Annotated in this window: 55 protein-coding genes (1 of these 55 only partly in view); 32 read left to right on the top strand and 23 right to left on the bottom strand. The window is 61.4% G+C overall.

Features of this window, described 5'->3' with window-relative positions; all coding sequences use genetic code 11:
• Positions 1-310 precede the first annotated feature (310 nt).
• Both DDE77_RS13995 and DDE77_RS13990 read right to left on the bottom strand, forming a co-directional pair.
• Positions 311-949 (bottom strand): hypothetical protein, encoded by a 639-nt coding sequence (locus DDE77_RS13995; protein WP_108398091.1) that lies wholly within the window; start codon positions 947-949, stop codon positions 311-313.
• Between the two features lie 33 nt (positions 950-982).
• The gene (locus DDE77_RS13990; RefSeq protein ID WP_157959834.1) at positions 983-1,858 is read right to left on the bottom strand and encodes an alpha/beta hydrolase; all 876 of its coding nucleotides are present in this window, start codon (positions 1,856-1,858) and stop codon (positions 983-985) included.
• A 144-nt stretch (positions 1,859-2,002) separates the two neighbouring features.
• On the opposite strand from DDE77_RS13990, the gene DDE77_RS13985 reads away from it, so the two are divergent.
• The 8 genes from DDE77_RS13985 to DDE77_RS13950 all read left to right on the top strand — a co-directional run bounded on the left by DDE77_RS13985 (position 2,003) and on the right by DDE77_RS13950 (position 10,132).
• Positions 2,003-3,136, top strand: a complete 1,134-nt coding sequence (locus DDE77_RS13985) for a mandelate racemase/muconate lactonizing enzyme family protein (RefSeq protein ID WP_108398089.1) — start codon at positions 2,003-2,005, stop codon at positions 3,134-3,136.
• Positions 3,123-4,154, top strand: a complete 1,032-nt coding sequence (locus DDE77_RS13980) for an ABC transporter ATP-binding protein (RefSeq protein ID WP_108398088.1) — start codon at positions 3,123-3,125, stop codon at positions 4,152-4,154. Before DDE77_RS13985 ends, DDE77_RS13980 begins: the two co-directional genes overlap by 14 nt.
• Positions 4,154-5,155, top strand: a complete 1,002-nt coding sequence (locus tag DDE77_RS13975; RefSeq protein WP_108398087.1) for an ABC transporter ATP-binding protein — start codon at positions 4,154-4,156, stop codon at positions 5,153-5,155. The genes DDE77_RS13980 and DDE77_RS13975 overlap by 1 nt, the downstream gene beginning before the upstream one ends.
• Positions 5,136-6,095, top strand: a complete 960-nt coding sequence (locus tag DDE77_RS13970; RefSeq protein ID WP_108398086.1) for an NAD-dependent epimerase/dehydratase family protein — start codon at positions 5,136-5,138, stop codon at positions 6,093-6,095. The genes DDE77_RS13975 and DDE77_RS13970 overlap by 20 nt, the downstream gene beginning before the upstream one ends.
• Positions 6,092-6,553 (top strand): RidA family protein, encoded by a 462-nt coding sequence (locus DDE77_RS13965; RefSeq protein ID WP_108398085.1) that lies wholly within the window; start codon positions 6,092-6,094, stop codon positions 6,551-6,553. Before DDE77_RS13970 ends, DDE77_RS13965 begins: the two co-directional genes overlap by 4 nt.
• Positions 6,554-6,640: 87 nt before the next feature.
• Positions 6,641-8,239 carry an ABC transporter substrate-binding protein gene (locus DDE77_RS13960; protein WP_210204397.1) on the top strand — a complete coding sequence of 533 codons (1,599 nt, stop codon included), beginning with the start codon at positions 6,641-6,643 and terminating at the stop codon, positions 8,237-8,239.
• Positions 8,240-8,297: 58 nt separating this feature from the next.
• Entirely contained in the window at positions 8,298-9,242 is a 945-nt protein-coding gene (locus tag DDE77_RS13955) for an ABC transporter permease (RefSeq protein ID WP_108398084.1), read from the top strand.
• Positions 9,243-9,256: 14 nt separating this feature from the next.
• A complete protein-coding gene (locus DDE77_RS13950; RefSeq protein ID WP_108398083.1) occupies positions 9,257-10,132 on the top strand; it encodes an ABC transporter permease in 876 nt (291 codons plus the stop codon).
• A 47-nt stretch (positions 10,133-10,179) separates the two neighbouring features.
• Here the strand turns inward: DDE77_RS13950 and DDE77_RS13945 are convergent, their stop codons facing one another.
• Positions 10,180-10,878, bottom strand: a complete 699-nt coding sequence (locus DDE77_RS13945; RefSeq protein WP_170116524.1) for a FadR/GntR family transcriptional regulator — start codon at positions 10,876-10,878, stop codon at positions 10,180-10,182.
• A gap of 243 nt (positions 10,879-11,121) precedes the next feature.
• On the opposite strand from DDE77_RS13945, the gene DDE77_RS13940 reads away from it, so the two are divergent.
• A complete protein-coding gene (locus DDE77_RS13940) occupies positions 11,122-12,816 on the top strand; it encodes a thiamine pyrophosphate-binding protein (RefSeq protein ID WP_108398112.1) in 1,695 nt (564 codons plus the stop codon).
• The gene (locus DDE77_RS13935; RefSeq protein WP_108398082.1) at positions 12,813-13,592 is read left to right on the top strand and encodes an HpcH/HpaI aldolase family protein; all 780 of its coding nucleotides are present in this window, start codon (positions 12,813-12,815) and stop codon (positions 13,590-13,592) included. Before DDE77_RS13940 ends, DDE77_RS13935 begins: the two co-directional genes overlap by 4 nt.
• A 290-nt stretch (positions 13,593-13,882) precedes the next feature.
• Here the strand turns inward: DDE77_RS13935 and DDE77_RS13930 are convergent, their stop codons facing one another.
• From DDE77_RS13930 to DDE77_RS13920, 3 genes are read right to left on the bottom strand one after another with little or no spacing between them, the layout of a single operon-like run.
• A complete protein-coding gene (locus DDE77_RS13930; protein WP_108398081.1) occupies positions 13,883-14,740 on the bottom strand; it encodes an aldose epimerase family protein in 858 nt (285 codons plus the stop codon).
• On the bottom strand, positions 14,741-15,628 hold the full coding sequence (locus DDE77_RS13925; protein ID WP_157959833.1) for a 2-dehydro-3-deoxygalactonokinase: 888 nt from the start codon (positions 15,626-15,628) through the stop codon (positions 14,741-14,743).
• Between the two features lie 8 nt (positions 15,629-15,636).
• Positions 15,637-16,788: a mandelate racemase/muconate lactonizing enzyme family protein gene (locus tag DDE77_RS13920; RefSeq protein WP_108398079.1), complete on the bottom strand. Its 1,152-nt coding sequence runs from the start codon at positions 16,786-16,788 to the stop codon at positions 15,637-15,639.
• A 131-nt stretch (positions 16,789-16,919) separates the two neighbouring features.
• Between DDE77_RS13920 and DDE77_RS13915 the strand changes: the two genes are divergently transcribed.
• The 8 genes from DDE77_RS13915 to DDE77_RS13880 all read left to right on the top strand — a co-directional run bounded on the left by DDE77_RS13915 (position 16,920) and on the right by DDE77_RS13880 (position 25,841).
• Positions 16,920-18,650, top strand: coding sequence for an SMP-30/gluconolactonase/LRE family protein (locus tag DDE77_RS13915; protein ID WP_170116523.1), 1,731 nt, complete (start codon positions 16,920-16,922; stop codon positions 18,648-18,650).
• A gap of 14 nt (positions 18,651-18,664) precedes the next feature.
• A complete protein-coding gene (locus tag DDE77_RS13910) occupies positions 18,665-19,759 on the top strand; it encodes an ABC transporter ATP-binding protein (RefSeq protein WP_108398077.1) in 1,095 nt (364 codons plus the stop codon).
• Entirely contained in the window at positions 19,756-20,562 is an 807-nt protein-coding gene (locus DDE77_RS13905) for an SDR family NAD(P)-dependent oxidoreductase (protein WP_108398076.1), read from the top strand. Before DDE77_RS13910 ends, DDE77_RS13905 begins: the two co-directional genes overlap by 4 nt.
• Positions 20,563-20,642: 80 nt before the next feature.
• Entirely contained in the window at positions 20,643-21,911 is a 1,269-nt protein-coding gene (locus tag DDE77_RS13900; protein ID WP_108398075.1) for an ABC transporter substrate-binding protein, read from the top strand.
• 57 nt (positions 21,912-21,968) lie between these two features.
• Complete coding sequence (locus DDE77_RS13895) at positions 21,969-22,913, top strand: carbohydrate ABC transporter permease (RefSeq protein ID WP_108398074.1); 945 nt, start codon at positions 21,969-21,971, stop codon at positions 22,911-22,913.
• Positions 22,913-23,749, top strand: a complete 837-nt coding sequence (locus DDE77_RS13890; protein WP_108398073.1) for a carbohydrate ABC transporter permease — start codon at positions 22,913-22,915, stop codon at positions 23,747-23,749. Before DDE77_RS13895 ends, DDE77_RS13890 begins: the two co-directional genes overlap by 1 nt.
• A complete protein-coding gene (locus tag DDE77_RS13885) occupies positions 23,746-24,657 on the top strand; it encodes a dihydrodipicolinate synthase family protein (protein ID WP_108398072.1) in 912 nt (303 codons plus the stop codon). The genes DDE77_RS13890 and DDE77_RS13885 overlap by 4 nt, the downstream gene beginning before the upstream one ends.
• Positions 24,658-24,665: 8 nt before the next feature.
• Complete coding sequence (locus tag DDE77_RS13880; protein WP_170116526.1) at positions 24,666-25,841, top strand: mandelate racemase/muconate lactonizing enzyme family protein; 1,176 nt, start codon at positions 24,666-24,668, stop codon at positions 25,839-25,841.
• Positions 25,842-26,469: 628 nt separating this feature from the next.
• On the opposite strand, the gene DDE77_RS13875 is transcribed toward DDE77_RS13880, so the two are convergent.
• Positions 26,470-26,727 carry a hypothetical protein gene (locus DDE77_RS13875; protein ID WP_108398070.1) on the bottom strand — a complete coding sequence of 86 codons (258 nt, stop codon included), beginning with the start codon at positions 26,725-26,727 and terminating at the stop codon, positions 26,470-26,472.
• A gap of 162 nt (positions 26,728-26,889) precedes the next feature.
• Between DDE77_RS13875 and DDE77_RS13870 the strand changes: the two genes are divergently transcribed.
• Positions 26,890-29,559: a putative bifunctional diguanylate cyclase/phosphodiesterase gene (locus DDE77_RS13870; RefSeq protein ID WP_108398069.1), complete on the top strand. Its 2,670-nt coding sequence runs from the start codon at positions 26,890-26,892 to the stop codon at positions 29,557-29,559.
• Between the two features lie 12 nt (positions 29,560-29,571).
• On the opposite strand, the gene DDE77_RS13865 is transcribed toward DDE77_RS13870, so the two are convergent.
• The 3 genes from DDE77_RS13865 to DDE77_RS13855 all read right to left on the bottom strand — a co-directional run bounded on the left by DDE77_RS13865 (position 29,572) and on the right by DDE77_RS13855 (position 32,491).
• On the bottom strand, positions 29,572-29,940 hold the full coding sequence (locus tag DDE77_RS13865; protein ID WP_108398068.1) for a response regulator: 369 nt from the start codon (positions 29,938-29,940) through the stop codon (positions 29,572-29,574).
• A gap of 7 nt (positions 29,941-29,947) precedes the next feature.
• A complete protein-coding gene (locus DDE77_RS13860) occupies positions 29,948-31,483 on the bottom strand; it encodes a sensor histidine kinase (protein ID WP_108398067.1) in 1,536 nt (511 codons plus the stop codon).
• Positions 31,484-31,570: 87 nt separating this feature from the next.
• Positions 31,571-32,491 (bottom strand): NAD(P)/FAD-dependent oxidoreductase, encoded by a 921-nt coding sequence (locus tag DDE77_RS13855; protein ID WP_108398066.1) that lies wholly within the window; start codon positions 32,489-32,491, stop codon positions 31,571-31,573.
• 144 nt (positions 32,492-32,635) lie between these two features.
• On the opposite strand from DDE77_RS13855, the gene DDE77_RS13850 reads away from it, so the two are divergent.
• Positions 32,636-33,556, top strand: a complete 921-nt coding sequence (locus DDE77_RS13850; protein ID WP_108398065.1) for a GGDEF domain-containing protein — start codon at positions 32,636-32,638, stop codon at positions 33,554-33,556.
• A gap of 160 nt (positions 33,557-33,716) precedes the next feature.
• On the opposite strand, the gene DDE77_RS13845 is transcribed toward DDE77_RS13850, so the two are convergent.
• The gene (locus tag DDE77_RS13845) at positions 33,717-34,010 is read right to left on the bottom strand and encodes a hypothetical protein (protein ID WP_157959832.1); all 294 of its coding nucleotides are present in this window, start codon (positions 34,008-34,010) and stop codon (positions 33,717-33,719) included.
• Positions 34,011-34,123: 113 nt separating this feature from the next.
• On the bottom strand, positions 34,124-34,312 hold the full coding sequence (locus DDE77_RS13840) for a hypothetical protein (protein ID WP_108398063.1): 189 nt from the start codon (positions 34,310-34,312) through the stop codon (positions 34,124-34,126).
• Between the two features lie 101 nt (positions 34,313-34,413).
• Between DDE77_RS13840 and DDE77_RS13835 the strand changes: the two genes are divergently transcribed.
• Positions 34,414-35,280 (top strand): hypothetical protein, encoded by an 867-nt coding sequence (locus tag DDE77_RS13835; RefSeq protein ID WP_108398062.1) that lies wholly within the window; start codon positions 34,414-34,416, stop codon positions 35,278-35,280.
• Here DDE77_RS13835 and DDE77_RS13830 read toward each other — a convergent pair.
• The 3 genes from DDE77_RS13830 to DDE77_RS13820 form a co-directional block, all read right to left on the bottom strand.
• Positions 35,277-35,783, bottom strand: coding sequence for a GNAT family N-acetyltransferase (locus DDE77_RS13830; RefSeq protein ID WP_245895260.1), 507 nt, complete (start codon positions 35,781-35,783; stop codon positions 35,277-35,279). The genes DDE77_RS13835 and DDE77_RS13830 overlap by 4 nt on opposite strands.
• A 108-nt stretch (positions 35,784-35,891) precedes the next feature.
• Complete coding sequence (locus DDE77_RS13825) at positions 35,892-36,914, bottom strand: LLM class flavin-dependent oxidoreductase (protein WP_108398060.1); 1,023 nt, start codon at positions 36,912-36,914, stop codon at positions 35,892-35,894.
• A gap of 83 nt (positions 36,915-36,997) precedes the next feature.
• Positions 36,998-37,666, bottom strand: a complete 669-nt coding sequence (locus DDE77_RS13820) for an FMN-dependent NADH-azoreductase (protein ID WP_108398059.1) — start codon at positions 37,664-37,666, stop codon at positions 36,998-37,000.
• Positions 37,667-38,085: 419 nt separating this feature from the next.
• Here DDE77_RS13820 and DDE77_RS13810 point away from each other — a divergent pair, with 419 nt between their 5' ends.
• The 8 genes from DDE77_RS13810 (at position 38,086) to DDE77_RS13775 (ending at position 45,260) form a co-directional block, all read left to right on the top strand.
• A complete protein-coding gene (locus tag DDE77_RS13810) occupies positions 38,086-41,031 on the top strand; it encodes a monovalent cation/H+ antiporter subunit A (protein ID WP_108398057.1) in 2,946 nt (981 codons plus the stop codon).
• On the top strand, positions 41,031-41,372 hold the full coding sequence (locus DDE77_RS13805; protein WP_108398056.1) for a Na+/H+ antiporter subunit C: 342 nt from the start codon (positions 41,031-41,033) through the stop codon (positions 41,370-41,372). The genes DDE77_RS13810 and DDE77_RS13805 overlap by 1 nt, the downstream gene beginning before the upstream one ends.
• Positions 41,369-42,997, top strand: coding sequence for a monovalent cation/H+ antiporter subunit D (locus DDE77_RS13800; protein WP_108398055.1), 1,629 nt, complete (start codon positions 41,369-41,371; stop codon positions 42,995-42,997). The genes DDE77_RS13805 and DDE77_RS13800 overlap by 4 nt, the downstream gene beginning before the upstream one ends.
• The gene (locus tag DDE77_RS13795; protein WP_108398054.1) at positions 42,994-43,479 is read left to right on the top strand and encodes a Na+/H+ antiporter subunit E; all 486 of its coding nucleotides are present in this window, start codon (positions 42,994-42,996) and stop codon (positions 43,477-43,479) included. Before DDE77_RS13800 ends, DDE77_RS13795 begins: the two co-directional genes overlap by 4 nt.
• A complete protein-coding gene (locus tag DDE77_RS13790) occupies positions 43,476-43,757 on the top strand; it encodes a K+/H+ antiporter subunit F (RefSeq protein WP_108398053.1) in 282 nt (93 codons plus the stop codon). The genes DDE77_RS13795 and DDE77_RS13790 overlap by 4 nt, the downstream gene beginning before the upstream one ends.
• Positions 43,754-44,146, top strand: a complete 393-nt coding sequence (gene mnhG, locus DDE77_RS13785; protein ID WP_108398052.1) for a monovalent cation/H(+) antiporter subunit G — start codon at positions 43,754-43,756, stop codon at positions 44,144-44,146. The genes DDE77_RS13790 and mnhG overlap by 4 nt, the downstream gene beginning before the upstream one ends.
• Before the next feature lie 247 nt (positions 44,147-44,393).
• Positions 44,394-44,807: a nucleoside diphosphate kinase regulator gene (gene rnk, locus DDE77_RS13780; RefSeq protein ID WP_108398111.1), complete on the top strand. Its 414-nt coding sequence runs from the start codon at positions 44,394-44,396 to the stop codon at positions 44,805-44,807.
• A 60-nt stretch (positions 44,808-44,867) separates the two neighbouring features.
• Complete coding sequence (locus DDE77_RS13775) at positions 44,868-45,260, top strand: GreA/GreB family elongation factor (RefSeq protein WP_108398051.1); 393 nt, start codon at positions 44,868-44,870, stop codon at positions 45,258-45,260.
• 39 nt (positions 45,261-45,299) lie between these two features.
• Here the strand turns inward: DDE77_RS13775 and DDE77_RS13770 are convergent, their stop codons facing one another.
• Positions 45,300-45,989 (bottom strand): L,D-transpeptidase, encoded by a 690-nt coding sequence (locus tag DDE77_RS13770; RefSeq protein ID WP_108398050.1) that lies wholly within the window; start codon positions 45,987-45,989, stop codon positions 45,300-45,302.
• Between the two features lie 137 nt (positions 45,990-46,126).
• The gene (locus tag DDE77_RS13765) at positions 46,127-48,055 is read right to left on the bottom strand and encodes a putative bifunctional diguanylate cyclase/phosphodiesterase (RefSeq protein ID WP_170116522.1); all 1,929 of its coding nucleotides are present in this window, start codon (positions 48,053-48,055) and stop codon (positions 46,127-46,129) included.
• Positions 48,056-48,316: 261 nt separating this feature from the next.
• Between DDE77_RS13765 and DDE77_RS19505 the strand changes: the two genes are divergently transcribed.
• Positions 48,317-48,472 (top strand): hypothetical protein, encoded by a 156-nt coding sequence (locus tag DDE77_RS19505; RefSeq protein WP_157959831.1) that lies wholly within the window; start codon positions 48,317-48,319, stop codon positions 48,470-48,472.
• A 20-nt stretch (positions 48,473-48,492) separates the two neighbouring features.
• A complete protein-coding gene (locus DDE77_RS19740) occupies positions 48,493-50,442 on the top strand; it encodes a hypothetical protein (RefSeq protein ID WP_108398048.1) in 1,950 nt (649 codons plus the stop codon).
• A gap of 53 nt (positions 50,443-50,495) precedes the next feature.
• On the opposite strand, the gene uxuA is transcribed toward DDE77_RS19740, so the two are convergent.
• From uxuA to DDE77_RS13740, 4 genes are read right to left on the bottom strand one after another with little or no spacing between them, the layout of a single operon-like run.
• Positions 50,496-51,725 carry a mannonate dehydratase gene (uxuA, locus tag DDE77_RS13755; protein ID WP_108398047.1) on the bottom strand — a complete coding sequence of 410 codons (1,230 nt, stop codon included), beginning with the start codon at positions 51,723-51,725 and terminating at the stop codon, positions 50,496-50,498.
• A 60-nt stretch (positions 51,726-51,785) separates the two neighbouring features.
• Positions 51,786-53,069 (bottom strand): TRAP transporter large permease, encoded by a 1,284-nt coding sequence (locus tag DDE77_RS13750; protein ID WP_108398046.1) that lies wholly within the window; start codon positions 53,067-53,069, stop codon positions 51,786-51,788.
• Between the two features lie 2 nt (positions 53,070-53,071).
• On the bottom strand, positions 53,072-53,593 hold the full coding sequence (locus DDE77_RS13745; RefSeq protein WP_108398045.1) for a TRAP transporter small permease: 522 nt from the start codon (positions 53,591-53,593) through the stop codon (positions 53,072-53,074).
• Between the two features lie 56 nt (positions 53,594-53,649).
• Positions 53,650-54,627 (bottom strand): C4-dicarboxylate TRAP transporter substrate-binding protein, encoded by a 978-nt coding sequence (locus DDE77_RS13740; RefSeq protein ID WP_108398044.1) that lies wholly within the window; start codon positions 54,625-54,627, stop codon positions 53,650-53,652.
• Positions 54,628-54,719: 92 nt separating this feature from the next.
• Between DDE77_RS13740 and DDE77_RS13735 the strand changes: the two genes are divergently transcribed.
• Positions 54,720-55,421: a GntR family transcriptional regulator gene (locus tag DDE77_RS13735; RefSeq protein WP_108398043.1), complete on the top strand. Its 702-nt coding sequence runs from the start codon at positions 54,720-54,722 to the stop codon at positions 55,419-55,421.
• A 5-nt stretch (positions 55,422-55,426) separates the two neighbouring features.
• On the opposite strand, the gene DDE77_RS13730 is transcribed toward DDE77_RS13735, so the two are convergent.
• Positions 55,427-55,702 carry a helix-turn-helix domain-containing protein gene (locus DDE77_RS13730; RefSeq protein ID WP_108398042.1) on the bottom strand — a complete coding sequence of 92 codons (276 nt, stop codon included), beginning with the start codon at positions 55,700-55,702 and terminating at the stop codon, positions 55,427-55,429.
• Positions 55,703-55,777: 75 nt separating this feature from the next.
• On the bottom strand, positions 55,778-56,262 hold the 3' portion of the coding sequence (locus DDE77_RS13725; protein ID WP_108398041.1) for an MYG1 family protein. 454 nt of this gene lie beyond the right edge of the window; only the last 485 of its 939 coding nucleotides appear in the window; its start codon lies beyond the right edge, outside the window; its stop codon occupies positions 55,778-55,780.

Here is a 56,262-nt window from a genome sequence, read left to right as displayed (position 1 = left end):
GGCCGCACCTGACCGCTGCCACGCACGCCGCATCGCTCTTTCCGGGCCGCTGATGCCTCGTTACATCTAGCGAAGTCAGCATGGCGAACTGAGGCAGCTGGATTCGGATGATCACGGTGATCCCAAGCCTTTGTCCTTACGATGCAAAGACCGCCGGCAGGCAATTAGCTGTCGGCGGCATCGTGTTGATAGATTCTGCCAAATGCGTGGAGGATGTTCAGGTTGAGCCCGGACGGCGGGGTGCTAGTTGCAATTCGCGGAGCAGCGTTGCCGGGAAAGCCGCCGCCAAGCTCTGCTCGGTAGCCGACACTTAACAGGGGCGTTCGCCAAATAGACGGTAGGTTACCGAGCGTGGCTTGTTGGCTTCTTCAGGCGTCGCAGGAACGAAGGAGGAAGTGCCTCCCGAGAGTTCGGCTGGCAGGATCATCACGCGAATGAAGGCGCTGTTGCTGTCATGGATATTCTTGCCGACTACCCAGTCCTTACCGGATTCAAACCAGGCATGCCCCGCATCGATCCGTTCGCTGTCTTCCCCAATATACGCATGCAGGCGCCCCTTGAGCAGGCGGCGGATACCGGGACCACGATGACCATGAAGCGGAGTCTGTGAACCCGGATTGGATTCCACGCGGTCGGCGCGGAAGATTCGCTCACCCGAATAAGCCTGCGGCAGCCGACGCGAAATGACAAGGCTGATGCCGTCCCCCTCGAGCACCGACTGCGTGATGGGCGCAAACTCGTAGAGCCAGGCCGTTCCGGCTCCAGACAGACTAAACGGCCCAGTGGCGAAATGGCCGTTGTCGGCTTCGACCGCACTACCGTCGAGGGTGGCAGTGCCCCTGGCGACGTAGACAAAGGCTACGCCAGTTGGGGCGACGATGCGGGGTTTGGAAGCCAAAGAAATGTCATAGACGCTGAGGCGATGCTGATTCAGTTCGAGCGCGGTCATTACAAAAGTCTTATGTTGGACAAGAAATAGGTATCAACGGCGGCGCTGTGCCAAGCGCAACATGGCCCCGCCAATCGGGCTTTCCGGCTGCATAAAGGGCAGCAGTATATTGAAATGGTTGTAATTGGGCAGCACGTGTACTTCCGGCTGGTTGCCGTGGCGATGAAGGTGATGCGAATAGCGGAAGCTCTGGTCGATCCACTGCCAGGGTTCATCGCCACCGACCATCACCGCGACTGGGCAATGCACCAGGGGAGTCCGCGTTTCGACATTGCGGTTGGCGATGATCTCGGCGGTCAGGTTGAGTTGGGCATTAACCGTGGTGAGCGCTGCCGGCGCAGGATCATAGATCCCGCTGACCGCCACCGCGCCAACGAAGCACGTTGGATCGACGCCGCGGGCAGTCCAGTCGGTGGCGAGGACTTCTGCGACGAGATGGGCACCGGCCGAGTGGCCGGAAAGGCTTATCGCGCCGGCATCCCCGCCGTAGCTTGCAATGTTCTTTGCGACCCATTCCACACCGGCAAGCGCTGAATCCGTTACCTGGTCAAGAGTTGATTCGGGGCAAAGCTCGTAGTTCATAACGACGGCTGTGATGCCATGCTGCACCAACATTCCGGCGATAAACGCATAGTTGGACTTGTCTTGCGCGCGCCAATAGCCACCATGCAGGTAGATGTGAACAGGGCGCGGCCCATCGCCTGGTGCCGGGTAGATATCAAGCGTGTGCAGCTTGTGATCGCCATAGGCAATGTCGGCGTGACGCGGCAATTCATTGAGTGCCTGCTCATTGGCCGGTTCGCGCAGGGCGCGATACTCGTTGAAATTGGGACAGGCATTTTGCGGGTTGTAGTGGCGCTCATGCTCTTCGGGCGTGAGGCTTTCCCAGATTTTTGCAGCGTTGGTCATAACCGTCCTGTGAGGATCAATGCGGAGATTGGTTGGCACCATAACTCCCAAACAAATGCATTTTAAAGAGGCCTCTTGCGCTTCTGGTGAAAAATGGTTCACATATGATCCGGAATTGATCACTTTTGGCTGCGAGGGTTCGCCTTGAAGATAACCGCCATCCAGTTCGTTGCGCTAAGCGCTCCCCTCGGAGCTGCCAAGCCCTACGGAATGTCGAAGTCGCTGGCGACCGGACGCGCTTCCACAGTGGTCAAGCTGACGCTGGAAAATGGCATTGTCGGCTTCGGCGAGGCTTGGGGACTGCCGGCCTTCAATCGCGGTTACGAGGGCTTCCTCGCCAACTATCTGGTCGGCACCGACGTCTTCGACATCGAGCACGGCTACACCCGCATCATGGCCCGCCACTACCATTTTGGTATCCAGGGGCCGATGATGGCCTGCATCAGCGGCATCGACATGGCGGCCAAGGATGCCATGGGGAAGCTCTTGGGCCTGCCCGTCTGCAAGCTATTGGGCGGCCAGCGGGTTGACAGCGTGCCCATCTATGCTTCTGGCGGCTATATCACCGAGACCCCGCGAGAAGATTACCGGGCGCAAATGGACCTGCTGGCAGCGGGGAACTACCCGGCCGTCAAGATCAAGATCGGCCTTGGCCCGGACAGTGACGAGGAGCGCGTTGCGATTGCGCGCGAAATGCTCGGCGACGACGTCGAACTGCTGGTCGATATCAATTCCAACTATACCTACGACTTGGCCATGGAGAGCATGGAGCGGCTCGCCCGCTACCGCATCGGCTGGATGGAAGAGCCGCTGAACCCGGCCGATTTCAAGGGCTATGGGCGCCTGCACAAGCGTGCCCGCATGCCGATCGCCACGGGCGAGGCGCTCTACACCGTGTTCGACTTCAAAAACCTGGTCGATGCTGGCGGCGTCGATGTGCTGCAGCCCGACCTCAGCCTTTGCGGCGGTTTCTGGCAGGGTCGCAAGATTGCCGAACTGGCCTATGCCAACCATCTTCGCATGTCTCCCCATGTCTGGGGCGGCGCCATCGGGCTGGCTGCAGGTATCCACTTCATCGCTTCGCTGTCGGCCTTCCCCCATTCAGACAATATCCCCAAGCCGACGCTGCTCGAATACGACCTCGGCGCCAATCCGTTGCGTACCGAGCTGCTGAAGGAGCCGATCGTTGTGGAGAATGGCAGCATCGCCGTTCCGCAGGGGCCGGGCCTCGGCATCGAAGTCGATGAGGAGGCGCTGCTCCGATATGCTGCAGCCTGATACCATCCAGCACTCCGCCCATCCCGTACTGAGCGTCACCGATCTCAAGACCCACTTCTTCACTGATGCCGGCGTGATCAAGGCCGTTAATGGCGTGACCCTGAGCGTCAACGAGGGGGAAACGCTCGCCATCGTCGGTGAATCGGGCTCTGGCAAGTCGGTGACCGGCCTCACGGTCATGCGCCTCCTGGCGCGGACCACCGCCAAAGTCGTGGGTGGCTCGATCCATTTTCACGGCCGCGACAATGTCAGCACCGACCTTCTGGCGCTGAGCGAGAAGGCGATGAGCCGCATTCGCGGGCACGACATCGCCATGATCTTCCAAGATCCGATGTCGAGCCTCAATCCGGTCTTCACCGTGGGCGATCAGGTCGGCGAGCCCCTGCGGGTACACAAGGGGCTGAACAAGCGCGAGGCCCGGCTGCAGGCCATAGAGCTGCTGCGCCAGGTGGGCATCTCCAGCCCAGAGAAACGCGTCGACGCCTACCCCCATGAGCTGTCTGGCGGCATGCGTCAGCGCGTCATGATCGCGGTGGCCCTGGCCTGCGATCCGCGCCTCTTGATCGCGGACGAGCCGACAACCGCCCTCGACGTGACCATCCAGGCCCAGATCATCGACCTGCTGCGCAAGCTGCAGCAGGAGCGCCGCATGGCCATGGTTTTCGTCACCCACGACCTCAAGCTGGTCAAGCAGATCGCGGACCGCGTGGCCGTGATGTATGCGAGCCAGGTGGTTGAAGAGGGGCCGGTCGACGAGGTCCTCGCTAACCCGCGCCATCCTTATACGCGCGCGCTGCTCGACTGCATTCCCTCGCGCCGCGACGGCTCCGGCAATCGCCGCTCGCTGCAACCCATCCCCGGCACCATGCCCAATCCGCTGTCGCCGCCGGCCGGGTGCCGCTTTCATGCCCGCTGTTCCTACGCCCTCCCGGCTTGCATTGTCAGCGAGCCTGAACTGCAGGCCACGGATGGCAAGCATGTGACCCGCTGTATTCGCTGGCAGGAGATTGCACCGTGATGCTAGCTGAAAATTCAGAGGTACAGCCCGTTGACCAGCGCCCGCTGGTTTCCGTCACCGGGCTCAGCAAGCAGTTTCCGGTGCGCGGCAACAGCTGGGGCGCCCCGGCGCAGGCCGTGCGCGCCGTCGAAGACGTCGATCTGACCGTTGCGCCGGGCGAAGTGCTTGGTGTCGTGGGTGAATCGGGGTCCGGCAAGTCCACCGTCGGCCGCCTGTTGCTGCGCCTGGTTGAACCCAGTGCGGGCAAGGTGATCTTTGATGGCCAGGACCTGGGCGACCTTGGGCCGGACGAGCTGCGCAAGTTCCGACGCCATATGCAGATGATCTTCCAGGATCCGTTCGCCAGCCTCAATGCCCGCATGACGGTGGGCGATGCGCTGATGGAGCCGCTCAAGCTGCATCGGCAGCAGCGGGGCCGGGCGGCCGAGGACGAAGCCGTGGCACTGCTCGAAAAGGTTGGCCTTTCGGCTGACCATTTCAAGCGCTATCCTCGCGCCTTTTCCGGCGGCCAGCGTCAGCGTATCGCCATCGCGCGCGCCTTGGCTTCGTCGCCGCGCTTCATCGTGGCCGATGAGCCGGTTTCGGCGCTCGATGTTTCGGTGCAGGCCGAAGTGCTTAACCTGATGCAGAACCTGCAGCAGGAACTTGGGCTGGCCCTGCTGTTCATCAGCCATGACCTGTCGGTCGTCGAGGTCATTACCGACAGGGTGATGGTGCTCTATCTCGGCCGCGTGATGGAAGTCGCGCGCACTGAAGAGCTCTACGACAATCCCGCCCATCCCTATACGGCAGCGTTGCTGCAGGCAGCTCCGGGCTACGCCGGTGAAAGCCGGCAGATCCTGGGCGGTGAAATCCCGAGCCCGATCGCGCCGCCATCCGGCTGTGTTTTCCGTACCCGCTGCCCATTCGCCCTGGCGGAATGCGCCCAAACCGTTCCGGCCCTGCGCGAAGTTCGCCCGGGTCACTACAAGGCTTGTATCCGTGACGACATTGCACTCTGAAACCCTGCGCGTACTGGTTATCGGTGGGCGCGGCTTCGTGGGTTCCCACATTGTGCGGGCCCTGGTCGCGCGCGACATCCCCGTGCACGTTTTCGGCCTCACCATGGCCACCGACCTGCTGGCCGATCTTGACGGGCGCTTCGGCGAGACCGTCGGCTCGGTTGAAGACCGCGCGGCAATCCTGGCGGCCATCGAAACGAGCGGTGCAACCGCGATCGTTACCACCGCTGCCTTTGGCGAGGGCGCCAAGGGACTGATGCAGGGCGGCGAGGCCGATGCCGACCGCGCCATGGCGATCAATGTCAACGGCCTGCGCCATGTGCTCGAAGCTGCCCAGACCGCCGGTGTCAGCCGCGTCGTCACCACCGGCTCGAGCGTCGTGTTCGGCCCCGCTGACAGCTATGACAGCGAGCGAGTCGATGAGACCGGCGTAAAACGGCCGCGCACCATGTATGGATTGACGAAGGTTCTCTCCGAAGACCTGGTGCAGTATTATCGAGACCGGCATGGGCTGGATGCCAGCTCCATTCGCCTGCCCATCGTGCTCGGGCCGGGACTCTGGTACCAAGGGGCGGCCAGCGCCATTGCCGGCGTCATCGCCAACGCTGCGCCGGGCGCCCGCCATCAGGTCCGTTTCCACGATCTGCCGATCGACCTGATGCATGTCTCCGATGTCGCCCGCGCCATTGTCGAGACGCTGGTCACGGCAGAACCGCTCGAGGCGATCTATCACATCAACGGCTTTACCGCCCGGCTGAGCGAAATCGGCGCCGCCGCAGCGGCCTTGGTTCCCGGCTATGTCGTTGAGCAGGAAATCGTGGCCCCAGCCAATACTTTCCCCCTGATGGACGACAGCCGCTTCCGCAAGCGCTTCGCCTTCATGCCCGAATACGACCTCAACGGATTGCTGCAGACCCAGATTGCCGGAGACCTGCCATGAGCATCGACGCGCGCCTCAAAGAACTCGGGATCGAACTGCCAGACGCGGCATCCCCCTCGTTCAATTATGTTCCCGTGATCCTGCATCGTGGCGTCGCCTATGTCAGCGGCCAGATGCCCAAGGTTGAAGGTGAAGTGCGGGTGTTCGGAAAGGTCGGGGCCGAAGTCGATCTCGCCACCGCGCAGGGTGAAGCCCGCATCTGCATTCTTCAGGGTCTGGCCTGCCTCCGGCAATCACTGGGTTCGCTCGACCGGGTCGAGCAGGTGCTCAAGATCAACGGCTTCGTGGCCTCGGCGCCGGGCTTCAATGCCCAGCCCAAAGTGCTCGATGCAGCCTCGGATCTCCTGGCAGAAATTTTCGGCGAGGCCGGACGGCACGCGCGGGCAGCCATCGGCGCAGCCGAACTGCCTCGCAATGCAGCGGTCGAGATCGAGATGACAGTCGCCTATCGCGACTGAACGAGGCGCCGAATGGCGCATGACGACTGCAGTCGCGGCCCACGGGGCGCGGCATGCAAGAGAACGAGAGAACGCAAGGGGAGTATTATGACGTTTATGAATGTATCCAGCATGCGTCGCTTCGGGCAGAAACTGCTCGGCGCCACCATGCTCAGCCTGCTGGCGCTGTCGCCCAGCCTGGCCGACGAAATGAGCCTTTACGGCCCGGCCGCAGAAAACGCGGTCAGCGGCGGTCGCCTGAACATGGGCCTGCTGCTCGAGCCGCCTGGCTTCGATCCGTTCCACCAGGCCGCCGATGCGCGCATCCGCCTGAGCGTTCTGGTCTACCAGGGCCTGTTCTACGAGGGCGCGAACGGCCAGGCCATTCCGCTGCTTGCCGAGGGCTTCGAGGTCTCCGAGGACGGCCTGGTCTACACGATCAGGTTGCGCCAGGGCGTCAAGTTCCATACCGGCGGCGACATGACCGCTGCGGACGTGGCCTATAGCTACAACTATATCCGCAACCCGGATAACGGTTCGCCCGGCGCCGGCGACTTCTCGATGGTGAGCAATGTCGAAGTGGTGGACGATTCCACCGTTCGCTTCACGCTGACCAACAAGAACTCCTCGCTGCCCATGACGCTTGGCAACAAATACGGCGCCGTGGTTCCTGCCGGCTACTTCGACGATGAGAGCGCCAAGAACCGCATCAACGCCGAAAGCGTTGGCACGGGTCCGTTCAAGCTGGTCGAATTCGTTCCCAACTCGCATGTCGCCCTCGAGCGCAACGAAGACTATTGGGAAGCCGGCGTTCCCTATCTCGACGCCATCGACTTCTCGATCCTGCCAAACAGCGCATCGATGCTGGTTGCCCTGCAGAACAAGCGCATCGATCTGGTTCCGCTGAGCCGTCCGCAGGACGTCCAGCAGGTGTCCTCGGTTGCCGGCCTCAATATCGAGCGTTGGCCATCGCTGGCACAGACCGCCATCGATCTGGGTTCCGAGCTCGAGCAGCTCAGCGACGTCCGCGTTCGCCAGGCCATCTCGCTGGCCGTGGACAAGAACGAGATCCTCAAGGCATCCGTTGGCGAATATGGCACCGTGCTGGGCACCATGGTCTCGGGCATGCAGGAAAGCTGGGGTCTACCGCTCGACCAGGTTCCGATGCAGGGTCCTGATATCGAGAAGGCCAAGGCGCTGATGGCTGAAGCCGGCTATGCCGATGGCTTCACCATGACCCTGACCACCATCAACGGCTTCGACTGGATGGATCCGGCTTCGGTTACCCTTCAGGAGCAACTGGCGCAGATCGGTATCACGCTGGACATCCAGCGCGTCGATCTGGGTGTGTGGGTGAACAACTTCCGCTCGAGCCAGATGGGCTTCACCTTCAACGACTGGGCTGCCCAGCCTGACCCGAACCTGCTGTTCTATCGGCACTTCCACAAGAAGCCCGATGGCGCCGACTTCCGTAACTGGAACAATGACGAAGCCAGCGCACTGCTGGACGAGGGGCGCGCTGAAGCCGACCCTGCAAAGCGGCGCGATATCTACAACCGGTTCCAGACCGTACTCGCCGATACCGTTCCAACGATCATGCTCTATTCGCCTGATCACGTGACAGTTCGCAGCGACAAGGTGCAGAACTTCACCCAGCATCCGACTGGTTGGTACTTCGGTCTGGCGCGGACCTTCCTCGCCGAATGATGTCAAGGCGGGAGGCGCTGCAGCGCCTCCCGTCACCTAGCTGCGCACGGGATCGATCATGGGCTCATACCTACTCAAACGGCTGTTCGCCTCACTCCTCACGGCCGTTCTGGCGTCCATTCTCGTTTTCTTGCTGGTGCGCATGGTGCCCGGCGACGTCGTAGCGCAGATGATGGGCCAGGCGGGCGGCGAGAACGCAGCCGGGGCATTGCGTGAATTTTTCGGTCTCGATCAGCCGATCTACATGCAGTACCTGACCTGGATCACCAATGTCCTGCAGGGCAATCTCGGCAACAGCTGGACCCGCGGCCTGCCGGTGACCGACATGATCGGCCCCGCCTTCCTGGTCACGCTGGAAATCGCCATTCTCACGCTTGCGGTCGCCACCCTTGTTGGCGTCCCGCTCGGTATCCTTGCCGGCATCTACGAAAACCGTCCGCTCGATACGGCAATCCAGACCTTCAACATCCTCGGCCTTGCCGCGCCGGTATTCTGGGTTGGTCTGATGCTGCTGGTGGGTGTTTCCGCCGTCATTGGCTGGTCGCCGCCACTGCGCTTCGTGCCGATCACCCGATCGCTGAGCGACAACCTCTCCATCCTCATTCTGCCGATTGCCAGCCTGGGGCTGCTGCAGGCCGCCGCCTATAGCCAGTTCGTGCGCCAGAATGTGGTGTCGGCACTCAACCAGGAATATGTGCGTACCGCCATTGCCAAGGGTGTGCCGATCCGGGTGGTCTTCTTCAAGCACATCCTGCGCAACGTGCTGATCCCGATCATCACCTTCATGGGCCTGATCCTGATTCAGATACTTGGCGGCACCGTGATCATTGAATCACTGTTTGCCTTGCCTGGCCTCGGGCGTCTGCTGCTCACCGCCATCGAGACGCGTGACTATCCGGTGCTCCAGGGTGCCCTGTTGATCGTCGTCGTCTCCGCCATGGTCGTCAATCTTGTCGTCGATCTGACCTACCGCCTGATCGATCCGCGCGTGCGCGTGGCCTGACTTCGGAGTTTCCCATGGCACAAGCTACCTCATCCTCTACGCCATCCGTCCCGGCGCCGCTTGGCACCTGGGGCAAGCTGATACGGACCGCGCGTCGCGAACCCGGCCTGGTGCTCGGTGTTGCCCTGCTCGTCCTGCTGCTGCTGGCCGCGCTTTTCCCTTCGCTCTTTACCTCGCAATCCCCCATCGGCGTTTTCATTGACCGGGCCATGCAGCCCCCGTCCCGGGACCACTGGTTCGGCACGGACGATGTCGGTCGCGATATCATGGCGCGCGTCATCTATGGCACGCGGGTTACCCTCGCCATATGTGCGGGTTCCCTGCTGATCTCGGCAGTGATCGGGGGCACCCTGGGGCTCATTTCGGGCTTTTTCGGCGGCTGGACCGATCAGGTGCTCGGCCGTCTGGTCGACGTCCTGCTGAGCTTTCCGCCGATCATTCTGGGTGTCATCATCACCGGCGTGCTGGGGCCGGACATCATCAATCTGGTCGTAGCCCTCTCGATCGTCTACATGCCCGTCTTCTTCCGCATCGCCCGTGCCGGTGCGATGAGCGAAGTGGGCAAGACCTATGTCGAGGCGGCACGCAGCATCGGGGTGCGCGACAGCACGGTGTTGAGCCGCCATGTCATGCGCAATGTCCTGCCGCTGATCCTCACGCAGTATATGATCCTGTTTCCCCTGATCCTTCAGATCCAGGCCGCACTCGGTTTCCTTGGACTTGGCGTGCAGCCACCAACGCCTGACTGGGGCGCGATCATGGAACAGGGCAAGGACTACATCCTCTACGCGCCCTGGATCTCGGTGTTTCCCGGGCTTGCCGTTCTCATTGCAGCACTTGCCCTGATGCTGGTTGGCCGCGCCGTGCAGAAGCGGATGGATCAGCGATGAACCGGGAAGTGAGGTCTGGCGGGACGGCTCGCGCCGTCCCCCGTTGGTCAGTTGCTGCTGACGTTAGACAGGGTGCGCAGCAGGTAGTCGCGAATGGCTTCGCGCGCCTTGTCGGCATCGCCGGAGCGCAACGCCTCGAGGATCACCAGATTGTCCCGGTATGCGGCTTCGCGCACGACCAGGACGGGCGACAGCTGCTGTCCCGGACGGCCCCAGCCGGCGCGACGCCGGGAAGCAATGATCTGCTCGAAAATCGAAATGATGAAGCGGTTACGCGAGCCGCGGGCAATCGCCATGTGCACGGCATACTTGGCTTCCTTGAACTGATCCCAGCTCTCGGCATTGCGCACCTGTTCAAGCGCCATTTCCATTTCGCCGATCAACTCGGGCGTAATGCGCTCCACGACCAGATCGGGCAGGTTGGGTTCAAACAGCAACCGTGCTTCGAGCAACTCGGCCAGCGTGAACTCATCCTGCGCGGACGCAGTGCGCACAAAGGTACCGCGACCGACATGGCGAATGATCAGACCTTCGTCTTCGAGCAGGTTGAGCGTCTTGCGCACACTGTTGCGCGCGGCATCAAAATGCTCTGCAAGCGCGCGCTCGGTGGGCAGGCGGCTTCCGGCAGGGTAGGCCCCCTGCATGATACCCGACTTCAAGTCGCGATAGATCGACTGCGAATCCAGTTCGGACTTGGCGCGAGCACTTGGCGCGACACCGGCTACCGAGTTGGTTTCGATATTCATGTTCACCGACCATTGGGTTGCAATTATAGCCGCTTTGGTTGGAGCGGCTGAATTGCTCAAACCTATATCAGACTAGCTGATTTTTTAAAGAGACTATCCAAAGTCCAGCCGCGAATTGCTTCATTGGACCGATCAGGTTGGAATTGGTTCGAAATGGGCGAAGGCCGGAAAAATGAACTGGCGCAGCAGGAGCTTAAGCGAATGCCATGCCTCGAAGGACGCAAGAAGGAGAATAAGATGACGGTGGACAACACCAAGACGACCCGCCGGGGTGGAGATTTGCTGGTCGCCAGCCTGCTGGCCCAAAAGGTGGACCGTGCCTTCTGCGTGCCCGGGGAAAGCTATCTGCCCGTGCTCGATGCACTCCATGACGTTAGCGACCAGATCGATCTGGTGGTATGCCGCCACGAGAGCGGCGCCGCCAACATGGCTGAAGCCTATGGCAAGCTCACCGGGCGGCCCGGCGTGTGCTTCGTGACCCGCGGTCCAGGCGCCACCAATGCCTCGACCGGCATTCATACCGCCTTCCAGGATTCCACGCCGCTCGTGCTGTTTGTCGGCCAAGTCAACAGCAGCATGAAGCACCGCGAAGGCTTCCAGGAAGTAGACTTCGCGGCCATGTTCACGCCGCTGGCCAAGTGGGCCGCAGAAATCACCGATCCGGCGCGCATTCCCGAATATGTGCATCGCGCATTCCAGACGGCCATGGCAGGTCGGCCCGGTCCCGTTGTACTGTCCCTGCCCGAAGACATACTCAGCGACCTGGTTTCGTCCGAAATTGACCCCGGCCTGCTCGCCGCCCCGATCTCGGGAGCGCCGACCGAAGGGCAGTTATCGCGTATTGCCGAACTTGTCGAAGCCGCCGAACGCCCCCTGCTGATCGTGGGCGGCGGAGACTGGACCGCCGTATTGGGCGAACAGGTTGCGGGCTTCGCCGAGCGCTTCGGCGTGCCGATAGCGGCGTCGCTGCGCTGCCAGGACTATGTGAACAACTATCATCCCAACTATGTCGGCCACCTGACCATTGGCGCCGAGCCAAAGCTGGTCGAGCGCGTGCGCCAGGCAGACCTCCTGATCGTTATGGGGGCGCGGCTGGGTGAGATGACCACCGCCGGCTACACGATCATCGACCCGGCCAAGCGTGGCGCGATGCTGGTTCACATCTATCCGGACCCCGAGGAGTTGGGCCGCGTCTACCAGGCCAATCTAGCCATCAATGCGGGCGCCCCGGCGACGGTTGAAGGGCTTGCGCGTTTGCAGCCCAAGACAGGCAATACGAAGCGCGGAAATTGGGTGGCCGAGGCACGCGCCGATTACGTCGCTTCGCTGGCCGTTACGCCGCGCGAGACCAGCGTGGATCTGGCGCAAGTGGTCACCGAAATCCGTAAGGCAGTTCCGGCTGACACAATCGTCTGCTCGGGTGCCGGCAACTACACGGCATGGGCCCATCGCTTCTGGCAATTCTCCAGCTTCCGCACCCAGCTTGCGCCCACATCTGGTGCCATGGGGTATGGTGTGCCGGCAGCGATTGCGGCAAGCCTCATATATCGCGACCGCACAGTCGTGTGCTTTGCTGGTGACGGATGCTTCCAGATGAGCAGTCAGGAACTGGCGACGGCGGCCCAGTTTGGCGCCAGGGTTCTGTTCGTTGTGGTGAACAACAGCATGCTGGGCACCATCCGCATGCACCAGGAGCGCGAATTTCCCGGGCGGGTCTACGCCACCGATCTGGTGAACCCCGACTTCGTGGCGCTTGCCCGTTCCTATGGCCTGGCTGCAGAACGGGTCGAGCATACTGCCGATTTCGGGGCGGCGTTGCAGCGGGCGTTGGCTGCCAAGGGCAGCGCCCTGATCGAGGTCGTCACCGAGAAGGAGGCGATTTCCCATCGCACGACAATTTCGGCCATGCGCGAGAAAGCGAAAGCGAGCCAGAAATGAGGACCAACGCAGTCAAAGCACACTGGGCACAGGGAAAGCCGGCCATCAATGGCTGGCTCTCCATCGGCAACGGCTTCGCGGCCGAGATTATGGCTGCACAGGGCTATGACAGCCTGACGGTGGACTTGCAGCACGGCGTGGTGGACTATGGCAGCGCCGTGCAGATGTTCCAGGCGATGGGGGCAAGCGGCGTCATGCCCATGGCCCGCATTGAGCAACTCTCGCCATCCAATGTGACCCGCGCGCTCGATGCCGGCGCAATGGGCGTGATCTGCCCGATGATCAATTCTCGGGCAGACGCCGAGGCACTGGTTTCTTATTCGCGATACGCCCCTAATGGGATCCGCAGCTTCGGGCCGACGCGGGCGATGTTTTCGGCCGGGCCGGGCTATTGCGGCAATGCGGAGGACGAACTGATCTGTATGGCCATGATCGAGACTGCCGAGGCGATGGACAACCTCGATGCCATCTGCGCGACGCCGGGGCTGGACGGGATCTATGTCGGCCCCTCCGACCTTACGCTTGCGTTGACGGGCCGCCGCTATCGTGTCGGCTTTGACCGCGAAGAACCCGAGATGATCGAGGCGATCCAAACGATCCTGACTGCTGCGCATCGGCACGGCATCAAGGCGGGCTTGCATACGGGTAGCGCCCACTATGCCTGCCGGGCTGTCGGTTGGGGCTTTGACTTCGTTACTGCGGGCACCGATGTGCGGCTGCTGGCGGAAGCTGCAGGCCAGACTGTGCGTTCCGTCCGGAAAGCACATGGAGCATGAGCAGTTGAGCCCCAAAATCGATCACGTCCCCGGGTAAGCGTCGGCAGGGCTCTGGTGGAGGCAACAACAATATGATGTCATGCTCGATGCAGTGGTGGAAAGGACGATGCCTCACTGTGCGCCAGTTAAACGTCTAGGTGAGCGCTGCGTTTTCGCTTGAATCGCGGTACCGGTAGGCCATGATATTCCCTTGTTCATGCTGCCAAAACGAATGTAGGGGTGCGATTGTTGCGCGCTCGCACAGCCAAAATGTCCTTATGTTTAGCGATCCCCCACGGAGCCCCTGCAGGTTAGCAATCATCTGCAGCGTGTTCGCTAAATATCGCCATCTTAATGGACGTGATCTCGCTAAAGCCTAAATTTATGCTCCGGCTCAGGGCGAAATTCGGCCCATTCGGCAGGGCAGTTGAGGGTTCAAGACAGCAAAAGCCAGCCGACCTCGTTGGTGAGAACACATGTAGGAAGGGAGCACTCGACCACAGTCGCAAGTTGTTGTCTCGTTGGCGAAGCAAAGCTTTTCCATCCCAGCCAATGAATGTGTTGTCGATGCGTTCTGCGGGCAGAGTTCGCGGCTGGACGAAGTCGTCGACGAGCGGCCCAATATGGGTCGGAAGCCCCGCTGCGTCGCTCATCACCTGCCTTGCAGAACTAAACTGCAGACAGGTCTCCTCGTCGCTCACAAACGATGGATGGAGGCCGATCCCGAACGGCAGTTCCGCCCCGGTATTGGTGACACGCAACTCGACCAGCAATCGCCGCGGAGATAACCTGTAAGTCAGCCTGGCGCTGTACCGAAAAGGACCCGGCTCAGATGCATCAAGGGTGAGGCTTAGCCGGTTCTCCTGTTGCTCGATCAATTCCCACCTGCTTTGGAAAGCCGTGCCATGCAGCGGCATCGGGAAACCCGAAACATTTGGCGCGATTAGATGGAAGCGCCCACCGGATGAGAAGCCCCCACCGCCGATCCTATTGCACCACGGCGCCATGACGATCATCGCCCGATCGAGAGGGCTTGATGGATATTGGCCGGCAGGCCGCAGAATGTGACGCGAGCTTGCCTTTTCCTCCCTAGAAAATTCCAGCAGACCGCCTCCGTCCAGCGTTGCAATCGCGCGATAAGGGCCGGCTGAGAGGGCAAGCTTGTCCACCTATGCGCTCAATTCGACGATCAGCCTCGCAAATCCGGCAGCAGCCGAGCCGGCCTTGACGGGTGATCGAGTGCCGAATTGCTGCAGGGCTCGCCGGTACGAATAAGCGACCGGTGTCTCGCCCAATATGACCACCGATGACAGATCCGGTTGTCCGGCAAGAACCTCGGCGATTTCCGAGCCGATCAGGACTCCGGAAAGATAATCGCTGATCTCGTGCGGCTTGAGCTGATCAAAGAGCACAAGCGATCGCGCCGAGAAAAGGCGCTGCAAAACGCCGCCGGGCAGGGCGCCTTTGTCCCTCGCGATGGCCACACCACGGTCGAATGCGGCTTCGCTCGGGGCGTAGTCCGCCGGGATCAACTTCGACAGCAGCGAATCCTTGCGCAGCAGATTGAGGATTTCACCTGACATGTAAGTGCTCAGATCGACAATGCGCTGGCCATCGGTGCGCACCCATTTGCTGTGTGCCCCAGGTAGCACGATCAATTCGGGCAGTGTCCCTTCGATGCCGAAGATCGCCATTTCCTCCCCCCGCATGACGTCGGGAAGCGGGTCTTGCCGGGCAATGCCGGGGAGAAAATATATCGGCGGCAAGCTGCCAATATCGCGGCGCTCGGCCTTTCCAAAAAGTTCGGAGATCCCCGCCGGGACAATGGCAAAAGGCGATTCCACCCAACCCGTGCGGCTAGTGACCATGCCTGATAGCAGGATGGCTTCGCTATCGGGCAGCCAGGCGCCAAGCTCGGCGCGCAGCACGGCTTCAAATGCCCCTTCCCTGACGCTGTTCACGCCGCTCTGGCTTTTGTGTTCGGCAAGCACCGCTCCGTTCGCTGCCATGCGCCAGGCGTGAAAGGCGGACGAAGTCCATTCGACTGTAATAAACATCATGCGCCTCAATATGCCGGCTTGATGGGAAACCAGTCTTTGCGGGACGTGTCGAGATAGGCGCCGGCGATGCCGTCCACCCGATAGCGCTCCAGCGCCTCGACTTCCACGTCGACCCCAAGCCCCGGACCTTCCGGAATGGCAAAGAGTCCGCCATTTAGAACTGGCGGATTGGGGCTGATATCGCCGCCGAGATACGCCCGCTCGGTATCGATGGCGATGGACATGTTGGGGATCGACGCCGCGAGGTGGATATAGGCTGATTGCGACAGCGCCAGCTCGGCGCCCGAATGCAGCGTCACGGGAATGCCCACCGACTCGCAGATCGCTGCCGCCTTGATGGTCTGCCACAGCCCGCCCGCCTCGTGCGGATCAAGGAGAACGACGTCTGCGGCGCTCGCCCGAACGATGTTGCCGACATCTGCCAGTGTGTAGGCGCTTTCATCAAGTGCGATAGGCACCGGTGAATTTGCAACGAGCGCAGCGTGACCAGCCAGATCGTCAAGCTCGAGCGGCTGCTCCACATAGGAGGGGTCGAATGGCCTCAGTTTTTCCAGCTGTCGCTTGGCGGTGCCGGGATGCCAGGCGCCATTGACGTCGAGCCTTAGGGGCCGATCGCCGATAACTTTGCGCGCCGCCTCGGCAAGAATGATATCGGTTCGCTCGTCGAACCCGATCTTGACCTTGAAGGTCTCATAGCCCTTATCGAGAAAGCGCTGCAGCCGCTCGGTCAATCCCTTGGGTTCGTTGGTGAAGAGATAGGCCGCGGCCTCGATGTCCTCGCGCCACTTGCCGCCCCACAGAGCGTAAAGTGGCAGGTTGGCCTGCTTGCCCAAAGCGTCCCACATCGCCATTTCGAGCGCCGCAATGCCCATCACCGCGGCGCGCTTATGGTGATAGAAGCCAGCTCCCAGAACATGGCGATGCAATCGCTCGACATTGGCAACGGGGTAGCCGATGGCCAATGGCGCGATGATATCGGCGAACACAGCGGGCACGTTTGCGATCAGCGAAATGGTCTCGCCCCACCCAGCGATGCCGGCATCCGTCTCGATGCGACAGACCAGTCGCGTGGTGCCGATCCGGCGCCCCGAACCCCAGAGAATATCCTCGGTAAAGGGCATTCTGATCAGCCAGTGATCGACCTTGATGATGCGCATTCTTCCTCCAGCCGCAATACCAGCGGCACTTCATGTGTTGACATGGAACTTAGTTCCAAGATATTCGGATGGCAACACAACGCTTAGACGCTGTATCGGTGAATCGGAAAAATCCGATCGCGGGAGAGGTCATGGGCAAGTCCCAGCTAAACGCAGTTTCGCCTGCTAAGGACGTCGAGGTTGAGGCCCCCGGCACGCCAGGCGTGCAGGCGCTGACCCGTGGCATCCAGCTGCTCGATATCGTCGCCTCTGCCCCCACCGGCCTCCGGTTCACAGAGCTTCTGGAGCAGACAGGCATGCCCAAGGGCACGCTGCATCGCCTGTTACAGTCCCTGGTTGAAGAGCGACTTCTCGGCTTTGATGCGCGCAACCAGACCTATCGCCTTGGCGCGAGACTCTTCCAATGGGCGCACAAGGTATGGGATGATTTCGACCTGCGGGGTGCCGCCGAGCCCGAACTCGAACGCCTCCGCGACCTAACAGGTGAGGCCATCCGTCTCGGCGTCATGGATGGAAACAGCGTCCTTTATATCGATCAGCGCGAAGTGCCACAGCCGCTGCGCCTCAACAATGGTGTAGGCAGCCGCGCCGCCCCTCATGCCAGTGGCTTGGGCAAGGCCATGCTGGCGCATCTGTCACTAGAAAAGCGGCGCGCGCTCCTATCCGATACGCCGCTCGAAAAACTTACCAACACAACCATCACCGATACCGATGAGCTGATCCGTCAACTCGATCTGACCAAAGCACGCGGCTACGCCGTCTCGGTCGACGAGCAGAATGTCGGGATTTCCTCGGTCGCGGCGCCCGTTCTCAACCATCGCGGTGAGCCCATCGGCGCCATCGGCATTATCGGGCCTTCCTTCCGGCTGCCGGTTGATCGCCTACACGCGCTGGGACGCGAAGTCATCGAAGCGGCACGCCGCACATCCGGCAATTTCGGAGAGTTCGCCATGTCGCTTGGCATCCAGCCACGTCCGCTCGGGGTCGATCGCGCCGATGTGCGCTGCGTCATCCCCGCCAGTACTTTCCTCGGTGAGGGGCCGCATTGGTCCGAGCGCGACGGCAAGCTCTACTTCGTCGATATCCTCGCCCCTGCGGTGCATGCCGGCGACACGGTCAAGGGTACCTATACCAGCCTTGCCGTGCCCGAACTGGTGGGTTTCATCATCCCGCGCACACGCGGCGGCTTCGTCACAGCCATGCATGGTGAAATCCGCGGCCTCGATCTGCCCAGCGGCAGCATCACCACCATTGCCCGCCCCGAGGCCGATCGCCCGGGCAACCGCTTCAACGACGGAAAATGCGACCGCAAGGGACGCCTTTGGGCGGGAACGCTCGCCATCGACACCGCGCCCGATCAGGGACGGCTGTGGCGGCTCGATCCGGATGGGCGCACCTATGAGATGGATCGCGGCTTTCACGTCTCAAACGGCATGGGCTGGAGCCCGGACGACAAGACCTTCTACTTCACCGACACCGCCAAGCAGACTATCTATGCCTATGATTTCGACCTCGAGAGCGGGGCCATCGGCAATCGCCGCATCTTCGTCACCGTGCCGGAAACCGAAGGCAAGCCGGACGGCCTGACCGTCGATGCCGAGGGCTTCATCTGGATCGCTCATTGGGATGGCTGGTGCGTCACCCGCTACGACCCGACTGGGCAGGTGGAACGGGTGATCAACCTACCTGTGCCACGCCCGACATCCTGCGCGTTCGGCGGGCCCGATATGCAGACCCTCTTCGTCACCACGGCCCGCATCCGCCTCTCGGCCGCCCAACTCGCCGACGCGCCGCTTTCCGGCAGCGTCTTCGCCATCGATACCGGCATCAAGGGTCTGGCTGACCCGATGTTCGCCGGCTGATTGAAAGAACTCCCATGGCCAAGCTCGAACTCAGCGGCATCAAGAAGTCCTTCGGCACGACCGAAGTGCTCAAGGGCATCGACCTCACGGTCGAAGATGGCGAATTCGTCGCTTTTGTCGGTCCGTCCGGCTGCGGCAAGTCCACCCTGTTGCGCCTGATCTGCGGCCTCGATGAAATCACCGCCGGCCAGATGGCCATCGACGGGCAAATCGTCAACGACGTGCCCCCGGCCAAGCGCGGCATCGCCATGGTGTTTCAATCCTATGCGCTCTATCCGCATATGACGGTCGCAGACAATATGGGTTACGCGTTGCGGCTCGCCGGCACCAGCAAGCAGGAGATCAAGGCGCGCGTCGATACCGCCGCCAAGGTGCTGCGCATCAACAATTACCTCGATCGCAAGCCGCGCCAGCTCTCCGGCGGCCAGCGCCAGCGCGTTGCCATCGGCCGCGCCATCGTCCGCGAGCCCCGCATTTTCCTGTTCGACGAGCCGCTCAGCAATCTCGACGCCTCGCTGCGCGTCGAGATGCGCATCGAAATCGCCCGCATGAAGGACCGGCTGGGCACGACGATGGTCTATGTCACCCATGATCAGATCGAGGCGATGACGCTGGCCGACAAGATCGTGGTGCTCAATGCCGGCCGCGTCGAGCAGGTCGGCTCGCCCCTCGATCTATACAACAAGCCGCAAAACCGTTTCGTCGCCGGCTTCATCGGCAGCCCGAAGATGAACTTCCTGACGCTTGGCGCCGCGACGGGCGAGAGTCGCTTTGCCGTGCCGGGTGGCGAAATCAGGATTCCCGCTGGCCTCTCGTCCGCGCCGGCCGAAATCGGCATTCGTCCCGAACATCTCGAGCTGGTCGACCTCGGCCAGCAGCACACCCTGACCGGTACTGTCAGCATGACAGAGCATCTGGGCAGCGACACCTATGCCTATGTCTCGTTGAGCAGCAGCGAGGAAATGCTGGTGGTCCGACTCTCGGGCGAGCGCGCCGTAAAGCGCAACCAGACCATTGGTATCGCCTTCGATCCCGAGATGATCCACGTGTTTTCCGCTGACGGACAGACCATCGCATCGGCGCGGCCGGTGGCGCTGGAGGCGGCATGACCTTTCACCCAGAACTGGTCGCGAAGGCTGAGGTGGCGGTTGCCCGCTATCCCAGCCTCGCCGGAAAATCCGTGCTGATCACCGGCGGTGGATCGGGCATCGGCGCGTCGCTGGTCGAGCATTTCGTGGAGCAGGGCTGCAAGGTCGGCTTTATCGAGCTCCATGACGATGCTGCCGCCGAATGTGCCGATGCCGTGGAAAAATCCACCGGTACGCGGCCGGCCTACGAGGTCGCCGACCTGCGCGATATCGCCGGCATGCAGGAAGCCATTTTGCGCCTTGCCGCCAGCACGGGACCATTCAGCGTGCTGGTCAACAATGCCGGCAATGATGACCGCAAACCCATCGAGGACATCACGCCTCAATATTGGGATGAGCGCCAGGCTACCAATCTGCGCCACCAGTTCTTCGCCGTGCAGGCCGTAGCCGATGGTATGACCAAGGCTGGCGGCGGCTCGATAATCAATATGGGGTCGATTTCCTGGATGCGCGGCGCGCCGGGACTGGTGTTCTACACCACAGCCAAGTCGGCGGTAATGGGCATGACCAAGTCGCTGGCCCGCGAACTGGGCGAGCGCAATATCCGCGTCAATTCCATCGCGCCCGGCTGGGTGCTGACCGAACGGCAGGTGGTGCGCGCTAAGGCGATCTACCACGGCAAGTTCACCGAATATCTCGAAGCTCAGTGCCTCAAGGAACATCTGCTGCCACCCGACATAGCCCGTATGGCGTTGTTCCTGGCTGCCGATGACTCGCGCCTGATCACATCTCAGACCTTTATCGTCGATGGAGGCGTAGTCTAGCTCTCGCGGGCCGGGGAACGCGGTCGCACGTCCAACGGACGTATTGAAACACAGTTCCACACATATCGGGAGGAAACCGAATGAAAAGACTGACCAAGGCTCTCGGCACCGTTGCCGTGATCGGATCGATGGGAATCGGCGCCGTCCACGCGCAGGATCTCAGCTTCATGGGCTACAGCTACGCCGAAGAGACGGCGCGCCCCTCCGTGGAAAAGATCATTTCAGGCTTTGAGGCCGCATCCGGCCTAAAGGTCGAACCGATCGGTTCCGCCTGGGGCGACATGCAGAAGAACCTCTTCCTGCGCGCCCGGTCGAAGACGCTGCCCGACGTCGTGCAGATCTCCGAGCGTTGGCTGCCGACCTTTAGCGCCCTCGGGCTGGTCGACTATAACGAAGTGTTCGGCGCCGAAACTCTGAGCGAGATCTATGCGCCTGAGGCCCTGGCCATGGGCCAGATCGATGGCAAGCAGCTGGCGCTGCCGCTGATGTCCGGCTCGATCGGTATGGTAGCCAACAAGGCGGTGCTCGACCAGGCAGGCATCGCCGACATGCCTACTACGATCGAAGAGTTCGAGGCTGCCCTCGTTGCCGTTCGCGACAACGTGCCCAATTCCGTGCCCTATGCGATGGCCACGATCAACCCGAACTCCATCCTGCTTGACTATATGATCTGGACTTGGACCTTCGGTGGCCGCATCATCGATGATGAAGGCAAGGTTGTCGTCGATAGCCCGGAAAGCCGCGCTGCGCTCGAATTCATGGTCGGGTTGATGAGCGATCGCCTGGCGGCGCCCGAAGTCGACCGCCCCGACGCGCGTCGCCTCCTAGCCCAGAATGTCTCGGCCTTCTACATCGATGCGCCGCAGTCGCGCTCCTTCCTGCGCAGCTTTTCAGGGCAGGGTGAGGCATTCGACGTCAATATCCAGCCGATCGCCGTGCCGGTGGCCAATGAAGGCGACGAGTCCAAGTCGATCCAGTGGGGCCACATGATCATCTCATTCGCCCAGTCGAACCCGCCCGTGGCGGACGACGCGAATATGAAGTTCGTCAACTATCTGGCCGACGATGCGGTGCAAACGCAGTTCCCTGTCGAGCTGAGCGCCCTGCCGGGAACCCTCGCCGCGCGGCAGAACCCAGCCATTGCCGACGATGCCTATCTCTCGGCCTGGGCCGAGTTCAACCAGACGCCCGTAATGAACGAGATCGGTATCTGGGATAATGGCGCCGAGCTGACCCAGATCATCGGCGAAGAAGTGCAGGCTGCGCTGCTCGGCCAGAAGTCCTCGGATGATGCCATCGCGTCGATGGCCGGTCGCCTGCAGGCTTCCATGGACAAGCTGGCCAACTAGGTCTCCCCGCCCGGCGCCTCGGTGCCGGGCCATCTGCATTCGGTTCGAGAGCGCCCCGTGAGCACCCATTCCAACAGCCGGGACCAGGTCCTGAACTATCCTGTTTCGCCACTCGCCAAGCGCAGTGGCCTCAAGGGCGCCCAGCGGCGCATCGGCCTGCTGATGCTGATTCCAGCGGCGGCGGCTTTCGTTCTCGTCATCCTCTATCCGTTCGGGCAGGCGCTCGGCCTGTCCATGTTCGAATTCACGCTGCAAAGCATTGAGCCGGTCTTTGTCGGCGTGGACAATTTCCAGGCGGTGCTCAGCAGCCCCGAGGCGCTGCAGTCCTTCTTCATCACCCTGATCTATGTCGGCTGCTCCACGCTTGGAGCGCTGGTCTTCGGGCTGGGTTGGGCGCTGATCCTCAATCAGCCCTTCCGCGGCCGCGGCACGCTGCGCGCCATGACGCTGCTGCCCTGGGTCGTACCCAGCACGGTGAGCGCCTTCATCTGGGGTTGGATTTTCAACAGCCGCTACGGCGTCATGAACGCGTTTCTGCTCGAGATCGGGGCCATCGACATGCCGCAGGCCTGGCTGTCGACACCGGAAGGCGCCATGCTGGCCGTGGTGCTGACCCGCATCTGGCGCGCCATTCCGCTGTTCATGGCCTTCTTTCTGGCGGGGCTGCAGAATCTCGATCGCGAACAGATCGATGCCGCCCGCGTAGATGGCGCCAGCAACTGGGCCATCCTGCGCGACCATATCCTGCCCCATTTGCGTCCCGTGCTGATGGTGGTGGTGATCCTGGGCGCCATTGGTGGCCTGCAGGATTTCGACACCATCTACGCCCTAACCGGTGGCGGCCCCGTCCGGGCCACGGCGGTGCTCTCGGTGGAAGTCTATCGCCGCGCCTTCGAGCAGTGGGATATCGGCATGGCGTCGGCCATCGGCGTCCTCTGGGTCGCCACGCTCGTGCCGCCAGCCATTTTCTACCTGCGCGTTCTGGTCAAAGGAAACCGTTGATGCTCGACCTCAGCAGCACCACGGCGAAGATCGTCTTCGGACTGACACTTGCCCTTATCGGCTTCTTTCTGTTCTTCCCGGTGTACTGGATGATCACCTCATCGCTGAAAGCCGATGCGGAACTCTACAAGATCATCCCCACGGCGTTCCCCCAGGAGATCACGTTGCACCACTATTGGACGGCGCTGACCCAGGGCCGCCTACCGACATATCTGCTCAACAGCCTCATCACCTCCGGCTCCAGTGCGGCACTCAACTCGCTGCTCGCGCTCTACGCGGCCTACAGCTTCGCCAAATACGATTATTTCGGCCGCCAGCCGATAATGCTGCTGATGCTTTCAGCCCAGATGTTCCCGTTCGGCCTGCTGCTGATTAGCATCTATCCGCTCTGGACCCAGTTCGGCCTGCTCGACACCCAGATCGGGCTGATCCTGTCCTATATCGTCTTCGCCCTGCCGGTGGCGACCTACATGCTGTTCAGCTATTTCTCGCAGGTTCCCGACGAGCTGATCGATGCGGCGCGGGCCGATGGCGCCAGCGACCTCCGCATCTTCCACACCATCGTCATTCCCATCTCCATCCCGCCCATCGTTACGGTGTTCCTCTATTCCTTCATGTGGAGCTGGAACGACCTGCTCTATTCGATGACGCTGATCGTCTCCGACGACAAGCGCACCATCGGGCCAGGACTGTTACTGACCTACCTCAGCGATTCCAATTCTGACTGGGGCGGCGCCATGGCGGCCTCCCTAGTCGCCTCGGCACCCATTGTGGTCGCCTTCATGTTCCTTCAGCGTTACTTCATCCAGGGCGTCACCGCCGGAGCCGTTAAATGACCAAACCCCTCGCCGGTGCGTTTCCCGTACTGCCCACACCTTTCCGCGATGACGGCCAGATCGATACCGCTGACTTCCTGTCGGTGATCGACTTTGCGCTAGAGAGCGATGTCGATGGGGTCGTTTATCCGGGTGTCGCCAGTGAGGTGGATACCCTCACCCCCGAGGAGCGCCGCAGTCAGGTCAAGCTCCTCGCGGAGCGCATCCACGGGCGCATCCCGATCATCATCGGCGCCAGCGATCCCAATCCTGCAATTGCGGCCCAGCACATCTCCCAGGGCGCAGAAATCGGCGCCGCCGCCGCCATGGTCATCGCGCCTTTCGCGCTCGGCAACGACATTGCCGCCCAGACGGAGTATTTTAAGGCCGTCGCGGCGGGGGCGGGGGTTCCGATCATGCTGCAGAACCAGCCCAAGCCGATCGGCGCCGGACTGACCCCCGAGGAAGTCGCTGCCGTCGCCAAAGCTGTTCCCGAAATCCGCTACGTCAAGGAAGAGACCTCCCCCTGTGGTCAGCATCTGACGCGGATCAAAGCGGCGGCGAAGGGCTCGGTCGAGGCCATTTTCGGCGGGGCAGGCGGGCGCTATGTCACCGACGAGCTGGCCCGCGGCGCCGCGGGCACGATGCCGGCAACCGAACTGGCCGATATCCACGCGCAGATGATCCATGCCTGGCAGGCGGGCGATGTCGCCACCACACGCAAGCTCTACAACGTCTCCCTGCCCCTGCTCAATTTCCAGGCTATCTTCCGCATGCACATGACCAAGGAAGTGCTGCGCCGGCGCGGCGTCATCCAGCATACTTTCGTGCGTGGCAAGGGGCCCCGCTTCGACGAGGGTGACCGCGCCGAGCTGGCGTTGCTGCTGGCCGAGGCCGATCTGCCTTATTCGAACCACAAGCCCGTCTGATGCCAAACATCGTCGACGCCATCGTCAGGGTTGAAACCTTCATCATCTCGATTCCCCGCGAGGTGCCCTATCTCGGGCCCCTCAAAGGGGGCGAGGCGATCAACGAGCGCGGCTATCTAGTTCGCAAGGGCAACCGCACGATCTATCCATCCACGGACATGACGCTTTTGGTGAAGGTCACAGGCGAAAGCGGCAAGGTGGGTTGGGGCGAGTGCTATGGCATCGTCGCGCCCGAGGCGACCAAGGCCATCATCGATGATGTACTGGGACCAGTGATCATCGGCCGAGATCCGGGTGATGCGGTGGTCATCCACGAAGATCTCTATGATCTGATGCGGGTGCGCGGGTTCTTTGGCGGCTTTTATCTGGACGCCCTTGCCGGTGTCGATATCGCCCTCTACGACCTCACCGGCAAGGTGCTGAACGTGCCGATCTCGACAATACTGGGCGGGCGCCGCCACGATACCATTCCTGCCTATGTCTCCGGCCTACCGCGCGCGACCATCAAGGAGCGCTGCGATCTCGCGCTTGAATGGATCGGCAAGGGCTATAAAGGCATCAAGTTCGCCGCTGCCGTTTCCGACGAAGGCATCGTCGTCGAAATGGCCGCCCTGCGAGAAGCCGTAGGCCCGGATATCGATCTGATGGTCGATCTTCACTGGAAGTTCGAGGCCGCCGAAGCCATCCGCCTGATCCGACGGCTTGAGGCCTATAATCTCTATTTCGCCGAAGCGCCGGTACAGCCGGAAAACCTTGAGGGCCAGGTCCGCGTCGCCAATAGCATCGGCGTGCCGCTGGCGCTGGGCGAAGAATTGCGCACGACCTACGAATTCCGCCCACGCTTCGAAGCCCGCGCCATGAGCGTCGTCCAGCCCGAGATCGGGCACACCGGCATCACCGAATTCATCCAGATCGGCCGCATGGCGCAGGCTTTTCACATGAACACCATTCCCCATGCCTCGATCAGCATTGGTATCTTCATGGCGGCGAGTTTGCAGGCCGCATCAACTCTGCAGAACCTGCCCTACCATGAGTACCAGCACTCGATCTTTGACCGAAATCTTGCTCACACCACTGGCGACATGGGATGCGCGCAAGGCGCGTATCTGGTCCCCACCGGCTCAGGCCTCGGAGTTGAACCGACCGATGAAATTTTCCGCTACGCTGTGCGTCGCTCAATTTAGCAATCTGAACGCTAGCTGCATTCGCAGAGTGCCTAGCGCTTATCAGTAATGCAGCGCTAGATTGTTGGGCGCCGAGGCAGCGATCCTCCATTTACGGCATGGATGGGTCAAAACCTGCGTTTATGCCGCTATCGAGAATGTAGGGGTGCGATTGTTGCGCGCTCCCGCAACCAAAAGAAACCCCGTTCAGCCACTAGGCTGGCGGGGTTTTTCCTTTTGGGCGTGCGATGAGGCCAGGGTTTGCCTCCAAGCTGGATCGTTGGCGTGGACTGCTGTCACACTTGTGCCTGGCAAAGCTTGACCTCGCTCGGCTTGAGCACGCGTGGCCCCGTTGTCGGGGCGGCTGCCCGTGCGCAGGTCCGCACCTGCCACGTAGCCCCAGGCTGGGCTTGGCAGGGTATGCCGATGGGGCACAGGAACGGTCCCATGATCACGCCATAGGGGGCACCCGCGTTTTGGTTCGGCCCTTGTTATCAGGCGCGAGGTGAAGGCCAGATAGTTTGTGTCTGGGGAGGGGCAATGCGCCCGCCGGAGTGCAGTTGCGCCTCTATCCAGCGTTAACCGGCAGGCAGGGCACTAGCGAGGAAACATCCATGCAGTTGGCTAATGCAACAGAGCCAAGGCAAACTCAGGTGCTGTCGCCTAGATCGTCGACCCGAGCGTTCTGGTTATCCAAGCCGTTTTGCCGAGGCTGGCTCTTGCTCTCTTCGGCGCCGTAGCCGGGCGTGCCGCTGTCATTGGCGACACTTTTTTGCCCCTCTTGCGCGGATTGATCCTGGTCGGGCCTGTTCCGGTCCTGGTTCTGCTGCGTGGCCTTGCTGATCTGCTCCGGCGTCATCGCATCGGCGGAGGGCTTGGATGGATTGTCTTTGTTGGGTTGGGTCACGGCAAGCTCCTTATTTCTACTGCTGGGGCAATGACGGGGCGCCTCGAAGTGTTCCGCCCGATTGTGCTGGCTAAGCCGAGCACGGCACTCGTCGTTTGCATCCTGTTAACCGGAACCGGTGAGCCGCAGGAACTTGGGGCCGCCGCCGCCGGTTAGGGCGGGATGTTTTATTCTGGTGCCCCCTACAGCAGGATCGTCGCGGCAGGCCTGCTGGTTCTGGGATGTTTGCTGTTTCAGTTTGGGCCGGATGTGTTGCAGCTGGACAGTGGCGAGCGCCATTGGTGGTCGGTTGTGGCCTGGACCGTTGTGCCGGCAGCGGCGGCTGTGGCGTGCTTTTTCGCCTATCGGGTGGCTGCGGGATATGATCGGCGTGCGTGGCTCGAACTGTGCCTGGGCTCGGGCTTGTGGAGCCTGGGAACCATTGCCTGGCAGTTCTATGATCTGCAGCGCTTCCCCAGCCAATTCCCGGGTCTTGCGGATGCTGGCTATGTTCTGACCTGCGTTCTTTTCATTTTCGGAATTTATCATTTCGGCGTCGACAAGCGGCTGATCACGCGGGTGCAGATCGCCAATCTGTGGCTCACGCTGCTTGCATCCACCCTTGCGGGCTTTCTCCTGCTGCTGCCAGTGCTTGGTGGCTCGCAGCTTAGTCCCCTTGGAACTTCTGTTGCGTTCTTTTACCCCGTCGCCTGGTTTGGAACTGGAGCTTTCGGGCTGATCTGCCTTGTGATCCATTCACCCCCGCACAAGCAGCTGGTGCTTGGACTGGTGTTGCTGGCCGTGTTCGCGCAGGCGCTGGCTAATCTGCAGTATGGCGTGACGCTTATGGGAGGGGGCTACGATGTGGGCAGCCTGTTCGACAGCGCGTGGGTGATGTGCTTCCTGTTTGTTATCTGGGCCGCGCTGGAAGATCTACGGCAGGGTCAGGCGCTACGGCAAGCGCCCGAGCAGCAGCTCTCGCGATCCCAGCTGATTGCCGAAGCCTTTGTTCCGGCCGCCTGTGTGGCCGCCGTGTTCACCGCGGCAATAGCCGTTGGCCTTCCGATCCATGGCTGGATCTATCTTACTGCGCTTCCGGCGACCGTGATGTTCATGGTTTTGTTTGGTGTGCGGGAACATTGGATGCTGCAGGCCGAGCGCAAGCTCCGGGGCGAAGCGATCGCCAGCAGCAAGGAGTTGTCCGCGGTGTTGGACAGTACATCCGACAGTGTCACCGTTATTGATCGCAATTGGCGCATTACGTATCTTAATCGGCGGGCGCATGAACTGCTCGGCGACATTCCAGGCTTCGCCGTTGGCGGGTATTTGTGGGACGCCTTTCCCGATGCGGTGGGTACCCAGTTCCAGCGGCAATACGAGCAGGCCTTTGCCACGCAGAGAGCGGTGGAATTCGAGGAATTTTTGGCGATAAAGGGGGTGTGGCTGCAGGTTCATGCCTATCCGACCGCAGTTGGATTGTCGGTTTTCTTTCGCGACGTCACCGAACGGCGCCAGGCGCATGCCAAGCTCGAGCACCTTGCCAGGCATGATTCCCTAACCGGGCTGCACAATCGGCGCGCGTTCCGCGAACGGCTCTCGGCGGAGCTGGCCGAGGCGGGCGGCAAGAAAGGCGTGGCCGTGCTATGCCTTGATCTCGATCACTTCAAAGAGGTGAACGACACTCTGGGCCATGCGGCGGGTGATGCGCTGCTTGTGGAAGTGGGGGAGCGCATTCGATCCTGCACGGGGGAGGGGGACTATGTCGCGCGAATAGGGGGCGATGAGTTCGCGATCATTTCGGTGGGGCAAAGCGAGCGAAGGGCGCTGGAAGAACTGGCGGAGCGGCTGGTGGCGTCGCTGGGCGAGAGTTTCCTTCTTGATGAAGCTTATCTGCATGTCGGGATAAGCATCGGGATCGCCGTGGCAGGGGTGGCTGGCAATGATGGAGACCAGCTTCTCCAGCGCGCCGACATTGCGCTCTATGAAGCCAAGCGCGCTGGGCGCGGCACCTATCGGGTGTTCGAGTTCGAGATGGAAGCGCGCATGGTGGACCGGCAGGCCATCAAGGCGGACCTTGAGAGCTCCCTTGCCCGGGGTGAATTCGAACTCTTTTTCCAGCCCGTCGTGGACCTCGCGAAAGATCGCGTGGATAGCTTCGAGGCGCTGTTGCGGTGGCGACATCCCGAGCGCGGGCTGGTCAGTCCGGCTGATTTCATTCCCGTCGCAGAGGAAACCGGCCTCATATTGCCAATGGGCGCCTGGGCGCTGCGCCGGGCATGCCGTGCGGCGATGGCTTGGCCCGAACATGTCAATGTGGCGGTAAACCTTTCAGCCTGCGAATTCCGCAACAACAATCTGCTGCAACAAGTGTCCCAGGCGCTGGCGGATTCAGGGCTGCCCGCGCATCGGCTGGAGCTCGAGATAACCGAATCCGTGCTGATGCAGGATAGCGAACTCAATTTGCATATCCTGCACCAATTCCGAGATCTGGGGGTTGGCATTGCGCTGGATGATTTCGGTACGGGGTTTTCTTCCCTCAGTTACCTCCGGAAATTCCCTTTCACCAAACTCAAGATCGATCGCTCCTTTGTGGCCCATGTGGGTGATGAAGGAGAGTCGCAGGCCATCATCAAGGCGATTATCACCCTGGGGCGGACGCTGGGCATGACCATCACGGCCGAAGGGGTGGAGACGCGGCAGCAGCTGGATCGGCTTCGCGCAAACGGCAGCGATTTCGCGCAGGGCTATTTCTTCAGCAAGCCGGTGCCCGAAAGCGAGGCACGAAGGCTGATCGGCAAGATCGACGCCGACAAGATCTGGTGGGGCGGGGCGGAGGCCAGGTCGATCGTGTAGGCCATGAGCCGCCTATTGAAGCAGGTTCTCGCAGGTTGAGATGAGCTGGCCCATGTCGAGCGGCTTTTGCAGGCAGGGCAAATGGGTGAGATCGGGCGGGATGACGTCCTTGTCGTAGCCCGTCATGATCACGGTCGGAATGCCGGCATCTGCAAGGGTTCGGGCCAGCTCGAAATTGGGGCCCGAGCCGAGATTGAGATCAACGATGGCGAGGTCGGGGCGTTGGTTCTTAAGGGAATTCAAGGCATCGGTGGCACGGCCGAAGGGACCAATGATCGTGGCGGCGGCCTCTTGCAGCGTCGAGCAGGCGTCCATGGCCAGAAAGAAGTCGTCGTCTACCACCAGAACCGAACGGCCTTGGAGGGGCGTTGGATCGCTCATGCTTTTCCTATATGCGCTGGCTGGGCGAAAGGCCCGCCTGCAGGATGCTTTCGCCTGATTTCAGGGGGAAAGCAATGTGGCAGGCAAGTCCACCGAGCTCGATCGTCATCTCGCCCTTGCCGCCCAGTTCATAGGGGACGCGGCCAGTGATGAGTTCGGTGCCGAAGCCCTTGCGCCGCGGCTGATCGGGCTCCAGTTGAACCCCTTGCTCCACCCAATCCAGATGGAACCAGGTTTCATCGCCTTTTCCTTGGAGGCGCCATTGCACCTCAACGCGCCCTTGCGCTTGCGAAAGGGCTCCGTGCTTGCTGGCGTTTGTTGCAAGCTCGTGGACGGCAAGCGTCAGCACTTCTGCGGCCTTGGGCGGAAGCGTGATGGTCGGGCCGCTCAGCGCCACCTGCCCATCGCGTGCGCCTTGGGCCTGCAATTCCTCGCGGATCATGCCTTCAAGGTCCACGCCCTGGCCTGCGCCGCGCGTGAGCAGTGTTTGGGTGCGTGACATGGCCCTGATCCGGCCAGCAAGGCGATCGCGAAACTCTACCGTGTCGAGGGAAAGATCGCCACGGTTCAGAAGGGCCCCGACCAGGGCAAGGACATTGCGCACCCGGTGCTGCAGTTCGGCGAGCAGGACCGCCTGGCGTTCCTCGTTGCGTTTCCGCTCGGTTAGGTTCTGCGCGATCTTGAGGAAACCCTGCAGGGACCCATCCGCATTGCGCAGGGCAATTGTTTGCCCATCAAGAAAGACGCGGCCCCCAGACTTGGTCACGTGCCAGCGTACGTCGGAGGCTCGGCCTCGTTCGAGAGCATTTTCCCGTTCGCGCGCGGGCATCTCGCTTTCCTGATCCTGAGGCGTGAAGATCGTGTCGATCCGCTTGCCGAGCACCTCGTCCTCGCGCCAGCCCAGGATTTCTTCTGCCCCGGGAAACCAGGCGGTGATCCGATCCTCGGGATCGCTGAGGATGATTGCAAAATCCTGGGCGTTTTCCACCACGGTGCGGAAACGCTCATCGCTGCGCTCGAGATCGGCGATCTTGTGCAGCCGGTCAATAACGGGGCCAAGCACGGCCGCATAGGTGCGCAGAAAACTGACTTCCGCATCGGCGAATTCGCGGGGCTGGAAAGCGTCGACCTCGAGAATGCCATAAGGCTTTCCGCCCGGCAGAAAGATGGGAACATTTACCAGCGCCTGAACGCCATGCTTCTCCATGAAGTGGGGAATGCCGAAGCGCTGTTCGGTGGCAAGGTTTTGCATGACGATGGGCTTGCCTTGCCGGAGCGCAAAGGCTTCGGACGTTTCTTCGCTCATCAAGACGCATTGCCGGCCAACAATCCCGTCGCGCCAGCCAATGCCGGCCCGTACAAGGGCCGTGCGCTGGTCGGACTGGATCTCAAGGATTTTGGCTAAGTCGGCGCCAAGCGCTTCGACCACGATGCGGCAAGCTTCAGTCAGGATCGCCTGGAGATCATCGGAGCGCAGGGCCAACTCGCCAAAGTCGGCAAGAGCGTTTTGGCGGGCGATGAGTTCTTGGCGGTCAGATGACATGGGACTCAAGGCAAAATGAACCTGATGGGAACAGCGAATTAGGGGAAAAGGATGCCGGGAACGCCTGTGTTAAGTGGAGTTGATGGGCTAGCGGAGGCGCTCGCCATCGTCGCGGGCGAGGCTGTTGTGAATGTCGGTTGCCGCGATGGCGGCGTGGCCAAGCGCCACGGCAATCTGGTTGAGTTCGTGAACGACGTCGCCGGCTGCGTAGAGCCCTTCAACGCTGGTTTTCTGGTGATGATCAACAATGATGCAGCCGACCTTCTCGCATCGGGCGCCAAGCCTTTGTGCCAGGCCTGACTGCACCACTGCACCCAAAGCGGGGTAGAGGACGTCGAAGCGGCGGCTTGTGCCGTCGGCAAAGCGAGCCTCGACATTGTCTGCATTCACCTCGACATCGCATGGCACTGGGGCGATCGTTATGCCTCTTGCGGCGAGTTGGCTTGCGAGCCCTTCATCCATCGGATCGGTCGTGGCAGGCAGGAGCGTGACCTCCTCGCTATAGGTGCGGAGGAACATGGCCTCGGCGGCGGCGCGGCCTGGCGGGCCATAAACGGCGACGGATTGATTGGTGGCCTCGTAGCCGTCGCAGATCGGGCAGAGCCGCAGCGCGCCGCCATAAAGGCTGGCGGCAAGGCTGGGCAGTTCGGGTATATTGTCGACAATGCCAGTGGCGAGGAGCACGCGTCGCGCCTTGAGCGTGTGGTTTCTGGCGACGACTTCGAAGCCGTCGCTGGCGCAGGTGATCGTTTCGGCGGTCGCCTGCAGGATTGGGATCTTGTAGCCCTCCGCCTGGGCGCGCATGCGCTGGAGGAGCTCGGCGCCGCTGATCCCTTCGGCAAAGCCCGAAATATTGTGGGACACGGGAATGAGGCGGGCGCGGCTCTGTCCTGCGTCGACGATCAGCGGCCGCCGGTGGAAGCGGGCAAGATAGATTGCGGCCATCAGTCCGGCGGGGCCGCCTCCAATGATTACGCAATCGAACTCGGTGTAGGCTGAAAAGGTCATGGGCTTCTCAACCCCTTAGCTGCCGGGCAGTTCCTTCTGATCGCCGGGGACGGGCACTAAGCTTTTGGTAACCCTAGAAGGGAGCGTTGGGTCTCGGGGGGAACTATAGGGCCGTCGCTGCGCTCCCCATTTGGAGGCGTTTATATGAAAAGCAGCACTGTTGTGCCGATCGGGCTAAAGACGCGCTTGGACGACCGCATGAAGGTGGCACTCAACGCCATGCCGGTTGCCATATCGTGGAGCCGGATCGACGACGATGTGGTGGAGTTTATGAACCGCCGCTTCACCGATGTGACCGGCTATACGCTTGCCGAGGCCGGCACCGTTGCCGACCTGATCAGGAGATTGTTCGCCAATCGTCAGCAGGCGAATCACGCCGTTGTCCAACTCAATAGATTGCGGGGGCAAAATCTCCTGGAGCCCTTTGAATTCCCGCAGGAAGAAGTCCCTATTGTCACGAGGGCCGGAAAGCTCCTGCCGACGCGCTTCAGCGGCGTTATGCTTCCTGAAGCCAATATGTCGCTGGCCATGTTCCAGTATATTTCGGCGGAAAAGGAGCGCGAGGAACGCCTCCAGGCAATTGCCGGGCAGGACCCGCTCACCGGGCTCTATAACCGGCGCGCCTTTGATGCAGCGTTCGCCGAAGCCCTCAACATGAGCCGCCACCAGGAAACGGTGGGACTCATTGTCATGGATCTGGACGGCCTGAAGCCTGTCAACGACACGCATGGCCACTCGGCGGGCGACGCTGTACTGCGCCATTTTGCAGATCTGCTTCGATCCACGTTCCGCAGCAGCGATCTGGTGGCGCGCTGGGGTGGGGATGAATTTGCCGTGCTGATCCGCCACCCGTGTTCCCGCACCAATGTGGCCGTCGCCTTGTCGCGGCTGGAAAAAGCAGTGGCCAAGCCCATCACGATTGGAGATGGGCAGGTGAGCGTGGGTGTGAGTTCGGGAATTGCCTTCTACCCGGATGACGCGCAGAATCTCTCCGAGCTTTACCGGATCGCCGATGATGCGATGTATTCGGCCAAGCGGCGCAAGCGGAATGCGATGCGCACCTAGTTTCTAGCCGAAATTTCGAGATTGCTGTCGATGGAGTTTGTCGAAAAGCACGGTCGTGCCTTGGCCATGCCTGTGACGATCGCCTTCCGCCTGAGCTGGCGAGCAGGGCATTCCGATGCCTGCGCTCGGCTCAGGGAGGCATGGCGATCAACGGGTGAATTCAGGCCGAAAGGGCTTCGGCCTGCCGCTTGAGAGGGGCCCAGTCCCGGCGCCATTCGAGGCCTTCTTCCACCACGACAGCGATAGTCTCAAGGCCGCAGATTTGGCAGACCTCCACGGCGCGCGCGATAGCCAGGGGAACGGGGCGGGGAAAATCGGCGATCACATAGTCTTCGGCGCGTGGGCAATTGCTGCATGCAACATCTGCCACGACGCGGCCCATGGCGTGCCATGCATGCACGACAACGGCCTGGGAGGGAATTTGATCTGGTCTACACTGAATGAACTCAGGCATGGCCGCAACATCCTGTTGTTTGACGTCGTGGCAAGACATGTGGAGACGTGTTGGTTCCACTATTGTGATCAAGAGCTGATCACATCGTTGCAAGAGCCGCTTTCGTGAGCGCGCTAGTTGCGTGTGTTTCGAAGCCGCTCGCGGCCAGCCTCGGTCAGGTGCGAGCCGCCTTCCCTTTGCTCCAGCAAGGCAAGGGACAAGAGCTTGGCAAAATGCTGGGGGTCGATGTCGAGCGGCTGGTCGGGCGCATCGAACAGCTGAAGCGTCTTGAGTTCATCGGCGGTCAGGTCGTTGTCTTGCACCGGGTGTCATGCTCCACTTGCCACACATGTCTGGCCTTCGCGTCCTTTTGAACCCCGATGGAAGGGCTTGCGTTCCCCGTACTCTGCTTGAGGGCTAAAGCATGGGTGAAAGCGGGAAAGACGCAAAGGAAGCAGTGGGTACGACCGCGAGCTTTCCTTATGACCGCATGAGCGTGCAGCATTTTCGCGAGCAGTTTCCGCGGGCGCGGTGGAGCGACGAGCGCAAGGCCTGGTTCATTCCAGGCAAAATGGCGAGCAGACGGTTTGAGCGCTGGCTGGAGCGGGAGAATGCAGCCATTTCCGTTCATGCGGATGCGCGGGGGAAGGACGCCTTCCAGTTCGATCCCATCCAATCGCCCTATCTGCGAGTGCGCCCAGAAGGGCTGGAGGTTGTGACACCCTATTCCCGCACGATTGTTGCGCTCTTGCGCGAAATCCCCTTTGCGGCCTGGGAGCCGAGCCGCAAAGCGTGGATCGTGCCGTTTCGATCCTACGAAGAATTGCGCAAGCGCTGGGCGGGCATCGAAGAAGCTGCGCGGCGCAACGAGCCGGAGCAAAGAAAGGCGCGGGCGGCGGAGAGGCGGGAAAGTGCGGATCCTGCCACGCGTCTGCGATCGGCTGAACGGCGGCGACGTCGGCATCCGCTCCATGGCGATGATCTGCCGCCGCTTGAGCGACCGGTCATGAGCCGACACCATGGGATTGTGGTGTTTGATCGGTGCAATGGGGAATTGGTGGCGCCGGAAATGCTCGAGGGCGTTTATCCCGAATTTCCGCAAGGCCATGATTATGTGTGGGGCTATTGGCGGCCGGCGAGCCTGGAGGAGCTGATCCGCACCTGGCCGGCGAAAGCCGCGCCCGCTGAAAACGCGCTTTGGTGGCAGCCTAGCATTGATGAGCTGCGTATTGCACGCAAGGCGGCAAAGGGGCGAGAGGAAGGGGCAAGGAGGAAAGCAGGCGAGCCTTAGCCCCCTTCGGCTTGGTCGGTGATGGCCATGAGGTGGATGTCAATGCCCTGTCCGTCGATCAGCGCTGCCATCTTTCGGGTGCCCTCAAGAATGAAACCATGCTTGCGGTAAAGCGCCATCGCTTCCCTATTGGTGGCGAAAACTTCGAGTTGAACGCGGTGAAAGCGGCTGGTTCGGGCAGCCTGGAGGGTGGTCGCCAGCAATCTGCCGCCGATGCCTTGCCCGCGGTACTCAGGGAGGATGCCCATGCCGAGCGTGCCGCAATGGCGAAAAAAGGTGTTGCCCTGCCGGCAGATATCGCACCAGCCGACTACGCTGGATCCATCCAGGGCGACGAACTGGAGATTGCCAGTCTTGATGTTGCCGGCCACGAAGTTTGCGGCGCTTTCATAGGGTGGAGCTTGGTCGGATGAAAGAAAACGCCGTTCGCGGGCTACAATGTCGAGCGCCCGGTAGAAACCGTCGAAATATTGCATTGCGATGGGCTTGATCTCTACGGCCATGGGGCGCTCGTTGTTCGCAGCTCGTGTCGCGAAAGAAGTTGACCCAAGAGGATCGCCCATGGAAGTGCGCCCTGCCCGAGCGGAAGATGTTTTCGGTTTGATCGCCCTTTAGCGCCAGCCCAGTGCCGGGGCTATGTGGGTGAGGATGGATTCGATGACGTGAGCGTTGTAGCTGACGCCGAGCTGATTGGGGATTGTGAGGAGCAGGGTGTCGGCTTCTGCGATCGCTTCGTCGGTGCGCAGGAGATCGATCAGCTGATCGGGTTCGCCGGTGTAGCCGCGGCCGAAAATGGCGCGGGTGTTTTCGTCGATGAAGCCCACTTGGTCCTGCTCGTTGCGGCCGGTGCCGAAATAGGCGCGGTCCTGGTCATTGACGAGGGCGAAGATGCTGCGGCTGACGGAAACGCGGGGTTCGCGGGTGTGGCCGGCTTCTTTCCAGGCTTCGCGATAAGCACGGATCTGACGGGCCTGCTGGATGTGAAAGGGCTCGCCGGTTTCATCGTTCTTGAGGGTGGAGCTTTGCAGGTTCATGCCGAGCCGGGCGGCCCAGCGGGCGGTGTCGTCGGAGCCGGCGCCCCACCAGATGCGATCGATCAAGCCTTCGCTGTGTGGCTCGAGGCGAAGCAGGCCGGGTGGGTTAGGGAACATGGGGCGTGGATTGGGCTCGGCGAAGCCCTGGCCGCGCAGGACCTGAAGAAAGACTTCGGCATGCTGGCGCGCCATGTCGGCGTCAGTGCCCCCTTCAGGGGGCGCGTAGCCAAAATAGCGCCAGCCATCGATAACCTGTTCGGGTGAACCGCGGCTGATGCCAAGCTGGAGGCGCCCGCCCGCAATCAGATCGGCGGCACCGGCGTCTTCAGCCATGTACATGGGATTTTCGTAGCGCATGTCGATAACGGCGGTACCAAGTTCGATGCGCTTGGTCTTGGCGCCCGCAGCGGCCAGCAGCGGAAAGGGCGAAGCGTATTGCCGAGCAAAGTGATGCACCCGGAAATAGGCGCCGTCGGCACCGAGCTCTTCGGCGGCGACCGCAAGGTCAATGGCCTGGAGCAGGGCATCGGCGGCGGTGCGGGTTTGCGAATGGGGCGAGGGATTCCAGTGCCCGAACGACAAAAAACCGATCTTCTTCATGGCTCGCCTCGTTTCGTTTGCGTGGAATGCAGCGCGTTCTCGGGAGGGAAACACTCGAGAACGCAGGGCCGTTGCTTTCTTGGCTATTCCGCCGCAATGCCGGGGGCAAGCAGGCTTGCGAGTTTTTCGCCGTGCCGGGCGGCAGCGCCATGGGCGTCCTGCAGGTTTTGTGCGGCAAGTTCGCGCAGGCTGGCCATGGCCGGGGTGACATCGGCAAGGGTCAGCTCGGCTTCGATCAGCTCAACGTTGAGTTCCATAACATCGCGCAGGATGCGCAGCAGCCAGCCCGTGGCATGGTCCCAGCCATGGCGGGGCGTGCCTGCGCCATAGCCGCCACCGCGGGCCACAACGAGGAAAGCGGGGCGGCCGGCGAGGAGCCTGGGAGCACCGGGCGCAAAGCGCGGATCGGTCAGGAGGATGTCGACCCAGGTCTTAGCGTGCTGGGAGACGCCAAAATTGTAGAGGGGAATGGCAAAGATAAATGCCTGGGCGTCGACAAGTTCGTCGGCGAGTTCGGCTGCCAGCTTTTGAGCTTCTTTTTGCTCGAGGGAACGCTGATCTTCCGGCACAAAGCCGGCTAGGGCACTCGCGGCCCAAGCAGTAGCGGGCAGGGGAAAGAGGCCCACATCACGCCTTTTAACCCGGCTTTCGCCCAGCCGGCCCTCGATGCTCGCCTGCAGCGTGTCGGCCACAGCACGGGTAACGGAGCCTTCCCGGCGAATGCTGGCGTCGAGACGGAAGATGTTTTTCATGTTAATGGGCCTTAAAGGAACAAACAGTTAGTTGGTCACCATTAGTGACTGTTCTCTCACTAGATGGCAGAAGGGTGCTGCGCAAGACGGCACTTTTTGTTGCTCCAGGTTCCTTTTGGAAACTGCAGTTACCTCGCAGCAACCGGGTCTGGCACGAGAGAGATGGTCATGCTTGTTGGCGAGCAGGTGGTGCTGAACCAAATCGGGATAGTCACGTTGCCGTCCAGGGGTGGCATGGCGCTGCTCCGGAACGGTGTGTGGACCAACATGAGCCGCGGGGCTGATATGGCCTTCGCCCAGTTCGCGAAATTATGGGTTCCGCGACAATGTTTCGGGTTGCGCTTCGCCACGTCTGCAGTAACAAGCATTGGAAATCCCAGCTGATTTCCAGACCATCATAAAAGGTGCCCGCCCCGATAATGACGCCGTCCTTTTTGCTGATCGTGCTTCTGCTCCTGCCCTTCATGGCTGCCCTCTTGGTGGCGGTGATGCCGAGGAATGCACGGAGCATGGAAGCATGGGTGTCGGGCGCCGTGGCGGCGCTTGGGTTTGCGGCCATGATCTGGCTTTATCCGCAGATCACCGATGGCAATGTGCTGCGCGAGGAGATCAATTGGGTGCCCGCGCTTGGGCTGAACCTGGTGCTGCGGCTGGATGGATTTTCCTGGCTGTTCGGTATCCTGGTGACCGGCGTTGGCTTTCTGGTGGTGCTTTATGCGCGCTACTACATGTCCCCTGCCGATCCCGTGCCGCGGTTTTTCGCGTTTTTCCTCCTTTTCATGGGGTCCATGCTGGGCCTGGTCCTGTCGGGCAACATCATTCAATTGGTGCTGTTCTGGGAGCTGACATCCATCAGCTCGTTCCTGCTGATCGGCTATTGGTTCCATTTGGGGCAGGCGCGCGATGGCGCGCGCATGGCGCTAACCGTGACGGGGCTCGGGGGATTGTGCCTGCTTGGTGGCATGCTGATCATCGGGCATATCGTTGGCAGCTATGACCTCGATGTGGTGCTCCAATCGGGCGATGCGATCCGCAACCATTCGCTTTACCTGCCAGCGCTGCTGCTGGTGCTGATGGGGGCGCTCACCAAATCGGCGCAGTTCCCGTTCCATTTCTGGCTGCCCCATGCCATGGCGGCGCCGACGCCGGTTTCGGCGTATCTGCATTCCGCGACCATGGTGAAGGCGGGGGTGTTCCTCCTTGTGCGGCTTTGGCCGGTGATGGCGGGGACCGATGAATGGTTCTGGATCGTCACGTTTGCCGGGCTTGCCACGCTGATCTTTGCGGGCTTTGCCGCTATATTCCAGACGGATCTCAAGGGGCTTCTTGCCTATTCCACGATCAGCCATCTGGGGCTCATCACGGCGCTTCTGGGCATGTCGAGCCCACTGGCTTGTGTTGCCGCGATCTTCCATATCGCCAACCACGCGACCTTCAAGGCCTCCCTGTTCATGGCTGCGGGGATCATCGACCATGAAACCGGCACGCGCGATATCAGGCGCTTAAGCGGATTGTTCCGCTTTATTCCGTTTACGGCGACGCTGGCCATGGTGGCGAGTGCGGCCATGGCGGGCGTGCCGCTGCTGAATGGCTTTATTTCCAAGGAAATGTTTTTCGCCGAAACGGCGCAGCGCGACGCCAATCCTTTCGTTAATATTGCCCTGCCGCTGGGCGCGACGATCGGTAGTCTGTTTGCCGTGACCTATTCCTTGCGCTTCGTGCATGGCGTGTTTTTCGGACCGCCGCCCGAGGGGCTCGACAAGGTGCCCCATGAGCCGCCGGCACTGATGCGGCGGCCGATCGAAATCCTGGTTCTGCTGTGCCTTGTGGTGGGGATGGTGCCGGGCATCACCATCGGGCCCTATCTCGCCAGCGCCGTGATTTCGGTGACGGGACCCGACACGCCCTATTACAGCCTTTCGGTGTGGCATGGCTTTAATTGGGCCATCGTGATGAGCGGGGTGGCACTGGCCGGTGGGGCGCTGCTTTACTGGCTGCTGCATGCCTATCTGCAAAAGGGCATAGAGGGGCCGCCGCTGCTGCGCCGGCTCAAGGGCAAGCGCATTTTCGAGCGCATCATGCTGACGCTCACCACCAAATGGGCGCGGCGACTGGAGAGCCTTTTCGGCACGCGTCGATTGCAGCCGCAGATGTTCTTGCTGTTTCTGGCGGCGAGCGCTGCGGCAGGGGCGGTGCTCGCCGGGCGGCTTGGGCGTGTTGATCTCGCCCTTGAGGGGTTCGATCCGGTGTTTGCGCTGCTTTGGCTGATCGGCATCATCTGCGCGGTGATGGCGGCGCAGCAGGCCAAGTTCCACCGGCTGGTGGCGCTGGTTCTGCTGGGTGGGACGGGGCTTGTCACCTGCATGACCTTTGTGTGGTTCTCGGCGCCCGATCTGGCAATTACCCAATTGCTGGTGGAGATCGTCACCACCGTTTTGATCCTGCTGGGGCTGCGCTGGCTGCCCAAGCGGGTGGAAGACATGCGCGATGAAGTGGTGCTGCGCCAGGTGCGCCTGCGGCGCTATCGCGATGTGGCGCTGGCCGGTGCGGCGGGGCTGGGCATGGCGCTCTTGTCCTATGCGGTGATGCTGCGCCAGCCGTTGCCGGGGATTTCCGAGTTTTTCCTCCAAAACGCCTATGCGCTGGGCGGGGGCACCAACGTGGTCAACGTCATGCTGGTGGACTTCCGCGCCTTTGACACGCTGGGCGAAATCACGGTTCTGGGCATTGTGGCGGTGACCGTCTTTGCCATTCTGCGCCGGTTCCGCCCGGCAGCGGAATCCATCAACAAGCCCGAGCAGCAATTGATCCAGAATGCCTTTGATGACCGGGTGCCCGAGCGCAAGCTGGGCGACACGGTCAACGAATATCTGCTGCTGCCGGGCGTGATCATGCAGTGGATGTTCCCCATCATTATCGTCCTGGCGCTGCACCTGTTCCTGCGCGGGCATGACCAGCCCGGCGGCGGTTTTGCGGCCGGGATCGTGATGTCGATCGGGTTTATCCTTCAGTACATGGCTGGCGGTACGCGCTGGGTGGAGGATCGATTGCGCATCCTGCCCGTGCGCTGGATCGGCAGCGGCCTGCTGCTGGCGCTCCTTGTGGGGGTGGTGTCCCTGGCGCTGGGCTATCCCTTCATGACGACAGCCTTCCAATATGCCGACCTGCCCCTGATCGGGCGGGTACCGATGGCTAGTGCGCTGCTGTTTGACCTTGGTGTGTTCGTGCTTGTGATCGGGGCCACCGTGCTGATCCTGATCGCGCTGGCGCACCAGTCCATCCGCTCGCCAAAGGCGGCGCGCCGGCCTGTGCAGCCTGTGCCCGAAGCCGAAGTGTCACCCGATGCGCCGGTGGAGGCCCGCTGATGGAACTTGTTCTGGCAGTCAGCATTGGCGTTATGGCCAGCTGCGGGGTTTACCTCATGCTGCGGCCGCGCACCTTCCAGGTGATTATTGGCCTGTCGCTGCTGTCCTATGCAGTGAACCTATTCATATTTGCCATGGGGCGGCTGCGCGTTGGCGCCGCGCCGGTATTGAGCAAGGATGGGGTGGTTGATCCCTCGCTTTACACCGACCCGGTGCCACAGGCGCTGGTGCTGACGGCTATCGTGATCGGCTTTGCCATGACGGCACTGTTTCTGGTTGTCCTGCTCGCAGCGCGCGGCCTTACGGGAACCGACCATGTGGATGGGAGGGAGCGGCGGTGAACAGCATCCTCGACCATCTGGTCATCCTGCCGATCCTATTGCCCATGGCAACTGGCGCCTTGCTGCTGATGTTTGACGATCGGCTGCGCAATGCCCGCGCGCTGATCAGCCTTGGATCCGCCGTGCTGCTGGTGCTTCTCGCCGTGTTGCTGATGAGCCAGGCCAATGCACAGCCAAGTGGGGTGCTGGAGAGCTATGCGGTGGGCAATTGGCCCGCGCCCTTCGGTATCGTGCTGGTTGCGGACCGGCTTTCGGCCATGATGGTGCTGCTGACCGCAATCCTGGGGCTTGCGACCCTGTGCTATTCGCTGGCGCGCTGGCACATGGCGGGCAGCAGCTTCCATTCGCTGTTCCAGTTCTTGCTGATGGGCATCAATGGTGCGTTCCTTACGGGCGACATCTTCAACCTCTTCGTGTTTTTCGAGGTGATGCTGGCAGCGTCCTATGGTTTGGCGCTCCATGGGCAGGGCGCGACGCGAGTGAGGGCCTCGCTGCACTATATCGCCGTCAATCTTGGCGCGTCCTTTCTGTTTCTGATCGGGGCCGCGCTGATCTATGGCATTGCCGGCACGCTTAACATGGCGGACCTAGCCGACAAGATCGCGGGACTGGGCGAGCAGGACAGGGTTTTGGTGGAAAGCGGGGCGGCCATTCTGGGCGTGGCGTTCCTGATCAAGGCGGGCATGTGGCCGCTGGGCTTCTGGCTGCCGACCTCCTATTCCGCAGCAGCTGCGCCCGTGGCCGCCGTCTTTGCCATCATGACCAAGGTTGGCGTCTATGCCGTGTTGCGTGTTTCCACGCTAGCGTTTGGCGCCGAAGCGGGCGCTTCGGCAGGCTTTGGGCAGAATGTTTTGCTGATCGGGGGCATAGCGACGCTGGCCTTTGGCTCGGTCGGCGTGCTTGCCGCGCAGACCACGCCGCGCCTTGCAAGCTATTCGATTATTGTTTCCTCCGGAACGCTCCTGGCGACGCTGGGAATGGGCAATGCCGGGGCGACCAGCGGTGCCTTGTTTTACCTTGTGGTCTCGACCATCGCGATCAGCGCCTTTTTCATGCTGGCCGAATTGCTGGACCGGGTCCGCATCGAAGGCGCGGACGTTTTGGCCATCACCATGGAAGCTTATGGTGACGATGAGGACGTGGACGAGGAGGCCGAAGTCGGCGTGGCCATTCCGGCAACGCTTGCCGTGCTCAGCATCAGTTTTGCCATTTGCATGCTGTTGATTGCGGGCCTTCCGCCGCTTGCGGGATTCGTGGCAAAGTTCGCGATTATCTCAGCCGTCTTCAATCCGCTGGGCCTTGCCGAGGTCGCCGAAGTTCCCGCTGGGGCATGGTGGCTGGCGGGATTGGTGATCTTTTCGGGCTTTGCGGCGCTGGTGGCGCTCACGCGTACCTGGATCAACATTTTTTGGGCCACCATGTCTGAGCGGCCGGCGCCGGTGCGGGTGATTGAGATTGCGCCGGTGATCCTGCTGCTGGCGCTGACTGTTGTGGCGACGCTGATGGCAGGGCCGGCGCTTGGCTATACGCAGGCCATTGTTGACCAGCTTTATGCGCCGGCCGGGCAGATCCCCCAGGTGCTGGAAACACCCTTGGTGGTCGAGATAGAGGAGGCGACGCCATAAGCAAGATCCTGCCCTATCCCGTTCTTTCGTTTGGCCTCCTCGCGCTCTGGTTGCTGCTGCAGCAATCGCTAGGCCTGGGGCAAATCCTGCTCGGCGGGGTGATTGCCCTGTTGGCCGGCCGGGCCCTCAAGGCGCTGGATCCGCACCGGCCGCGTGTGCGCAAGATCGGCAGCATCATTCGGCTGATCATTGTTGTGACCATTGACGTGCTGCGCTCCAACATTGCCGTGGCGCTGATCGTGCTGCGCGGGCAGCACACGGCCCACTCAGGCTTTGTATCCATGACGCTAACACTGGAAGATCGCATCGGGCTTGCGCTTCTTGCCTGCATCATTACGGCGACGCCAGGCAGCGCGTGGCTTGAATATGATGCGGCGCGCGGGACGGTTTTGATCCATGTGCTCGACATGGTTGATGAAGTCGCCTGGGCCGACACGGTCAAGAACCGCTATGAACGCCTCCTGCTGGAGATTTTCCAATGAGCATAGCCATACTTCATTGGTGCCTGCTTGTGGGGCATCTGCTGACCGGCTTGGCCATGTTGGCCGCCACCTATCGCATGGTGCGCGGTCCGCGGGCGCAGGATCGGATCCTGGCGCTGGACGCCTTCTATGTCGCCGCCATGCTGATGCTGATCTTGTTCGGCATACGAGTGGGCTCCAACATCTATTTCGAAGTGGCGCTTCTAATCGGGGTATTGAGCTTTGTGGGAACCGTGGCGCTGGCCAAGTTCCTGATGCGCGGCGAGGTGATCGAATGAGCGAGGTGCCGGTCTGGGTTGCTGTTGTGGTGGGCGCCTTGTCGGTTCTGGGCGGCCTGTTCACATTTCTGGGCTGCCTCGGTATGGCCCGGTTCAACAGTTTTTATGCCCGGGTGCACGCGCCGACCCTGGGCACCAGCATGGGCTGCATCACCATTTCGCTGGCATCGGCCATCTACTTCACGGTCTCCGGCCAGCGCCCGGCCGTGCATGAAGTGCTGATCCTGATGTTTGTTTCGGTAACAACGCCCGTCACGCTGATGCTGCTGGCACGCGCGGCGCTTTACCGGGATCGCTCGGAGCACAATGGCGATGTGCCCAACGAGGTGGGGCAGGACGTCGTCGTGCAACCCGCGCCAGAGCAGGCGCTCGGCCGTTCCGCGTCCTGAGGGCAGCCCCTGCGGCATGGCTTGACTTTGGTGCCGTTGCGCCTACCTTAAGGCTATGAACCCTTGCTTGACCATCCTTAACGCGCTTGCTCGCCGGACCACTCCGGTAGAAGGATAGTTGCCCTAAACCTGGCGCCGGGCGCAAGGTTTAGGGGCAGGTAAATTCCATTTCATCATCGTGCTATTTTGTTGTGCAGGGCCGTTTTCCGGCTTGCGCGGCATGCGGCTATTCATGCGGGAGAAACTCATGCGCACACATAATCTAAGACCAGCCCTCACCGTTGCCCAATCGGAGCACCGCCAGCTGCTGTCGCTTGCAGCATCCGGCGGTGGCTCGCTGAGCGCAGCGGCGGAACGGCTGCTGGAAGAAATGGAGCGCGCCCGCGTCGTGCCCGATGCCAAGCTGCCCAAGGACATCGTGCGCATGGGATCGCGGGTGCAATATCGCACCGACCAGGACGAAATGGTCGAGGTATGCCTGGTTTACCCAGCGCAGGCCGATATTTCGCAGGGGCGGATTTCGGTGCTGACGCCGGTCGGCGCAGCGCTCGTGGGCCTGCGCACGGGCCAGTCGATCACTTGGGAAACGCGCGACGGGCGCAAGCATGTGCTGACGGTGCTTTCGGTGATTCAGGGTGCCGAGGAACCTGCCGCGGTCTAGCGGCGCTTAACCAATTGCCGGCCTTTGGGCTGACAGTTTCAACATTATCCGGAGGATAGAATGGGTATTTTCACATCCACTCTTCCCCCCATTCTTGTGGGGGAAGCCGATCGCCATGATTTGCTTGTCCTTGCCATGGGCGGCAGCGGGCATAGTGCCGACGAGGCCGACCATCTGCTTTATGAATTGGGGCGCGCCCGGACTGTCGCCGACAGCGAACTGCCGTCCGATGTGGTGCGGATGGGGTCAGTGGTGCGGGTGAGCGTCGATGGCGGTTCGCCGCAGCATGGACGCCTGAGCTATCCGCAGGAGCAGGGGCCGGACAGCATCTCGATCTTTTCTCCGGTCGGCACGGCATTGCTCGGCCTGCGCGCCGGCCAGACCATGTTCTGGACGGACCGTGACGGGCGGCGACGCGAGATCAAGCTTTTCGCTGTTTATAATCCCGTGTGACAAAAACGGCCGCAACAGATGTTGCGGCCGTTTTTCTATTCAAGTGACGATCAGCGGGGAGCCGCTACGCACATTGTCATGCAAGTGAATGATGTCTTGCGGCAGAAGGCGTACGCAGCCGCTTGAAACAGCCTGGCCGATGGTGCGTTCGTCGGGATTGCCATGGATGCGATAAAGCGTGTCGGTATTGCCCTGGTGAATATAGAGCGCGCGCGGGCCCATGGGATTGTCTTCGCCCGGCGGCATGCCGTGGCGATATTTTTCTAGTTCGGGATGGCGGGCGATCATGTCCGAAGGGGGCGTCCAGGTCGGCCATTCGCGCTTGTAGGCGATGTGCGCCCGGCCTGACCATTCAAAGCCAGCCGCGCCGATGCCAACGCCATAGCGCATGGCCCGGCCATTATCCTTGACATGGTAGAGGAAGCGATCGGTGGTATCGACGATCACCGTACCTGGCTTTTCACCCGTGGGGTCGTCCACTTCCTGGCGCCAGAAGCGCCTGGGCACCAGTTCCATGCGCGAGGCGCGGATAGGGAAGCGGTCAGTGGTGATGGCGGCATACATCAGCCGCACATCTTCGGGAACTTCGCTTGCAGTCGGTTGCGGCTTTGGGGGCGCGGCGACGGCGGCCAGCTGGCTGGAGGATGTGGAACAACCCGCCAGCACAAGGCCAAGCAGGCTCAGGCCTCCAGTTAAAGCGGCGCGTCTGCCAATGGGGGCATGGGTCATGGCTTTTCTCCTAATGCGAGCGGGCGAGCTAACAAGGTCAATAATGTTGACGTTTCAGGAGAGATAGAGGCCTAACCCGATTGTGACTGCCTCCAGAGGCAGACACACTGTTCACCGAAAGGGCCCAAAAGTGGTGCTTAGGCCTGGAGGAGCTGGTGATCCTTTCTCTCAAGCAGGGAGGTAACGGCGTCGAGCGGCATGGGGCGGGCGAACACATAGCCTTGGTAATAGTCGCAGGCGATGTTCTGGAGGAACAACAACTGATCTTGTGTTTCCACCCCCTCGGCGACGCAGGCGATGCCCATGGAATGGCAAAGACCAATAACGGCTTCCAGCAGCTTGCAGCCGCCGGCCTGCTCTACGCCGGCAAGGAAGGAGCGGTCGAGCTTTACCTTGTCGATGGGAAAGCGATGCAGATAACTCAGGCTCGATTGTCCGGTGCCGAAATCATCAAGCGCGATCTCCGCTCCGAGCGCATGCAGAGCACCGATGGATTGTTCGGCAATAGCCAAATCCCGCACGACAGCGGTTTCGGTGAGCTCGAACACCAGATTGCGCGGGTTAACTGCCGATTTCTGCACCAAGGCGATAATGGCCAGAACGGTTTGGCTGCTGACCAAGTCGTGGCCTGAAAGGTTGAACGAAATTCGCATGTCGGGAGGCAAAAGCGATGCGGCTTCCAGCGTCTTGCCAAGGAGCAGGAGCGTCAGGCGGTTGATCAGGCCCATGCGCTCGGCCAAGGGGATGAAAGTGTCGGGCGCGACAGGGCCGAGATCCGCATTGGTCCAGCGGGCGAGGGCCTCGAGGCAAACGATGCGACCCGTCCTGACATGAACGATGGGCTGCAGGTGGATGCTGATTTCCTGGTCCAGATCGGCGCTCTGGAGCGCTTCTTCGAGGCGCCGGTGGAAGCGGATGCGCTGTTCGTGATCGGCAGAAAACAGCATGGACGAGCCGCGATTTTCGGATTTGGCGGCATAAAGGGCGTAGTCAGCGCTGTCATAAAGGGCGCGAGCAGGGCCCTGGACTTCGTTGGTGGTGGCGAGGCCGCAGGAGGCCCCGATGGACACAAGGTGGCCGCCGATCTGCATGGGGGTTGCTAGTAGGCTGCATACCCGATCGGCGCGCTCGGTGGCCATGGGGCCGTCGGCTCGGATCAGGAAGGCGAATTCATCGCCGCCAAGACGCGCCACCATTTCATGGGGCTCGAACAGCTCACGCAGCCGCTGCCCAACCATTTGCAGCACCTGATCGCCTACGAGGTGGCCATAGGTGTCGTTGGCAGCCTTGAAGCGATCGAGGTCGATAACGCCAATGGCCCAGGCCTGGCCGGGAAGGAGCTCTTGCGTGTTGATCCTGTCGAGCTCGGAAAAGAAATGGCGCCGGTTGGGCAGGCCCGTGACCTGATCGGTATGGGCCAGAACAGTGACCTCGCGGTTGAGGCGCTCGGTTTCCCTTTGGGTGCGGATGAGCTGGGTGAAGCCCTGAAAGCTGTTGAGCAGCACCCGTGTCATGACGAGCGTTACTAGGACGATGTTGAGGCCGATGGCAGTGTAGATAGGGTCGCTACGCGTCACGTAGAACAGCAGGTAAGGGATCGTAACAAGGGCGGTCACCGCAAGGGCCGCCTGGGGCAGGTGCATCAGGCAGAAGATGCAGCCGATCACGGTAATGGCTATGAAGATGGCGACATGGGCATGTTCGCGCTCGCCGCCATACTGGTTCATGCCCAGTGACCACGCGATGTAGGCAATGGCCATTACCGAACCCAGCAGGATGGTGCGCTGCATCACCCGGACGGCATGGCTCGGATCGGTCACGATCTGGGGCCGCATGGCCCAGGTCACGAGGCGGTAGAGGCTGGCCAGGACTAGGAATGCGGGGATCCAAACCGTCATCCAGGCGGGGGCGACCTCCGCATGGGTATAGGCCAGGGCAACAGAGTTGACGCTCAGAAGGGCGTAGAGCAGGGGAATCTGCTTTTGCAGCTCGTTCAGCTGTGCCAGTGCCTGCCGATCATCAAGCGAGCGGAGGGTGAACCAGCCCAAAGCCTTGCCCGTGATCAATATTCGTCCTCCCATTCCCGCTTAGGAGCATGGAGAGCGGTTATGAACAGGGCGTTAGCGCCAATTCATTCGTGAACGCTAAAGCGGGGCGGGTGGGTTAATGCCGGGTTTATAGCTGGCCCTCTTGGGGGGAATTGCCGGCGGGAAGCGGGTCGTTCGCATTTGCCCAGTCGGGTTCAGCAAGCGTTAAGCCAAAGGCCTGATGGGGCAGAACCCCTGGCCAAATCGTGGCGTTGGCACCCCATCTCGGAGGAGGATACAATGCGAACTTACAGCTATATTTCGGCAATCGCGCTGGCAGCCGCGCTCATCACCACACCGCAGGCAACACATGCCCAAAACCTTGGTATTGATCTGGGTGGGGCCGAGGTCTCGGTTGACCTCGGGGCGGGGGCGTCGACGCCTCGGTTGGCCTAGGCGGTGACGATGATGTCAATGTGGATGCCGGCGTCGGTCTCGGCGGCGATAGCGGCCTTGATGTTGATGCCGGCGTTGGTGTCGGTGGCGACGATGGCCTTGATGTTGACGCTGGTGTCGGAATTGGCGGTTCAGATTCGGGGGCCGGCAGCAATCTCGTTGATGTCGATCTTGGTGTCGGAACCGGATCGCAAGGTGGCACCGGCCCTAATGGCGGCCGGCTCATTGATCTTAATGCCAATGTGCTCGACGGGCCCGTTGTGGATGCCGAAGTGGACGTGCTGGGCGGCGGGACTGCGCCGGCGACCAGCGCGCCATCGGGCAACAATCTTCTGACCGGCGATATTCGCATTGGTGCCATTTCAAACCAGGGCGCGCGGGCCGATGCCCTTTTGGGACTGATCAGCAGCCCCGGATTGACGGATATCGATCTTGATGGTGCGATCGATGACCGGCGGGTGTCCATTATTGCGGCGGCAGACCTGTTGAGCGAAGACGCGCTTGCGGATGTCGAGTTGGCCATCGGCGAGGGTGGCGAAGGGCGCTCGCAATTGCTTGAGGCCCTCTCGGGCAGCAATGAGCTCACCTCCATTCTGGGCAGCCGCGGGATAAACCTTGAGGATGTTATTGCCGTTCAGATCGCGGAGAATGGCGCCACCGAGGTCATCGTGCTGGAAGACACATTGCGTGTCGCGCTTGGCGGTAATGAGGGTGATGTTGCAACAATCGGGCTCGCTGATGCCGCGGAGCTCGACGTTGATCTCCTTAGCGACGAAGAGCTGGCGGAAGTTGACCTTGACCTTCTTCCCGATGAGCAGCGTGCACAGGTGCAACTGCGGCTCCTAAGCGGGGAGAGCAATATTGCCGATCTTTCGGCTGACCAGCTCGCTGAAATCGATCTTGATCTCCTCTCGGACGATCAATTGGCTTCGCTCGACGTCGATGCGCTGCCTAAAACCCTGCGCACGCCGATCCAGCTGCGCCTCCTGGGCGAGAACGGTGATGCGGCCGATCTTGCCGTGGGGGACACAGCGGAGATCGACATTGATCTTCTTAGCGATGAGGAACTCGCGGAGGTTGACCTCAACTTGCTGCCCAACAACCAGCGTGCGCGGGCACAGCTGCGTCTCCTGAGCGGCGACGGCCATGTGGGTGACCTTTCGGTGGAAGAGCTCGCCAATATTGATCTTGATCTGCTTTCGGATGAGGAACTGGCTTTGCTGGATCTCGATGCCTTGCCCGAGACGCTGCGCGCGCCGATCCAGTTGCGCCTCCTGGGTGAGGATGGTGACTTGGCCGACCTTTCGGTTGGCGACCTTGCCCAGATCGATATGGACCTGTTGCCGGGTGCACCGGGATCGGACGGCGGTGACACTGGCAGTGATGATGGTGAGAGCGATGACGGCGGCACCGGCACTGATGATGGAGATACCGGCAGTGATGGCGATGGTACTGGTGGCAGCGATGGTGACGGCGGCACGGGTGGAAACGACTCCGGCGTGGGTGACGATGGCTCCAACGGCAATGGCGGCGATGATGGTGCGCCGGGCGAAGGTGCCGGTGGCAGCAATGGCGATGACGGCGACACTGCTGGTGAAGGTGCCGGTGGCGGCAATGATGGCTCAACCAGCACCGGGGGCGGCCAGGCCGCGGTGTCAAACGGTGCAGCCAACCAGGCTAACTCCCTTGTCGCTACGCTCGATTGCGAGATCGGGATCCTGGCGCTCGCCAATGGCGTGAGTGCGACGGCTGAAACCATTGCGGGAGCCCAGAGCCTAGAACTGGTCCGCATCGATGGTTGCGAACGCAGCCTGGTTGATGCCGATATCGGCAGTATTCACCAGGCAGTGGAGAACAATCCTTCGATTGCTGCAGCCCTGCAAGAGGCTGACATTCCGGCAGATCACATCGTGGGCGCCACGATCCAGGCGGGTATCCTGACCCTCTTCATCGGTCCCGTGGTTTCCTGAGAAACCCAGGCGTACAAACAAGACCCCGGCCTCGCGGCCGGGGTTCTTTATTGTCAGGCGCCTTGGGCGAATTGGAAGGAAACGGCTCCGTGTTCAAGGGCGCGGGTGATGCCGCGCAATTCGGCGAGGCCCTTCATGCGCCCGATGGTGGGATAGCCAGGCTGGGCGACGCGCTTGAGATCGTCGAGAATGTCCTGTCCATGGTCGGGTCGCATGGGGATCTCCCGATCGGCGCGACCCGTAGCACGGCGGCGGTTTTCTTCGGCGAGAATGGCGCCGATCAGCGCCACCATGTCGGTATCGCCCTCCAGATGCTCGGCTTCGTGGAAGGAGCCCTTCACATCCGGGCTCTCTCGCTTGACGTTGCGCAGGTGGAGGAAGTGCACGCGATCGCCCAGCTCGGCCATGATGGCGAGCAGGTCATTGTCCGGCCGGGCGCCCAGGGAGCCCGAACACAGGGTCATACCATTGGCGGGACTATCGACGGCAGAAAGGATTGCCCTGAAATCGGCGCCCGTGGACATGATGCGGGGGAGGCCCAGCAGAGGGAATGGCGGATCATCGGGGTGGCAGCAGAGGCGCAGGCCGAGATCCTCGGCGAGGGGCACCACCTGTTCCAGGAAATGGATGAAGTGCTGGCGCAGCCGGTCGGCGGAGATCTCGCCATATTGGGCGAGGTGCATGTGCATGTCGTCGAGCGACATGGTGTCGGTGGAGCCCGGCAGCCCCATGGTCACACTGCGGGCGAGGGTGCGCTGGCCGTCATCATCGAGTTGCGCAAAGCGACGGGCGGCTTCCTCGACGATTGCAGGCGTATAGTCTTCCCGAGCGCCGCGGCGGGCGAGGGTATGGATATCGAAGGCGGCGAAGTCGTTGATGTCGAAGCGCATGCAGGTGCCGCCATGGGGCAGGCGCCAGCGCAGGGCCGTGCGGGTCCAATCCAGCACGGGCATGAAATTGTAGCAGATTACCTCGATCCCGGCGCCGGCAAGGTTCTCCATGCTGATGCGGTAATTTGCGATGTGTTCGCGCCAATCGCCTGTCTGCTTCTTGATGTCTTCCGAGATCGGGAGGCTTTCCACTACGTCCCAGTTGAGCCCCGAGGCGGAGCCATCCCTGCGCCGAGCGATTTCACGCTGGCGGCGCGCAATTTCCTCGGGCGTCCAGATCTGGCCATTGGGAATGTGGTGGAGGGCCGAGACGACGCCCTGGGCACCGCTCTGGATGATGTCGTCTATGCCCGTCAGGTCCTGCGGGCCGAACCAGCGCCATGTTTGCTTCATGGAAAACTCCGGAAAGAAAATGGGGCCGCATCCGGGCAGGCGCGGCCCAATGGCAGGCGATCAGCTGCCGAAGGCCATGCGCGGTAACCAGAGAACGAGGTCGGGGATAAACAGCAGCACGGCGATTAGGCCGACGATAGCGGCGATGAAGGGGATGGATTCGAGGGAGTATTCCTCGATAGACACATTCATCAGCGAACATACCGCAAACATGGCCGAGCCGCTGGGCCAAGTCATGCCGCCCAAGGTGACGATCGACATCATCAGGATGCCGAAATGCACTGGGTCCATGCCGATCTGGGTAATAATGGGCACAAAGATCGGCGTCAGCAGCAGGACCATGACGGTGCTGTCGAGAGCAAGGCCGGCCACAAGCAGGAAGATTAGGATGACCAGGACGATGACGGCGGGTTCGGTGATGCCGGCCAGCATCCATCCAGCCAATTCCTGCGGTACCTGAAGGTAGATGGTGGCATAGCCGATCATGCCGCTCATCAGGATGATGAGCATGATAAGGCCCACGTCGGAGGTTGCCTGGCCGAAGCTCTTCCAGACCTTTTCGATCGTCAATTCGCGATGGGCGAAAAAGCCGATCGCGAGTGCATAAACGACGGCTGCAGACCCCACTTCAGAGGGCGTAAAGAGGCCACCGCGGATGGCGAGCACCAAGGCCACGGGAAAGAACAGGGCCCATTTGGCGTCCCAGCACGCAATGGCAAGGGCCTTAAGGGAAGGGCGCTCGACATTTGCGACCACATATTTGCGGCGCTTGGCGATAATGTAGACGGTGAGCATCAGCACCAGCATCATCAAGATGCCGGGGATGATGCCCGCGAGAAACAGCCTGCCGATCGAGACATTGCCCACGAAGCCATAAAGGATGAGGCCGATGGAAGGCGGAATGGTTGCGGTGATGAGTGAGCCCACCGCGATGGCAGCGGCGGAAAAACCCTTCCCATATCCCTTGGCAACCATGGTGGGCCCGAGGATACGCGCTTCCATTGCGGCATCTGCTACGGCAGAGCCAGACACGCCGCCCATCAGGGTCGAAAGGACAATGGCGACCTGCGCCAGCCCGCCTGACATCCAGCCGACCGAGATCAGCGCGACTTTGAGAAGGCGGGCGGTAATACCGCTCTCGTTCATCAAATGGCCGGCCAGCACGAAGAACGGCACGGCCAGGAGGGGAAAGCTCTGGCTCATGGAGGCAATCTTTTGCACGCCGATGGACATGGGCATGCCCTGCGTCGTCATGAAGAAGATGAAGCCCGAAATGCCGGTTGCGAAAGCCACGGGCATGCCGATGACCATGAGAATAACAAAGACGATACCGATCAGAGCCATGATCAGAGCTCCAGCGAGGGTGCGCTGGCGTCCATTTCAGCCTGCGTGCGGTTGTAGATGAGCAATTGGCGGTCGCGGCCGCGGAAGGCGCTAACCGTGTTGTAGACAAGCGTGGCGGCAAGCAGCAGGCAGCCGACCGGGACCGATACGGTCACCCAGGCATAGCTCAGCGTTGAATCGCCAAAGGTGCGCTCGCGGTTCAGCCAGGTGAGCTTCCAGCCTTCGTTCACAAGGATCAGAAGGAACGCAATGATCAGCGCGGTGCAGAACAGTTCGAGCCAAAAGCGGCGCTGGTAGCCGAGGCGCGACACGAGCACTTCCATGCCCAGATGGCCTTTTTCGCGCATGGCCTTGTTGGAGCCAAAGAAGCACAGCCAGACGAACAGGAGCTGCGCCATGTCGACTGACCAGATCAGCGGATGGCCAAAGAACCGCATGATGGCGGCTGTGAAAACAAGGCCGGTGATGCCGGCGAGCAGGGCGAAGCAGATCGCCAGCTCCAATTGAGCCAGACGCTTGAGCATGGTGCGCTCCGATGATGGGGAAAATGGCGGGCCCTGGGGACCCGCCTTGTTGGTTCTTATTCGGCGACGATGGCCTGGAGCTCGTCACGCAGGGCGCCATAGCCCAACTTTTCATAAACGCCAGCGGTGGCTTCCTGGAAAGGTGTGACATCAATCTCGTTGACGGTCATGCCAGCGGCAACAAGGTCGGCTTCAATCTGGGCGAGGGCGTCGCCAGTGCCGTTGGAGGCAATGTCGCCGGCTTTGAGCGCTTCGTCCCGCAAAACGGTCTGCAGTTCGGCCGGGAGGCTGTCGAACCATGGGCCGGAGGTGACAAGACCGGTGATGAGATTGATGTGCCCGGTCTTGGTCAATACGGACGTCACTTCGTTGAGCTTGGCGCCTTGACCTGCGGGAGGCTGAGCCTCGACAGCGTCGATGACGTTTTGCTCAAGGGCGGCGTAGACTTCGGCGAAGGGCATGGGCGTTGGCACCGCGCCCATGGCGCTGACCGTTTCGACCCAGACGGGGGCGCCAGGCGTACGCACACGGATGCCGGCGAGGTCTGCAGGCGTATTCACGGGCTCGCGGGTCCACAGGTGCCGTTCGCCTTGCCACCAGTTGAACGAGAGAACCTGATGGCCCGAAGTGTCATGGAGCTTTTGCACCCATTCCTCGAACCGGTCGGAGACGACGACCTTGCGGATCCCTTCGTAGCCGGAGGCCAGGTAGGGTGCGCCTAGAACCCCGAACTCGTTCACAAAAGCGGCGAGGCGTCCGCCATCAACGACCACGGCGACAGGGGCGCCGGCGCGAGCCTGCTCAAGGACGTCCTCATCGGCCCCGAGCTGGGAATTTGGGAAAAGCTTGACTTCAATCGCGCCGTTAGACGCTGCTGCAACATTGTCGCGGAAAGCTTCTAGGCCCTTGTAGAGCGGGTCAGAGGTAGCCAGAGCCGTGTTGACGCTGAGCGTATAGTCGGCCGACAAGACTGGAGCGGTGTAGGCAACAAACAGGCCAGCAGCAAGCGCCGCGGCAAGCGGTGTGAATTTCATGGTTGTCCTCCCTAGCGGCAAGCGCCGCAGAACCCGCCTCTAGCAACGGGTATGTAGAAATGGTAGTATGGTAGTAGACAGGAGTCAACACGATGGTCATCTTGCCGCTCGCTGATAGCGCCCTCCCTCTTTCGCGACCCGCCACGGTGGGCAATCGCGTGTTCGATGCCATGCGCCAGGCAATTATCCAGCTTCAGTTGCGGCCGGGCGATCCGCTCTCGGAAGCAGAAATGGCCCGGCAATTCGGTGTTTCGCGCCAGCCGGTGCGTGAGGCGTTTATCAAGCTGGCCGAGGTGGGGCTGGTGGAGATCCGGCCGCAACGGGGCACGTCAGTGGTGATGATCTCCCGTCGCGAGGTCGAGAATGCGCGTTTTATCCGCGAAGCGATCGAGGGTGCGGTGGTGCGCAAGGCAACAGAGGAAGCCAGTGCCGGCCACCATGATCGGCTGGACGCCCTGGTGGAACGCCAGATTGCAGCCAATCGTGCTGGAGATTTGGCTGAGTTCCTGCGGCTGGATGAGAATTTCCATCAGGCCATAGCCGAAGCTGCCGATTGCGAGCACGCCTGGCGATTGCTGGAAAACCTCAAGGCGCAGATGGACCGGGTGCGCTATCTTTCCCTATCAGATGCGACCCCAATCGAAACGCTGATCGGGCAGCACAAGGTCATTGCCGAGGCCATCCGGCGCGGGGATGCCGATGCGGCGGAAGCCGAGATGCGTCAGCATTTAAGCGAAATCCTGAAGTCGCTGCCGATCGTGGCGGAGGCGCATCGGGACTGGTTTACGAAATAGGCTGACTACGCAGCCCGCAGGGTCTCGAAGGGCAGTTGGGGTTCACGGGTGCGTTGCTGCTGTTGGCGCAGATGGTAGCGCACAACAGCGGGGCTGACTTCGAGAAAATCAGCGATCTCGCTTGTGGAAAGGCCCTGCCGCTCCCCTTCGAGCACAAGGGCGCGACCGGCCTGGGTCAGGTGACCGCCTTCGGTTTTGAAAAGCCGGCGTGCCTTGGCAAGCTGGTCGGCAAGCGCCAAAACCTCGGTTGCGTGCCGCCGGAAAGTGTCTTCAGTGAACATCAAATATCTCCGTCTTCCTTACGCTTTATATGGGAAGTCGGAAGGCTGGTATTTAGATGTTCAGGCAAGGAAACCTCAGGCAATTCGGACTTCTTCCGAGTTTTCGAGATGCCGCTTGACGGCTAGCTCTGCCATGGAGAGGGCGGCCTCGCGGGTCCTGGCTGCTGCCACGAAAAGCTTGTTGTGGCAGAAGCTGGCGCCAGCAATGCCGGTCACCCGTTCCAGATCGCTATTGGTGAGCCCAGCCCAGCTTGCGGGAAGGTCAGCGCGGGTTTCGAAGCCTTCATCGGCACGCCGGATCGTGGTTACACACCAATCGTTTTCGCGTGGATGCACCACAAACAGCAGATGGTCGGCGCCTGCCTTTACGATAGCGGGGCGAAACGGCATGCCGAAGGGCAGCTCGAGGATGGGGCTGTCGCCGGCTGCTTCTATGGCTTGGAGCACCAGCCCTTCGGCGCGCAGCTTGGCGGCGTAGCGCGCCATTGCGGCTTCAACGAATGCACGGGCAATTGCGAGGGCGCCCGTGAAGGCGCGGCTCTCGGCATCCGGTGACTTGT

The organism is Devosia submarina, from assembly GCF_003056345.1.
GTDB lineage: Bacteria > Pseudomonadota > Alphaproteobacteria > Rhizobiales > Devosiaceae > Devosia > Devosia submarina.
Note: the sequence above shows the minus strand (reverse complement) of the source record. Positions and strands in the feature narration are given on the sequence as shown.

What these genes read in the sequence shown, in the direction of transcription:
- rnk (WP_108398111.1), top strand. Translation starts at nt 44,394, where the DNA reads ATGCGCACACATAATCTAAGACCAGCCCTCACCGTTGCCCAATCGGAG.
- DDE77_RS13950 (WP_108398083.1), top strand. Translation starts at nt 9,257, where the DNA reads ATGGCACAAGCTACCTCATCCTCTACGCCATCCGTCCCGGCGCCGCTT.
- DDE77_RS13810 (WP_108398057.1), top strand. Translation starts at nt 38,086, where the DNA reads ATGACGCCGTCCTTTTTGCTGATCGTGCTTCTGCTCCTGCCCTTCATG.
- DDE77_RS13910 (WP_108398077.1), top strand. Translation starts at nt 18,665, where the DNA reads ATGGCCAAGCTCGAACTCAGCGGCATCAAGAAGTCCTTCGGCACGACC.
- DDE77_RS13890 (WP_108398073.1), top strand. Translation starts at nt 22,913, where the DNA reads ATGCTCGACCTCAGCAGCACCACGGCGAAGATCGTCTTCGGACTGACA.
- DDE77_RS13830 (WP_245895260.1), bottom strand. Translation starts at nt 35,783, where the DNA reads ATGGCCGTAGAGATCAAGCCCATCGCAATGCAATATTTCGACGGTTTC.
- DDE77_RS13775 (WP_108398051.1), top strand. Translation starts at nt 44,868, where the DNA reads ATGGGTATTTTCACATCCACTCTTCCCCCCATTCTTGTGGGGGAAGCC.
- DDE77_RS13855 (WP_108398066.1), bottom strand. Translation starts at nt 32,491, where the DNA reads ATGACCTTTTCAGCCTACACCGAGTTCGATTGCGTAATCATTGGAGGC.
- DDE77_RS13900 (WP_108398075.1), top strand. Translation starts at nt 20,643, where the DNA reads ATGAAAAGACTGACCAAGGCTCTCGGCACCGTTGCCGTGATCGGATCG.
- DDE77_RS13885 (WP_108398072.1), top strand. Translation starts at nt 23,746, where the DNA reads ATGACCAAACCCCTCGCCGGTGCGTTTCCCGTACTGCCCACACCTTTC.
- uxuA (WP_108398047.1), bottom strand. Translation starts at nt 51,725, where the DNA reads ATGAAGCAAACATGGCGCTGGTTCGGCCCGCAGGACCTGACGGGCATA.
- DDE77_RS13730 (WP_108398042.1), bottom strand. Translation starts at nt 55,702, where the DNA reads ATGTTCACTGAAGACACTTTCCGGCGGCACGCAACCGAGGTTTTGGCG.
- mnhG (WP_108398052.1), top strand. Translation starts at nt 43,754, where the DNA reads ATGAGCGAGGTGCCGGTCTGGGTTGCTGTTGTGGTGGGCGCCTTGTCG.
- DDE77_RS13945 (WP_170116524.1), bottom strand. Translation starts at nt 10,878, where the DNA reads ATGAATATCGAAACCAACTCGGTAGCCGGTGTCGCGCCAAGTGCTCGC.
- DDE77_RS13865 (WP_108398068.1), bottom strand. Translation starts at nt 29,940, where the DNA reads ATGAGCGATCCAACGCCCCTCCAAGGCCGTTCGGTTCTGGTGGTAGAC.
- DDE77_RS13915 (WP_170116523.1), top strand. Translation starts at nt 16,920, where the DNA reads ATGGGCAAGTCCCAGCTAAACGCAGTTTCGCCTGCTAAGGACGTCGAG.
- DDE77_RS13870 (WP_108398069.1), top strand. Translation starts at nt 26,890, where the DNA reads ATGTTTTATTCTGGTGCCCCCTACAGCAGGATCGTCGCGGCAGGCCTG.
- DDE77_RS13920 (WP_108398079.1), bottom strand. Translation starts at nt 16,788, where the DNA reads ATGCGCATCATCAAGGTCGATCACTGGCTGATCAGAATGCCCTTTACC.
- DDE77_RS13845 (WP_157959832.1), bottom strand. Translation starts at nt 34,010, where the DNA reads ATGCCTGAGTTCATTCAGTGTAGACCAGATCAAATTCCCTCCCAGGCC.
- DDE77_RS13905 (WP_108398076.1), top strand. Translation starts at nt 19,756, where the DNA reads ATGACCTTTCACCCAGAACTGGTCGCGAAGGCTGAGGTGGCGGTTGCC.
- DDE77_RS13805 (WP_108398056.1), top strand. Translation starts at nt 41,031, where the DNA reads ATGGAACTTGTTCTGGCAGTCAGCATTGGCGTTATGGCCAGCTGCGGG.
- DDE77_RS13770 (WP_108398050.1), bottom strand. Translation starts at nt 45,989, where the DNA reads ATGACCCATGCCCCCATTGGCAGACGCGCCGCTTTAACTGGAGGCCTG.
- DDE77_RS13935 (WP_108398082.1), top strand. Translation starts at nt 12,813, where the DNA reads ATGAGGACCAACGCAGTCAAAGCACACTGGGCACAGGGAAAGCCGGCC.
- DDE77_RS13965 (WP_108398085.1), top strand. Translation starts at nt 6,092, where the DNA reads ATGAGCATCGACGCGCGCCTCAAAGAACTCGGGATCGAACTGCCAGAC.
- DDE77_RS13820 (WP_108398059.1), bottom strand. Translation starts at nt 37,666, where the DNA reads ATGAAAAACATCTTCCGTCTCGACGCCAGCATTCGCCGGGAAGGCTCC.
- DDE77_RS13745 (WP_108398045.1), bottom strand. Translation starts at nt 53,593, where the DNA reads ATGCTCAAGCGTCTGGCTCAATTGGAGCTGGCGATCTGCTTCGCCCTG.
- DDE77_RS13825 (WP_108398060.1), bottom strand. Translation starts at nt 36,914, where the DNA reads ATGAAGAAGATCGGTTTTTTGTCGTTCGGGCACTGGAATCCCTCGCCC.
- DDE77_RS13975 (WP_108398087.1), top strand. Translation starts at nt 4,154, where the DNA reads ATGCTAGCTGAAAATTCAGAGGTACAGCCCGTTGACCAGCGCCCGCTG.
- DDE77_RS19505 (WP_157959831.1), top strand. Translation starts at nt 48,317, where the DNA reads ATGCGAACTTACAGCTATATTTCGGCAATCGCGCTGGCAGCCGCGCTC.
- DDE77_RS13980 (WP_108398088.1), top strand. Translation starts at nt 3,123, where the DNA reads ATGCTGCAGCCTGATACCATCCAGCACTCCGCCCATCCCGTACTGAGC.
- DDE77_RS13835 (WP_108398062.1), top strand. Translation starts at nt 34,414, where the DNA reads ATGGGTGAAAGCGGGAAAGACGCAAAGGAAGCAGTGGGTACGACCGCG.
- DDE77_RS13925 (WP_157959833.1), bottom strand. Translation starts at nt 15,628, where the DNA reads ATGTTTATTACAGTCGAATGGACTTCGTCCGCCTTTCACGCCTGGCGC.
- DDE77_RS13740 (WP_108398044.1), bottom strand. Translation starts at nt 54,627, where the DNA reads ATGAAATTCACACCGCTTGCCGCGGCGCTTGCTGCTGGCCTGTTTGTT.
- DDE77_RS13735 (WP_108398043.1), top strand. Translation starts at nt 54,720, where the DNA reads ATGGTCATCTTGCCGCTCGCTGATAGCGCCCTCCCTCTTTCGCGACCC.
- DDE77_RS13860 (WP_108398067.1), bottom strand. Translation starts at nt 31,483, where the DNA reads ATGTCATCTGACCGCCAAGAACTCATCGCCCGCCAAAACGCTCTTGCC.
- DDE77_RS13960 (WP_210204397.1), top strand. Translation starts at nt 6,641, where the DNA reads ATGACGTTTATGAATGTATCCAGCATGCGTCGCTTCGGGCAGAAACTG.
- DDE77_RS13990 (WP_157959834.1), bottom strand. Translation starts at nt 1,858, where the DNA reads ATGACCAACGCTGCAAAAATCTGGGAAAGCCTCACGCCCGAAGAGCAT.
- DDE77_RS13850 (WP_108398065.1), top strand. Translation starts at nt 32,636, where the DNA reads ATGAAAAGCAGCACTGTTGTGCCGATCGGGCTAAAGACGCGCTTGGAC.
- DDE77_RS13750 (WP_108398046.1), bottom strand. Translation starts at nt 53,069, where the DNA reads ATGGCTCTGATCGGTATCGTCTTTGTTATTCTCATGGTCATCGGCATG.
- DDE77_RS13955 (WP_108398084.1), top strand. Translation starts at nt 8,298, where the DNA reads ATGGGCTCATACCTACTCAAACGGCTGTTCGCCTCACTCCTCACGGCC.
- DDE77_RS13790 (WP_108398053.1), top strand. Translation starts at nt 43,476, where the DNA reads ATGAGCATAGCCATACTTCATTGGTGCCTGCTTGTGGGGCATCTGCTG.
- DDE77_RS13995 (WP_108398091.1), bottom strand. Translation starts at nt 949, where the DNA reads ATGACCGCGCTCGAACTGAATCAGCATCGCCTCAGCGTCTATGACATT.